Here is a 45943-nt window from a genome sequence, read left to right on the forward strand (position 1 = left end):
ATCCACGTGGGTTTCCTAGTAAACTTTATGTTTGCGCAGCAGTTTTACCCATAGTGTTTCAGGCCGATATAGTCTCCACTGTTTTTTTAGCTATCCTAGATTCCTTCATTCATAATTATGATTAACTTCGGCCATGCTGTTAAAGTTGGATATTGGTGATTCTTTCACGAGAAACCTTCCTATAATCGATGTTCGGTCTCCTGGTGAGTTTGAAAAGGGCCATATTCCGGGTGCATACAATATCCCTTTGTTTTCCGATCGGGAACGGGCACATGTGGGGACCGTTTACAAGAAGCAGTCCCAGGAGGCTGCCATTTCCTTAGGGTATACCTATGTGACCCCCAAGCTCGACGAGTTTATTTCCGGGGCCTTTGAGGTCGCACCACAGGGGAAAGTGATCGTTCATTGCTGGCGGGGAGGCATGCGTAGTCAGGCCTTTGGGGAACACCTGGCAGCAAATGGTTTCCATGAGGTCAACTTGGTCCATGGAGGCTACAAGGCGTATAGAAATTGGGTGCTCAATAGCTTTGAAGTGCCACGAAAGATTCATCTGCTAGGGGGGTATACAGGAAGCGGAAAAACATTCATTCTCAGAGAATTGCAAAAAAATGGAGAACAAGTCATTGATCTAGAAGGCCTAGCGCGGCATAAGGGTTCTGCCTTTGGGGGCATCGGTCAGGATGATCAGCCCAGTGTGGAGCAATTTGAAAATAACCTGTCTTTCGAGCTGAGTAAGCTGGACTTGGACCGGCCTATCTGGGTAGAAGATGAAAGTCACAACATTGGCAATGTGAAGATACCCCGGGCCTTTTTTAATCAGATGCGGACCGCAGGGCTTATCTTTATGCAGATACCTATTGAAGAACGGGTACATCATTTGGTAGAAGGCTATGCAAGCAGCGGGGATGCTACGTTAAGAGAGGGGATCCTTCGGATTTCCAAGCGCCTCGGAGGCTTACGTACCAAGGAGATGCTGGGATTTTTAGACCGGAAAGATTATTACCACGTTGCCCTTATGGCATTGGAATATTACGACAACTATTACCTAAAGGGCTTACAAAAAAGAGAAGGAGGAAACACGTTGTACATCCACTTGGAGACCACGGCCCATCGCGAAAATGCCCTGAAAATTCTTAAATTAACTAATAATGGAAGACATTAAATTAACTGCCTATAGCCACGGTGCCGGTTGTGGCTGCAAAATTTCTCCGGCCCTATTATCCGAGATGTTAAAGACGGACAATCCCTTGGTGCAGTACCCCAACATCTTGGTGGGAAACAGCAGCAGAGACGATGCGGCGGTATATGATATGGGAGATGGTACCGGCATCATCTCAACTACCGATTTTTTTATGCCGATTGTAGATGACCCCTTTACCTTTGGTCAAATCGCCGCGACCAATGCCATTAGCGATGTCTTTGCGATGGGCGGACAGCCAATCATGGCCATTGCGATTTTTGGTTGGCCGATTGATAAGTTGACACCTGACATAGCCCAACGGGTACTTGCCGGCGGGCGGGATATCTGTTTGAAGGCAGGGAGTCCCCTTGTTGGTGGGCATAGTATCGACAGTCCCGAGCCAATTTTTGGGTTGGCGGTCACGGGAAAGATTGACCTGAAGCATTTGAAAAGAAATGATACCGCGACGGAGGGATGCATGCTCTATCTGACGAAGCCTTTGGGAGTGGGCATACTCGCTACCGCTGAGAAAAAAGGGGGCATCGATTCAGCGCATGTGGGCATTGCCGCTAAGTCCATGACAACCCTAAATTCCATTGGAAGGGAATTGGGAGAGATCGACGGAGTCAGGGCTATGACAGATGTCACTGGTTTCGGGCTTCTGGGCCATCTGCTTGAAATGTGCGAGGGCAGCAACTTGTCTGCGGAACTTGAATTTGACAAGGTGCCGGTATTCAACGAAGTACATGGATATCTTGCCCAAGGATATGTACCGGGCGGAACCTACCGAAATTGGAACAGTTACGGTAATCACGTTCGCCTAAGAGAAGAAAGCAATAAAGAGATTCTCAGCGACCCACAGACGAGCGGTGGGTTATTGGTTGCGGTAGAAAAATCTGCTCAAAGAACGGTAGAGGCTTTATTTCGAACGAACGGTATAGATGCCACCCCAATCGGGGAGATGAAGTCCCAAGGGGGGCACAGGATCGTAGTGGTATAGGGGTATCAACAGGTTCCCTAAACTGGGGAATCCTTATTCAATTAATTCCAATCAACCAATAGGCTTGCAACCAGTCGGTTTCTTAAACTGAACTTCAAAGATCTACCCCGTTGCAAGGGTAAAGTTTTTGAGGTATATTGTACGAACTTATCTAACAACCCATCTATATCACCCATCATCCATGAAGAAGTTATGTTTATTTGGCCGGTGCATGCTGGTTCTTTGTATGCTACTGTACCTACCATCCTGTAAATTTTCAACCGAGCAGGCAGGGAAGAAGCCCAATATCCTCTTTATCGCCATGGATGACCTGAATGATTGGGCCGGTTTTTTGGAGGGCCATGCAGGTATGAAAATACATACGCCCAATCTAGACAGGCTTGCCGGCAGGTCCATGATTTTTACCAATGCCCATACCCCGGCCCCCGCCTGCGCACCCACTCGGGCAGCTATTCTGACCGGCGTGCATCACGCCCGATCTGGGGTACAAAATGTGCATTGGGGAGATGGGCCGATGTGGAGGGAATTTGATGCCTTAAAGGATGTAGTCACGTTGGAGCAGTTTTTTAAGAATAACGGTTATAAAACCCTTGGTGCAGGCAAGATTTACCACAGTCAGGCACCACCTTGGACACCTACCAGTCAGGTGGAACCAGCAAACTGGGATTTTTACTATCCTAGCGCCTATATTTCTCATCCTTATCAGATCCGTGCACCTGAGGATGTGATATATCCCGAAGACGTGGACAATGAAAACCGACCTGGAGGAAACGGATGGTGGACTTGGGGGGCTATCCCCGTGCCGGATGAGAAGATGGCCGACTTCCACGTGGTGGATTGGGCATCCTATCAACTCAGGCAAGAGCACAGCAATCCCTTTTTTCTGGCTGTCGGCACATGGAAACCTCATGATCCGTGGGAGGTCCCTCAAAAGTATTTCGATTTGTATCCTCTGGAGGAGGTCGTACTGCCGGAGCGCAAGGCTGACGACCTAGCAGATGCCTTCGATCACGGCCGTCGCTGGATCATGGATTGGGTGTTGGAAAATGACCAATGGGAAAAAATAATCCAATCCTATGCCGCTTCCATTACCTTTTCGGATGCCATGATTGGACGTTTGCTGGACACCTTGGAGAATTCGGAATATGCGGACAACACAATCGTTGTGTTGTGGTCTGACCATGGCATGCACATGGGAGAAAAAGACAACATCGAAAAGTTCACTCTTTGGGAACGGTCTACGCGGGTACCCTTGCTCATTTCTTTGCCTGGCATGGCCCACGCCGGACAGCGGTGCGAACAACCGGTAAGCCTTATGGATATGTACCCGACCCTGGTGGAACTGGCTGGATTTGAGTTACCCTCCCACCTAGACGGTAGCAGCCTAGTGCCGCAGATTAAGGATCCAACTACCGAGACCTCTCCGGTGATCAGCAGTTATAGATTTGCCAGCCCAAGACAGCCGGATGTCAGTGGGCATGCCGTGCGAAGTATGCGATACCGTTACATTTATTATCCGGAAATCAATTTGGAAGAGCTGTACGATCATGCGGAGGATCCCAATGAATGGCACAATATAGCCTATAAAAAGGATCAAAGACAGGTTATTGAAGCGCATCGTAAGATATTGTTAGAAATGGTGCCCAACCTTTCTTGGAAAGAAGGCGACCCTGAGGGTTATAGCGTGGATGCCAATGGGTTTGTGAAAAAGAATGATTTTAAGACGCTTTAACGGTTCTTTGATGGCGGAGATTATTTTGGAGCGGTGGGGACTACCTAGCTTTTTCTGACGCCATTTGTTTTACTTCTTCACTCATACCCGATGATGCGGGCGTTTTTGAGGATAAAATTTAGCTCGTTCACATCCGAATCGTTTAGGACCAATATTCCCGTGACCTTGATAACCTGATCCATCTTCAATCTTCTTCCAGGCTTTTCTTTCAAATAGACTACCGCTACACTTTCCGGTCCGGACTGACCACAGAAAAAACATTCCGCCATCGGAAATTTGGACAAGATCAGCATTTCCGCCGATGACACTTCCAACGGTATGTGAAAACCGACGAGCTCCACCTCTTTTCCCTCCAGATCTTTTAGCCCCTGTTGGAATATGGGATACAGGTAATAAAGCGCATGCTCCCGGTTTAACTTTTCTACAAATCGCGTTTGACCAAAGACCGCCCACAGGTTGGTAGGCTTTGAGATTTGCGCCGAAAGGGAAAGTGCCCATAGACACACAAATACCAAAAGGGTTGCCTTTTTATACATACGCAATAGATCAATACGTTTCATAGATAAGCTCCACAAAGATACGCAGTAAAACACATACATGCAACAAAGTTGCATGTATGTGTTTTCATTTAGCCTGTTTACGCAACAGGCTTTTTAGTGCATCTGGATAATTTTGAATACTTTGGTATTCTCAAATCTGAACAAACGGAAATCAGTAAGTGCGTGCCGTCCTTTTCAAACAGAGAGCTGATTATTTCGGGAATACTTTGTCTACTGACAGACGGGCATCCCAACCTTTGGTAGGGCGTATGTTCTGACCATTCAAAATCAATTATAGACACATGAAATCGAGCATGAAGTAGCCGTCACACACTGGAATGATTATTTCCCATGCGAGATTCCATCTGACCTTTGAAAAACAAAAAATAAACAGATGAAAATAAACTTTAGCCTTTCTGAAAAAGAAAGCCTCCTCCATGCTTGTAAAAAAAGACTTTCCCTGCTAAGCGCCTTGCGGGTGATTGTGTTTTTGGGTCTATTGGCTACCCTAGTGGTGGGGATATCGGATCAATCCATGGTCCTTGTCCTATTTTTTCCGTTGGCTGCCCTATTTATCTATTTGATTAAACAACACAACGGCGAAAAGGATAAGGAACAATTTTTATTGGCGCTGATCCAAATGGACGCGGAAGCAACCCTTCGGGCAAACCGGGAATTGCATACCTTTGACCCAGGGAATGAATACTTGGAGAAGGACCATCCATTTGCGGCGGATTTGGACATCTTTGGAGCTCATTCACTGTTTCAGTTGATTGACCACACGGTATCTAAGGGAGGCAAAAATCTGCTCGCAAAATGGCTAAAGGCTGAAACGAATCTGCAAACAGCCTCCTACCGCCACGGCGCGGTGGCCGAACTGAGCAACTTTCCGGATTTTCTACGCACATTTGAAGGCATTGGACGGGCATTCCTATCGAAAGAAAAATCTAAAGCAGCCCTTTTTGGCTGGCTCAAGAATCCCAACTACTGGAGAAAGCTGTTTTGGGTTCCTGCGATTATGGGGCCATTGTTGGGAACGACCCTTCTATTTGGCATTCTATTCGGTTATCTGCACTACTCCTACCTTAGCCTATTTATATTGGTGGGGATATTGGCGCTAGGATTGGTTTTTAAACCCTTGATGCAATCCATGAAAGTCATGCCAAACGAAAGCGACTTGAAAACCTACAAGTCTTGGGCCTATTTGCTAGAGGACAGTTCCTTTTCCCACCCGTACCTGAAATCGCTCCGGGCACCGATTGCGGACACCCACTTTCAAGCGTCTAGCGCACTGGAATCCTTGGAGCAGCAGAGCTTTTTGGTTCAGAACCGAGCCAATTTGATGTACTTGGTTTTCAACCTGTTGTTCTGGGTCGATTTTTGGGTGCTCTATCGCCTGGAAAAGTGGAAAAATACCTACGGCCATCATGTTCAGCAGTGGGAGGAGGTCTTTCGTGAATGGGAGGCTTTGGTTTCCCTAAGTGCATTCACCGTAGCTGAGGGAACAGTCGCCAAGATCCAGTGGACCGAATCCGAAGTGCTGGAAGTGGAAAATATCCGCCACCCGCTGATCCGGCCACAAGACTGTGTGGGCAATGATTTTTCCCTTACCGGCGAGCAAAGGATCATTCTGCTGACAGGCTCCAACATGTCAGGCAAGACAACCTTCATGCGTACCCTAGGTATCAATATGGTGATGGCCAATGCAGGGCTGAATCCCTTGGCAGAGGTATTCATCTGCGGACCCTTTCAGCTCTATACAAGCATGCGGAATTCCGACAATCTGGGCGAAAGTGTCAGCTCTTTTTATGCAGAGCTCCGCCGTATCAAGGGGCTGCTCCAACTGACCACCAAAGAGCAGCCGGTATTTTTTCTGTTGGACGAGATCCTAAAAGGTACCAATACCGACGACCGCGTCACCGGAAGCCGTGCACTGATCGTACAGCTATTGAACACATCTTCAAAGGGTTTGATATCCACACACGATATGGAGCTAACCCAGTTAGAAGGGGAGCTGAGAGGGATCCAAAACAGGAGCTTTCACCACACGATCGAACAGGAGGAAATCCGATTTGATTATAAAATAAAGCCCGGAAGCTGCCCAAGTTTCAATGCCCATAAATTGATGGAGCTCATGGGCATAACCTTTGAGCAGTAAGAGATTGGGCCAAAACCGCAGAGACCGAATCGATTTACGGTGGTGCTTTCCATTTATATGCTTATTTTTGCGGCATTTGGATGAATGATCAACGCATGGCACAGGAAAATTACCAGCAAAAGACTTTGGGCATATTGGGGGGCGGACAACTCGGACGGATGGTCATCCAGTCGGCCATTAATTACAACCTCAGCATCCACATCTTGGATCCTGATGAAAATGCCCCATGTAGGCATATTTGTCAGCAGTTTACCCAGGGCAATCTGAAAGATTTTGATACGGTGTATGAATTTGGAAAAAACTGCGATGTGATCACCATCGAGATCGAACATGTGAATACCCAGGCACTCAAACGCCTAGAGGCGGAGGGAAAAAAGGTATTTCCACAGCCCCACATCATAGAGCTCATCCAGGACAAACGCAGTCAAAAGCAGTTTTACCGCGATCATCGACTTCCCACATCCGAGTTTGTTTTGGTAACGGGCAAGGAAGATATCACCAATCACTTGGACTTTTTGCCTGCCGTAAACAAACTTGGCAAGGAGGGTTATGACGGCAGGGGGGTACAATTGTTACGGTCCGAGCAAGACCTGGACAAAGCTTTTGAAGCGCCGGGGCTTCTTGAAAAATTTATAGACTTTGATAAGGAACTCGCTGTGATAGTGGCAAGGAATGAAGCGGGCGAGATGAGTACTTTCCCGCCGGTAGAATGCGCGTTCCACCCCGAACTGAATTTGGTGGAGTTTCTCTTTTCACCTGCTGATATTTCCCCTGAGATTGCCACCAAAGCAGATCGGCTAGCCGTAGAAATCATCCAGAAGTTGGGCATGGTGGGTATTCTTGCAGTGGAGATGTTTGTTACCAAAACAGGAGAAGTACTGATCAATGAAATCGCGCCACGCCCTCACAATAGTGGGCACCATACCATTGAGGCCAATTTTACCTCCCAGTTTGAGCAGCACCTTCGTTCTGTGCTTAACATGCCGCTAGGGCATACAGCGGCTCGTTGTCCGGCTGCCATGGTAAACCTGCTCGGAGAAGCAGGGTACACGGGAGAGGCTTTTGTAGAGGGCATGGACACTGCATTGGGAGAGAAAGGGGTATACATCCACCTCTACGGCAAAAAGGTAACCAAACCCTTCCGAAAAATGGGCCATATCACCCTGTTAGAGGAGGATATCACTAGGTTAAAGGAGAAAGCACTTCGATTAAAAGAAACCATCAAAATCAAAGCCTGATATGAGCGTAGACGTTGGAATCATCATGGGAAGTAAATCAGACCTCCCGGTAATGGCAGAAGCTGCCAAAGTATTGGAGGAACTCGGTGTAAGCTACGAGCTGACCGTCGTTTCGGCCCACCGCACTCCCATCCGGATGATTGAATATGCAGAAAGCGCAAAGGAACGAGGGCTGAAAACCATCGTGGCCGGGGCAGGAGGTGCGGCCCACCTTCCGGGTATGGTAGCATCTCTGACTACGCTACCTGTGATCGGCGTGCCAGTAAAATCCTCTAACTCCATCGACGGATGGGACAGCATCCTTTCCATACTACAGATGCCTGCTGGTATTCCGGTGGCCACTGTTGCCCTAAATGGTGGGCGAAATGCCGGTATTTTGGCAGCTTCCATCGTGGGGGCCTTTGACCCCATCGTCTCAAAAAACCTGGAGATTTTCAAAAATAACCTGAAAGCCAAAGTGGAGGAGAGTGCCCGGGAACTGGAAGAGAAGGGCTGGAAATCGGTCTAAACCGACGATCCGAGAAATCCGCAGCTACTACCGATACCTACTTTAACCGCTACCTACAAACAGCGGAAAGGGACTAGAAAAGAAATAAACCTAAGCCTAGAAATGGATTAAATGTCCCCCATTCTCCCGTCGGGTTAAATGGGGGATTAGCCGATTGGCATCATCGTGTGCTAAAAGGGCAAGATGTCGTCTCCACTTTCATCGTGGAAGCTACTTACATCAGGTTGTTGGGAGGAGGAAGGTTCTTTGGCAGCAGGGGCCCCATTTTTGGCTGCTTTCCATACTTTTATATCGGTGTACCATTTGCCATTATACTCCCGGCTCTCGATTTCGATGCCGAGATTGACCTCATCTCCGACCTGCAGACCAAACTGGTCTATCTTGTCTCCCCAAACCGTCACACAGACCTTTTTTGGATAATTTCCGCCGGTTTCGATGACGTAATCCCGTTTTTTCCAAACGCCATTGCGCCCGTTTCCTGATTGCTCATCCAAAGCCTGTATAACTTTTCCGTTTAGTTCCATGGTCGTCGTTTGTTTTATGAAAGAACGAAGGTAACCAAATCAAAGCAAAAATTAAATTTGAACAGTGGGGCTTTGCGATATTTCGGGTAGAAAAGGCGCCAGTTTCGGAGACTCATGCCAGCGGATATCCTCGCTACCCAGGCACCAATCGTCTCTTAGCGTTTCTACTTTGTGTATAAAGACATAATTTATAGATTTACCAGATGGAAATATCGAAACAGGAAAAACGAGCATTTTTGATCCGACAGATTCTCAAAGGCTTTCTATTTTTGGCCATCTTGATTTTCACCTTTCTGGCGTTCGAGAAATTATTTCCTGCCAGTGAACGGGAGGCTTGGTTTGGCAGTATCTATGACAACATTCCGCTCGTGGTGTCGATCTTCATCGCCTCTGAGGTGCTATTCGGCATCATTCCACCGGAAATCTTTATGCTTTGGGCACTTCGCACCGGTCATCTTGGGCAGTATTTCGTTGGAATCGGTATCCTTGCCCTTATTTCCTACCTTGCTGGGGCATTCAATTTCAACTTGGGTAAATGGATCCGAAACACCCGCTTTTTTATCAAAATCCGAAGGCTTTGGTTAAAGAAATCATTGGCCTTGTTCGAGAAGTTCGGCGGCTACCTAATCATCGTAGCTTCTTTGACACCTCTGCCCTTCTCAGCCATCGCTTTACTCAGCGGGGCGGGTAATGTCAGCCCCCGAACCTACTATCTAAACAGCATTTGGCGAATATTCCGGTACTTTGCGTACGCCTTTATCCTCTACGAAACGAGCCTGTAACCCAAAAGCCTACTTGCTGGTATTTTCCAAAATCAAGTAGGGAACGCCATTCTTCGCCCATTTATCAAAATATTCGGTAAAATCCGTACCGAAAACCATGGAACCAAGGATGATGTCCATATCGCCATCTCCGTCTACATCTCCCACATCCATGGCAATCCACCTGCCTTGGGCAGCATCTGGAAACGTAGAGGCCGTGTAGTTCCCATCGCCATTGTTTTCCAAATACACAAAGCTCTCTTCAGGCTGATTTTCGTAATCGGGAAAAAAGGAGATCGCTGCGATGTCTAGGTCCCCATCTCCATCAAAATCTACAGCAATGGCTTTGTACGCACCGTTTAACGGATAAAAATAGGCTTCAGAGAAGTGATTGGTCCCGTCGTTATGAAATATCCGTATCCCGTGGTAGCCCTTTAGGATAGGGTCATAGTCGGCATTGTCTCCGGCTGTATACAGGATATCCAAATGGCCATCGCCATTCATGTCTACCAGTTCAAAGTAACTGGATCCGTAACTGGGAGGAAAGGCCAATACCCGTTCCTCAACAAAATTCCCATTCCCTTGATTGTGGTATACAAAAATTCCCTCATCACCCTGACCAAACAATGCCACAATATCCTTCCGTCCGTTTCCGCTCCAATCCACCATATAGGCCTTGGTCGCTCCTGGCTGGGCTCTTAGCACTTTTCGCCGGTAAATCCCTGCCTGATCCTTTTTCCAAAGAGATAAGGCGCCCGTGTGTTTGCCGTATTCGCAAATAGCAATCTCCAGCTGCCCATCGCCATCCAGGTCGGCTACATCAAAGTGCACCGGCCTTTGCAAATCCTGCACAAGGATCCGCGCATCTCCGCCTCTTCCCTGAGGCAGGGTCATCAGATAGCCAATGTTCATGTCAGTGGGATTGAACGTTCCCATCACCAATGCCATGCTTTCGCCACCAGATTCGTACACCCACGAGACTCCTTCCCTTGCTGGAGCATTTCGGCTTATCGAAAAATTTCTGTCCATCACAGACAAGCTTGACCTCCCCACATCACTGACGTAAAGTTTATTGGGAGCGGCGATTTTGACCAGAGAGGTCATCGGGCTGTTGGCCCGATAGGAGGGCTTCTTTACCGTAAAATGTCGAAGGCCGATAGAAATGGTCTTTTTCGGCGGTCTCGGAAGCTCTTCGGGAGCTTCATCAAGATAGTGGGCTCGGATTTTCTCAAAAAGCAACGTATCCATGGTGGGTCTCAGCGGAAATAGATTGGCTCTCTCTACAAACTGTCCAGCCCTGCCACCTTCGATGATACCCGCCCGTGTATCCGGAGACTCGTATATCCCATAGTAATGACCCATTCGATGGAGGATGTAGTTGTCCCAAGTTTTTCGGTCCAATAAGTCCGGTTCCGGAAAAAGGTGGCAGCCTGAACAATAGTTTTTGGCTAATTCAGCCCCGCTTAACTCGGGCGTATCCGTACGAATCTCTGGAATAGGCACCTGAACGTCCTCCTGCTCCAGCTTTTGGTCGCTTGGGGCGCTTCCGCAAGAACTCAAACCTACACTTAACAGGCAACAAATGGGTAATAGGAGGATCATCTCCTGTATCCGTCGGATCATGAAATGTTGTTTTCTTTTTGGTCGCAGGCACTTGGCGATGGAGAGCTCTAGTGCTTGGTCAATCCTGATATTCTTAATTTTTGTTCCTAATACCAGGTAAGGCTTTACCTTTCCGGTACCTATAATACGGTGAGTTGGGCAATCATACTATGTTTTGAAGCATCTTTTGCATTACTCACCGATATCTTCATTCCATAGCGCAGGTCGCTCCGCGATAAATTTCTCCATCAGCGCGATGCTCGGGGCATGATCTAGGACCTCTACGACCACACCATTAGCCCGTAGATGGTCTTCAGATCCCATAAAGGTCCTGTTTTCGCCGATCACTACCTTTGGGATCTTGTATAGCAATATAGCACCCGTGCACATGGGGCAGGGCGATAAGGTCGTGTAAAGTACGCTTTCTCGGTATACCGAAGCAGGTAATCTTCCCGCATTCTCTAAGGCATCCATTTCTCCGTGCAGTATGGAGCTGCCATTTTGTACGCGACGATTGTGCCCCCTGCCCACTACCCTTCCTTGGTGTACAAGGACAGATCCAATGGGAATACCCCCCTCCGCATAGCCCTTCTCAGCTTCTTGAAAAGCCTCTAGGTAAAAACTGTCTGTGTTCATGATCAACTAGTTATTTGCAACCGTCGGGTGTAGCTACCCCAAGGATAGTTCCGATAGTAAAGTGAATCCGCAGTTTCTATTTTGGAAGTTTGCACAGTTGCAGCCAAAACTCCTCGATCTGCAAAATTGCTTTCAAAAACTCGTCCATCGAAAGTGGCTTGGTCACGTAGCTATTCGAGTAGTTTTCATATGCTTTGTGGATATCTCGACTATTGGAAGAGGTGGTCAGCATGATTACCGGGATCGTCCGCAGGTTCTGATCGAGTTTAATTTCTTGTAGCACTTCGTGCCCGTTTAATATGGGCAAATTGATGTCGAGTAAGATTAAGTCCGGCCTCTCAGCACGTTCGAATTCACCACGCTTATATAAAAAATCCAGGGCATCCTTCCCGTTTTTTACTACACTGACGTCCGTGAGCAGTTTGCTTTCTTCAAATGCCTCCAACGTGAGTAGAATATCCCCTTCATTATCCTCAACTAGTAAAATATGTGCCTTTTTCATGTGTCTTTTTATTCACTGTAAAGTAAAATGTACTCCCGATACCTGGTTGGGATTCCACCCAAATCCGGCCTCCCCATGACTCTACCTGCTTTTTTGCAATAGGAAGCCCAACACCGGTTCCGCTCTCAGAGTCCCTATTATGCAAACGCTGAAAAATAACGAATATTTTTTCGAAAAACCTAGGTTCGATCCCAATTCCATTATCCTGTATGGAAAACTGCCAGAAATCACCCTTGTCGACCACTGAAAGGGTTATCTCAGGAGGGACTCCGTCACGGGAGTATTTAATCGCATTATCCATCAAACAGTGTAATGTCTGAGTTAACGGGGCCTTGAAGCAGGTGACTACCGGGAGGTATCCGGTATGTATCTTCGCATTTCGTTCCTCCAATAGTTTTCTTCGCAAGGCTCGATATTCTGCTATAAGCTCGTCCAAATGGACGACTTCCTCTATCTCGTGCACTGTTCCAGCCCTGGAAAACTCCAATACATCCAAAATGATCTGCTTCATCCGTTTGGCACCATCCACCGCAAAATGAATGTATTGATGGGCCTTATCGTCCAGCTGATATTGGTATTTTTTCTGAAGCTGATTGAGAAAACTGGTGATCATCCGCAAAGGCTCTTGCAAATCATGGGAGGTGATGAACGCAAAATGCTCTAGTTGTTCATTCGATATCTCCAGATCCCGCGTATATTTTACCAGTCTTTCATTGATCTCACGCAGTTCCATTTCATGTCTTTTGGTGTCGGTGATATCGGTGGTAGCGCCGACCATTCGGGTAGGCTTGCCCTCGGCATTTCGGATAATGATTCCCTTGTCTATGACATATTTTATCTCTCCGCTAGCATGTTTTATGCGGTAGTCCGATTGCCAATATTCTTGATTGGGATCAGCAAGGGCCGACTCTAAGCTTTCCTTGACCTGAATAACGTCATCAGGGTGAAAGCTGTCTTTCCAAAAATCCCGCTTTCGGAGATTCCGCTTTACGTCATAGCCAAACAGTTTTTCAAATCCTTCGCCCCGAAAGTACACATCACCGGCGATATCCCAGTCCCAGATGGCATCCGTGGTAGCTTGCGCCACTTTTTCAAATCGCTCATTTGCCTCCCGAACTCGAATATCTGACTTCTTACGAAGGGTCACATCTTTGAAATACACGGAAAGGCCCAGGTCATTCGGGTAGGCAGTAACTTCAAACCACCGGTCCATGGGTTCGAAGTAGTCCTCAAAAGTAACCACTTGCTTAGTCTTCTTGGCCTGATGATACTTGCGGTAAAATTCAGAGTCAATCGCATTGGAGTACTCGTCCCAAAGATTTCTACCCACAATATCTGCTTTTGGCTTATTCAAAAAGCGTTCAGCCTGGGCATTCCAATAGGTCACTTTCCAGGAATTGTCCACGGCAAAGAATGCATCTCCGATGGTTTCGAGGATGAGGTTTCGCTCCTCGTAGGCACGCGCTAGTTCCAAGTGTGTTTGATTGGCCTCAATGGCAGACGATAAGTTTGCCGTAATGGTTCTCAGAAAGGTGATGTCATCCTCATTCCACCGACGCTCCTCTTGGCAATCATCAAATCCGATAAAACCCCAAAAAAGGTTTTTGAGGAAAATTGGTAACACCAAGATAGATTTAATCCCTTGTTCTGCCAGTAGCTCCTTTGTTTTTGTATCTTCCATCTTGCGAATAATCGCCATAAAGGGGCGATTTTTCGTCAATGGCTCTACAAAATCATAGATAACCGAAAATGGCATATGTTGAAGATCTGGATTATTTATTTGAGCGGTTACCCCTTCTTTGGTCCATTCCAGACGCTGACTGGCCTCCATCTCTCCGGTCTCCTCGTTCAGGGAGTTTTGGAAATAGTATATTCTATCCACATGTACACTAGTGCCTACCTTCTGAAATGCCCTTGCGATAACCTTAAACCAGTCTTCATAACTGAGTAGCTCGCTGTTCATTTCTGAGATAATATCCAGTTGCGTGTTTTTTAAGCGTAGCCGTTCCTCTGCCTTCTTTTGCTCGGTAATGTTCCTGAAGAATACACTAACGCCTTCCGGTGTGGGGTAAATATTCACCTCAAACCAGTGATCATATGATTCGACATACTCCACGACAGACATGGGTCGTTTCTCTACCAGCGAATCCTTAAAGCGGCTAAGAAATGGTAGCTTCTTGACTTCAGGGAGTCTTTTCCAAAAATTATAACCAATCATTTCATCCCTGCGAAGCCCGGTCACTTCCTCCGCTTTATTATTCCAATAGGTAATCTGTGCGTCTTGGTCCAAGGCAAAAAACGCATCCCCAACACTTTCTAGGATTCTATTTTTCTCCTCAAAAGCTTGTCGCAATGCTTGTTCGCTTTTTATTCGCTCGTCAATATTTCTGAAATAAGACGAAACCCCTCCACCAGAAGGATAGGTAGTAACTTCAAACCAACAATTGTTGCCCGGGTAAAAATACTCAAAACGCTCAAATTGGCCGGATGTAGCCACTCGTCGGTAGATTGTCTCAATTGCCGTACCTTTCGCTGGGGCAAATTCCTCCCAAATATTCCTGCCGATGAGCTCCTCGGATTTTCGATCCAGCAAATTTTCAGCCTCTCGGTTAAAGTAGGTGAAGTTCCAATCTCTATCCACTGCATAGAATGCGTCGGATATACTACCCAAAATCTCTTTTAGCTGCAATTGAGTGGACTTCATGGCATGTATGTCCTGGAAGCTCCCAAATATCTTCGTTCGCTTTCCGCCCACTTCCTCACATTTTCCGATGCAACGAACCCATTGCTCGCGTCCTGACGCCGTGATAAGTAGCAATTCTTCATCGAATTCCAGTCCTTCGTTGATTAGCTTAGCCACTGCGTTCTGTATGCGCTCTCTGCTTTCCTCGGTGTAAAACTCAAACCCGCCTGTAAGAGAAGGGCTGTAGCTATCCTCCACTTCCAATAGCTGTTTCACCATAGGAGACCAATACATCGCATTGGCACCCTCTTCTGGGGTAAGATCCAATTCCCAGCTACCAATTTTGGCTAAGTCGGCTATCTCCTCGGTTAGCTTTACCGACTTAACTTCCTCAGTGATATCAAAAATCATCGAATTAAACAGAATGGTCCCATCGGGCAATCGATAGGGTGTTCCGAAACCTTCATGCCAACGCATCTGTCCATTTGGCAACAGGTTTCGCCACCTGCTGTGCCACTGAGTAAGGTTTGCCATCGATTCCTTGATCTCCTGCGTCAGCGTCTCTATGTCTCCACCATTACTGATTTGACGCCATACCGATTGGCTGTCGGCCTCACATTGCTCTGGAGTCAAATGCCAAATTTGTTCACTTCCACGGCTTACCGACTCAAGTTTGTGACTGCCATCTGGAAACAAAAAATACTGAAAGGTAACTCCTGGAAGATCATTGGTGATATTTTCCAACCGTTGTTGGATGGCCTTTAGACTAGAGATGTCCTGAAAACTGCCAAATATCCGGATACACTCGCCGTCAAGCATCTCCGGCTTGCCAATTACCCGTACCCACTTTTCCGTGCCGGAGGCACTGATGATAGCCGCCACCAAATCAAACGAAATGCCTTCTCGGATAGCCTGCTCAAAACTAGCATTCACGCGGTCTACATAATCCGAGCGGTAAAAAGCAATCGCTGAATCGAGATCAGGCTGATAGATCGCCGGATCTGTATCGTATATGCGATGAATTTCTTTTGACCAAAACAGCTTTTGGTTCACCAAGTCGATAGACCAGCCGCCGATTTGTGCGAGTTCAGAGGCATTGCTAATGACCTCCTTCAAATCTCTTTCCTCCGTAACGTCTTTTGCAGAGACAAAAATAACGCCCTGATCCTGCAAAACGCTGCCATGCCACGCAAGACATACTACCTGCCCGGCTTTGTGGATGATCCGTGCCTCAAACTTAATGGTCCTTTCGCCCTGCCGGGCCTGTTGCAGCTGATCTGCTAAGTTTGTTCTGTCTTCTGGGTGTAAAAAATCCCACAGTGACCTTCCAACAACTCCCTGATCTGGATAACCCAGTATTCGGCACCCGGCACTATTTATACGAATGAAAAGTCCGCTGAAATCCAGAAGCCCTACCAGATCCGGGAGTGACTCCACCAAATGCAAGCGTTCATTCTCCAATCGCTTCCGCAAGATCTCTGAACCTAAAAACAATTCCAATTTCTTCAAAACAGGCTGGTATTGCTGAATATTGGACAACAGATCCGCGCTGCCCACCATCAAAACTCCGATCAATTCACCTTTTTGAAGGAGCGGAATGGATAATACGGTCTTAATACCCGCTTCCTGAGCTTCTAGCCTTCGAATAAAATAGTTTGCTTCACTGGGCTTGTCACAATAGATGGCTTTGAGGCCCTCCCATACCTTCCCTGGCAACCCTTGTCCCGGGAGAAACTCATATTCCTGAACTTGGAGCTGATAAAAACGGGACCCTGCTTCATCTCCAATCGCCTTTGAAGACAGCCTTAACCTATCCCGATGGACAGAGGGAAGCCAGACCTCTGTAAAGCTAAAACCACCTACCTGATTGATCAGTTTGCACATCTCAGAGAGTGCATCCTTCATATTCTCAAACTCGCTAAAGACAGCACCTATCCGGGTAAAAAGGTCCTTTTCGAGTTCTTCGTTCATCTCCTGAGTGATGTCCTTGACGATACCCTCAAAGGCTATCGGCTGCCCTGTAGCATCCCGGTTTAATCTGCCAACCTCACTGACCCAACGTACGGTGCCATCCGGCAGGAGTATCCGATGGACAAAGTTCAAATCCTTCCTACCAGAAAATGTTTCCTCTTGTTCTCTATCGAAGTGTTCCCGGTCATCTGGGTGAATAGTGGCGTAAAAGGAATCAAAATTCAGTGGAAACTCCTCCTTTCTTCTTCCCCAAATCTCGTACACTTTTTCAGACCAGGTCAGGGTGTTAGCGTCCATCTCAAGGCGCCAGTAACCGATGTCCGCGATTTCTGAGGCCGCGGCGAGTTTCTCCTGCGACAACTTGAGCGCGGTAATTTCTGCTTCCCGTTGCGTAACGTCCTGTACTAACAACATCACGCATTCCCTTCCTTCCAGCTCTATCAGGTGTCCGTTGAGGTCTACCTTGACCCGCTGGCCATCCTTTTTTTTCTGGGTAACCACTCCAAAATGAATATTCTTGCGTTGCCTATCGGTGTCCCCAGGCACAGGTACTTGTGGAAGGCCCTGATCAGCGATATGCAGATCCGATAGGGTCATGGACAAAAACTCTTCTTTGGAATACCCGTAGTGGAAAATTGCAGCGGGATTGACATCCATTATCCGAAAAGAAGAGATATCATATACCAGTATAGGCAATGGACTCAGAAAAAATAGACTATTATAGTCATCGGGTCTATGCATCGGCTAAAGTCAAAGGTGGCACTTCAGTTGTTCTGCTTTTCGCACAAGCAATTAGGCTCGATGCAGGCATCAAATACTGGAATTACGTCTTACCTTGGGCATTCCAAACAGTAGAAAAGCTCGATATCTGACCATTTAAGAATTACCCTTCTATACCTGAAAGATAGCGCAAAATTCGGGTACGTACAAAGCGCTTAGATTAAATTTCAGAAATGCGCTTGTTGTGATCTCAATCACACTAGAATACAAAAACTTGTCACTACATTTGTACCCGATAAAGTACATATATCGTGTCTTTTTGAAACAGAAAAGCGTGAAAACTAGTCTCAATACCGATAACGTTTTTTTTGGGCCGTGGTATAGCCGGGAATCTCCCTGCCAATCCACCACAGGACGCAGAGATGCCATTCTCCACTTTATCGTAATTGGCTTGATTGCTGCTTTATGCTGTGTTGGAAACCTACCTGCTGGCGAATTTTTTGACCTAACGGAGCAGGAAGCGTTTCGAATACCAGAAAACGTTCCTGCTAAGATGACCCTCGCTGAATGGGTAAACTTAGAAAAAGAAGAAAATAACAAAGAAAATGAACTGCCCTTTGCCAAAGCTTCCCTTGCCGGCATGCGTTCTACTTTTTCACTTTACCGAGCCGTAGATCCCTTTTCGAATACTACGGTAACGCTCGGCTATAAAACCAGGCCCCTCTATATACTTTTTCATAATTTGAAAATCCACCTCGCCTAGTCCTTTTTCCATTCGAATTTCCAAATTGAATCATTTGCGATTCGCCCGCTTTCTTTAATCTCACCTTAAAAACGTATTCAACATGGCGCATTCCGTGTCATTTGACTTGGATCATGTATTGCATGACCTGAGTCACTATCTTCCTGCGCAGAGTCCTTTGAAGGATTTTGTGCACCACAACACCCTGCATGCATTTCAGCATTTGCCTTTCCATGAAGCCCTTCAGCTCGCTGCAGAAAACTTTGGATACAAGGTATATTGGAATATTGAAAGGTATAGGGAAAAGTACCATTCCGGTAAGATCAACATAGAAATTATTGACCGGGTAATCATGGACCTAAAGGGTCCGGACAATCTTACCTATTGGAGAAATGAAATTTTACATTCGCTAAACCAGGATTATCCGGAACCTAAAGTAGGTCAGCTTCGGAAACTTTGGAGAAAAGCCTATAACCTCAATTTGGATAAGGAGGTGCATCAGACGCTTTTTAGATTGGTGAGTGCCTATCTGGACCAGGGCATTGCTATCTGGAAATTTCCTATTGAATCGAGAGGTTTGCTTTCCGCGATTCGGACATTGGAAAAAAACAGCTTTAGTACCTTTATCAAAAGTGAAAGAGCCAGAGACCTGCTTTTCAATACCCATACCAAACTTAAGGATCTATTGACCTTGCTGGTTGGCAAAGAAGAGCGTTTTGCCCAGTACTTATTTGACCAAGCTTTTTCCCATCCAGGTTGGTCAGGTATGGTAGCAGTTTTGGAACACCAGGAGCAAAGCTTATTGGATAAGAGGAAAGTCTCATTGCATGATTTGATTTTTCTGGAATGTATTTTGGAAATCGATGCGCTCGACAGACGAAGAGGGGATAAATGGAAAGCCTTGGGTGAATTTATTCCTAAGGATCTTCCGGTATTATTGGAATCACCTAAAAACTCAAATTGGTTTGAAATCCATAAAATCTGGCAGGAAGCTTTGGAATGGAGCTATTATGACCAAGTAATAAAAGGACTTCAGTTAAGCCATGCAAAAGACTTCAAGGTAAGCAAACCTTCCTTTCAGGCAATGTTTTGTATTGATGACCGCTCCTGCTCCATAAGACGGTATGTAGAGCGTTTTGCTCCGGATTGCCAGACATTTGGAACAGCTGGGTTCTTCAACCTTCCCTTTTATTTTCAACCGGAGCACGGCAAGTTTATGACCAAAGTCTGTCCGGCTCCTGTGACTCCTGTTCATGTCATCAAAGAGACAGAATCAAAAATCAGGCATGAAAAAGATGCCCACTTTAGCAAACATTCCAAAGGAATATTCGGGGGCTGGGCCATTTCCCAGACCATGGGTTTTTGGTCGGCCATCAAAATGGCAAAAAGCATTTTCTTCCCTTCAGAAACACCCGCTATGGTGTCTTCTTTTAAGCATATGGATCCAAAAGGAAAGCTCAGTATCGAATGTAAAAACCCAGATCATAAATACCATGGCTTACAGGTTGGATTCACAGTCCAAGAAATGGCTACTGCCATGGAAGGACTTCTAAAAAGTATTGGCCTTGTAAATGATTTTGCACCATTGGTTTACATTTTTGGCCATGGAGCCAGTTCTGTGAACAATACCCATTATGCAGGATATGACTGCGGTGCCTGCAGCGGACGTTCCGGATCTGTCAATGCCCGGGTGGCCGCCTCTATTGGGAACAATCCTGAAGTCCGAAGAATTCTTGGTGAAAGGGGCATTCTTATTCCCGACAATACCCAATTTGTAGGTGGATTACATGATACCACCCGGGATGAAATGGAATTTTATGATATAGAAGGGCTATCCGAACCTAACAGGTTGTTACATGAAAGAAACTTGCAAACCTTTGAAATCGCTTTGGATTACAATGCCAAAGAAAGGTCTCGGCGATTCCATACCATTGATTCCAAACAGGAAGCCAAAAAGATACATGAGCAGGTCAAATTGCGGGCTTTATCTTTGTTTGTCACAAGGCCTGAATGGAACCATGCTACCAATGCCCTCTGTGTGGTGGGCAAAAGGGAAAATAACCGTCATCTTTTTCTGGACAAGAGGGCATTTCTCAACTCTTATGATCACAGTATTGACCCGGGAGGACAATACCTCTTTGGTATCCTGAAAGCTGTAGCTCCTGTCTGTGGAGGAATAAACCTGGAATATTATTTCTCCAAGGTGGATAATGACAGGCTAGGGGCGGGCAGCAAATTGCCACATAATGTGATTGGATTGATAGGTGTAGCCAATGGTATGGATGGAGATTTGCGGACTGGTTTGCCCTTGCAGATGGTCAACATACATGATCCTCTTAGGATTCTGATTACAGTAGAGCATTTCCCGGAAATTGTCCTAAAAACCATACAGACACATAAACCAACCTATGAGTGGTTCGTCAATGATTGGGTGAAATTGGTTTGCATCCATCCGGAAACCAAAACAGCCTTTGTTTTCAAGGATGGGGATTTTAAAGAATTCCTTCCGGTAACCCGACATATCGATGCTGTCCAAAACCTGGACGCCATATTGGAATCAACTGCTGAAAATCTCCCTGTTTACGTGATCGCCTAAGCCATGGAACATCAAATTATTATCAGTTCATTCGTACTGTTACCGCTCTTGGCTTTTGTGGTTTCACTGCTGCTATCAGATAAAAATGAAAACAGCTTTTCCAGATTGGCATTTGGAATGGTAAGCATTCATTTGCTGCTCATTTCAACCTATATCCTTTATTGGATCCTAGGAGGAATGAAACCCGAAAATATCCGGGAGCTGGAATTGTACAACAATGGGTCCTATCAGTTTTTGTTGGATTTCTATTTTGACAAAACCACGGCGGTATTTCTTTGGGTAGGGGCATTTGTAACCTTTCTGATCACCCGATACAGTAGGTTTTATATGCATATGGAAGAGGGATACAAGCGTTTTTTCAATACCCTGCTCTTCTTTTACCTCGCGTATAACCTGACCGTTTTGGCAGGTAATTTCGAAACCCTGTTTTTGGGTTGGGAGATGTTGGGCATTTCTTCCTTCCTGCTGATTGCTTTCTACAGAGACAGGTATTTACCGGTGAGAAATGCAGTAAAGGTTTTCTCCATTTACAGGATTGGGGATATCGGAATCATTCTCGCCATGTGGGCAAGTCACCATCTTTGGCATGAGAATATCACCTTTATCAAATTATTGGATGAAGAACTGGTTTCTGAGCATTTGGCTTCACATGGGGGAATAGGATTGTTTATAGCGGTGAGTTTGCTGATAGCTGCTGCGGCTAAGTCAGCACAATTGCCCTTTTCCTCCTGGCTTCCAAGGGCCATGGAAGGACCTACCCCTTCCAGTGCCATTTTTTATGGCTCTCTTTCCGTTCATTTTGGGGTCTTCCTCCTGCTTAGGACCTTCCCTTTTTGGGAACATCAATTGACTGCAAGGATTCTCATCGGTGTAGTAGGATTATTGACTACGCTCATTACCTATCCGATTGCTAGGGTTCAGTCCACCATCAAAACCCAGATTGCCTATGCTTCCATTGCTCAGATAGGAATCATGTTCATCGAAGTAGCTTTAGGATTAGAGGTATTGGCCCTGGTCCATTTTGCAGGGAATGCCTTCCTGAGAACCTACCAGTTGTTGGTATCTCCATCCGTGGTCGCATATATGATACGAGACCAATTTTATCATTTCAAGCCAAAGAATATCACCTTGGAAGATACCCTCCCTAAAAGGTTGGAATACAGCTTGTACCTGCTTTCCATCAAAGAATGGAATTTGGACCTAACCCTCAACCGATGGGTGTTCAGTCCCATCAAGAAATTGGGAAGAAAGTTGGATTTCCTTACCCCTAGAAACCTGTTGTTGTACTTTCTTCCGGTTTATTCCTTTGGGCTTTTCCTTTACTTTAATCAGGATTGGATTCCTGAATGGTTAAGGGATTATCTGCCCGGGTTCTTCGGTTTATTGGGAATGTTGATGGTTTTCAAGGCCTTTTCGGAACGAAGCTATCCGAGGTTGGCATGGATGCTGGTCATGGCCAATCACTTCTGGATTGCCTTGGCGGTATCATTCAATGAGACCTTTGATTACAGCCAAACCCTGATTTATCTCAGTGGGGTAGTGGTAGCAGGGGCCATAGGCTACTGGGCTTTGGATAGTTTAAGGAAGAAAGAAAAGAACTCTTTTGACCTCAATCAATACTATGGCCATGTGTATGAATATCCCAAGCTTTCGTTGGTCTTTCTCCTTTCAGCACTGGGTGTAATGGGATTTCCCATAAGTCCCACCTTCATTGGTGTCGATCTGATCTTCAGCCATATTCACGAAGACCAATATATTTTGGCATCATTCGATGCCATCAGTTTCATTTTCGGAGGGATTGCCCTTATCCGGATTTATGCGCGGCTTTTCTTGGGCCCGCATGTAAAAAATTATCATCCTACCGCTTTAAAATCTTCTTGATCAGCATATACTTATGCAAAAATCCAAAATTGAAGTTCCCCAGTCAGGTTTGGCTGGACTTCGTCAAAACTGGAAAGCAGACCTTACATCAGGTTTCCTTGTATTTCTAATTGCCTTGCCCCTTTGTCTGGGTATTTCGATGGCATCCGGTTTTCCTCCGGTGGCAGGAATATTTACCGCCATTATTGGTGGACTTATGGTCACCTTTCTAGGTGGATCGCAGCTTACCATCAAAGGACCTGCAGCAGGATTGATCATCATTGCCCTTGGTGCAGTCAATGAACTTGGACAAGGTGATGCCATGCTAGGATATCGATTAACCTTGGCCATTATTGTGGTAGCTGGCGTACTCCAGGTAATTTTCGGTTGGGTTAAATCCGGTGTTTTAGCTGATTTCTTCCCTTCTGCAGCTGTCCACGGTATGTTGGCAGCGATTGGCATCATCATCATTGCCAAACAGCTATTTACCATGATCGGTGTCAAACCGGAAGCCAACGAGACCTTGGAACTCTTTGCCGAACTTCCCCATGCCTTTAAGGAAATCAACCCGGATATTGCAATCATTGGCGGTATCAGTCTCTTGATTATGTTTTTGTTTCCCTTGTTCCAAAACAAATTCCTCAAAATGCTTCCTGCTCCGCTGATTGTTATTTTGGTGGCCATACCTCTGGGAATTTATTTTGATCTGGAGCATGAGCATAAATACCTGTTTTTGGACGGGCATGAATATACCATCGGGCCGAAGTTTTTGGTGACCTTGCCGGAAAACCTTCTATCTGCCATCACATTCCCTTATTTCTCCCAGGTGTTTTCCATGGTTTCACTGAAGTACATCATCATGTTTGCCCTGGTGGGGAGTCTTGAGTCTCTTTTGAGTTCAAAAGCTATTGACGGACTTGATCCGTATAAGAGGAAATCCAATATGAACAAAGATTTGGTAGGGGTGGGTATAGGAAATACACTGGCAGGAATGATAGGTGGATTACCGATGATTTCTGAAATTGTGCGAAGTTCTGCCAATATCAACAATGGTGGAAAAACTGCCTGGTCCAACTTCTTCCACGGTGCTTTTCTCTTGGTCTTTGTTGCATTTTTTCCTTTGTTGATCCATCAGATTCCTTTGGCAGCTTTGGCCGCCATGCTGGTTTATACGGGTTTCAAATTGGCCGCACCTAAGGAGTTTTACCACACTTATAAAGTCGGATCAGAGCAATTGGTCATTTTTCTGGTTACCATCATTTTTACCTTGGCCACTGACTTATTGATAGGCATTGCTGTGGGTATTTTGACCAAAATTATCATTCATATGTCCAACGGGCTTCCTTTGAAATACCTATTCAAGCCTTTGTTTACAGTAACAACAAATCAGGATGAAAATGAATATACCGTGGATGTATTTCATTCTGCAGTTTTCAGCAATTATATCATGCTTAAAAAGTCCCTGGATGCACTTCCAAGGAGAAAAAGTATCCGAATTGATTTTTCCAATGCCAATTTGGTGGATCACACCGTGCTGGAAAATCTACATCACTACCAACATGATTATGAGCATGAGGGAGGTCAGTTCCAATTGTGTGGAATGAGTCATTTGAAGAAAAATTCCGATCACCCTCTTGCCGGCAGAAAGGTCAAAAGAATAAAAGTAGAAGGATAAGGCCAAATGATTCAAAAAAAATCGGACCGCCTAAAACCAACTACATGTAATTTTATTAATTTAGGACGTTTAAGCGGGTTCGAGCTAAATGTTGGCGAGGTTTTTTTCTCAGGGGGAGGGAGTTCAACGGACACCTATCTAACTGGAGACAGCTGTACGTTGGAAGTTGCGAATACGCAAAAGCTGCCATATTAGGTATTTATTGCTACGGCATATGAAATTAATGGACTAACGAGACGAATAGTTGAAAGCTTTTTAGTAGGGGAGGTATGCAGAAAGAAAAAGAAACCAAAATCGTACTGGTTGAATCTTGGATCAAGGCTATCGTAGGGTATGGGATCCTAGTATTCTGGGCTGTAGGTTTACAGGCACAGGACTTGAAGCCATTTCAAGCCGATTCGAAACTGTGGGGCTATAAGAATCAGCAAGGGGAGGAAGTCATTCCCGCGAAGTATTTTCGAGCGTTTTTGTATTCCAACGGTTTGGCGATTGTCCAGCCTACGTCGGACCCTGTCTATGGATTTATTGACCCGATTGGGAATGAGGTTATATCTCCCAAGTTCATCAATGCAGGACCATTTTCTGAGGGGTTGGCGGCGGTTGAATTATTGGCCAGTGCGCATTGGGGATTTATCGATAAAACGGGAAAAACGGTTATTCCATTTGAGTACAAGAGTGCCGGGACGTTTTCCGGCGGACTGGCGCCAGTGTCCAAAATCATAAAAGAGAGCGGGCAGCGCAGATGGGGATTCATCGACCAAAAAGGACGAGAAATCATCCCATTTCAATACCTACAAGCAGGCAATTTTTCGGAGGGATTAGCCGCTGTATGTTTGTTTGTGCCTGAACTAGAAAAAAACAGGTGGGGATTTCTCGATCTCTCGGGAAAGGTGGTGCTTCCATTTGAGTATGAAGATGTAGTTGGGTATTCGGCCCCTGTATTTAGCGAGGGCAAAGCCAAAGTCTGGAAAGAGGGCAAACATATTTACATCGATAAAACCGGTAAATCACTGGGAAGTGTAACCTATTAATCTTCAGTTATGCAATATTTACGCTTTACATTTGCCCTATGGACAATCTTGGTATCCAACGCTGTGTTTGCCCAAGAGGAGTCGAGTTATTTCAAAAAGGAAGTGGTCGAGATTGGTGAAACGAACGTTGAAACACTGACTTACACGAGCACAAATTCGGTGAGTAAGGTGACAATAACCAATGGCAAACGCGTTTACGAGGTAGATAGAGGTAGGTTTGGTGATATGAAAATTGAAGGAAGTATCGTCTTTCCGAAAAAAAACGACCCGGTTACCTCCAAGCTCAATTATACCGGAAGTCTTGAAACTAAGCCCTACGGGGATAAAGTAACTGGTCTTCGCGCTGACTTTATTCAAGTCCTTCCCGACTTTGGCGTAGTAGGAGTAAAACTCCCCATTAACTCTACCGAGAGAGATCAGTACAAAAGAGGGGATATTGAAATAGCTCTCGGCGTGGTGGCGTGGCAACTCGACCCGGCAACCGGAGAAGTAAAGCAAGTAGATAGTGATGAGTTGGTCGTATATGGCCCCTATAATCGGGTATTTGCCAAGCGATTACTCTATTTCAAGAAAGAGGGGACGATCGCTGGGTCAGACGCTCCCGAAAGAACTCATGGGTATTTTTTTGAGGACGGTAAGCTGGCAAAAGAATGGAACAACCTTTCCGTGATGGCCCCACCTAGATCGCTTGGCTTCAAGAAACCTGAGGTGCCGCGGTTCTACCGTTATCTAGATGGCTACGTCCAACTGGCTGAGAAAAAAATGGGCGAGGCTTATGAAGTGGTAGTGTTTGATAACCAATTGCAGGAAAAAAACACCTATTTCCCTTCAGTGCTGGTGTATAGAAATTACGATAAAATGCCGAGCAGTACCACCTTTGGGCCGGGACACAAGTTAGTGGCAGATTACCGGACAGGAAAAGGGTTGGGTGTAGATAAGCTTTTCCATCGAATGGTCTTGGTACCGAGTCAAGACATTGAAGGGCTATACGGTGTACTGCAGGCCGACGGGACGGTAGATATCCCTGTAGGCAGTCTGGGACTTTCCCCGATCATTACCGAAGAGATCGATGCAGGATCCAAAACTGGAGAAACCTATTTGCTATCTCATTTCTTTTTGGTCGCGTATCCAGGCGGAGATGATGGCAAAATGCAGTATGCAGTGGCTAATCCAGAAGGAAAATTGTCTTTTAGTTCGGCGGATGAACCCATTTGGACGGAATTTATGATTTACGAAAGCGAGGTTATCAAGGCAAATAATGGCAGCATTTATGTGCATCCGGAACTATTGGTGGCCCGTCTGACTGACGGAAAATGGCAATCCTACTTGGTCTCACGCTACAGCAGTAATGCGTTTAGCCGGTATGAGAACCTAAAGTTTTACTTTCCAACGCCTTTGGGCAGTTCAGAAGAATCTGAACACGAGGCTATCAGTTCCGCTGAGCAAATCTTAGTGTCTTTAAATACGTCTACAGAGAAATACAATGCCGAAGCTTTGGCGAGGTACAGGGCAGAATCGAAGATTAGGTGGGAGCAACATCAGGCCGAAATGGCAAGGCGCAGGGCTGAACTGGCAAAAACCCACCCCTTGCCCCAACCTATCCGTGCAAATGCGTATTCCCCATCAACTTGGCAAGGATTTACGTACACCAGTCAGACGACGAGCAGATACAACCAATCTGTCAACCAAAGCAATTATAACAATTCCATGCGCCAATACAACAACTACCTGAATAGTAGAATCTACAGAAGTTACTGACGCCATGTACTAGCTTATTGGTCAGAAGGAAAGTAATGGGTTTCATTCCACAAACTCCAAAATATCCCCGGGCTGACAGTCCAACGCTTTACAGATCGCTTCCAAGGTGGTAAACCTGACAGCCTTTGCCTTACCAGTTTTAAGGATAGAAAGGTTGGACAAGGTGATATCTACCTTCTCCGAAAGTTCGTTTAGAGACATTTTCCGTTTTGCCATCATGACGTCTAGATTTACGACTATGGGCATACTTATACGGTTAGGTCATTGTCCGCTTGAATTTCCACACCACGTTTGAAAACCAAGGATATCGCATAGATTACCGCCCCCATTATCAAGTACTCAAAGGCGCCTCCCAAAAAACCGCTGAGTGCCGGACTCTGCATCGTCCGGGTAGACAACCACGAAAAGTACCCGGATGCGATGATGGTTAAGACACCTACCTGAACGGTCACTTCGCCAATTCTGGAAATAAGAACGGAGACTTCCCGGCTGAATGGATGAACCAAGTCAATTTTTTGGAAAACCCGGATTACCAAAAAGAAGATAAAAGCCTTAGCTACCATAATCCCAATCAGTAACGAAACAGCTGCTAAGTAATATCCTGTATGCCACTCTCTGGCCGCTGACAAATTCAACCCTTTGTACAGGTCTTTTGCCACTTCAGGATTAAAGAGGCTGTATACCGAGGTGAATAACAAAGCTCCGCCTTTGATACATAGTCCTATGAAAATGGACCAAATCACGATGGTGAGTAACATCAATACAGGTTGGCTTTCCCACTTATTTTTCCAGGTTTCTTTCCAGGTCATGAGTTAATGGATTTGTATATTTCTCAATATTCGGTAATTATTTATTGTTTTACAATAAATACTAGATTTATTTTTTACGCGGATCCATGATAATTCCGTCTGATACAGGAGCAGGTTGGAGTAGCCAAATTTTGTTAAAGGCCTGTGCAATAGGCAAAAACTAACGGAATGGAAATAAGGTTTTAGTTGGAATTGTATTCATTTGTTCATAGTTTAGAGCTATGAACGATTTAGTTAAATGTATCGGGGTGGTGTTGTGGTTTGGATTTTTGGGATTTTCCAGACCTACGCATGCGCAGGAAAGAAAAATCATCCACCTTGATGCACATTTTTTGCCCACAGAATCTGGAGAGGATGATCACACATACAGCAAAATCGTGACTGTCTCCGCCGAAGGGGAATTGGTAGAAAAAACCTATGACCTGAATTATACGCTGGTTTCGGTAAAGAAATCCCTATTCGAGGAGTCTGAACCACTAGACCCGCTATGGGAGGAAGAAACCCATTATTCCTCGGATGGAGTCCCAATGTATACGGAGTTTAAGTATCGGAAAGATAATGCCAAATACACCAAAGTTCTGGTGGATGAGAAACTAGTGCTCGACCTGATATGTGATAATTCATTGTCCTGTGAAGGGACCTTTGTAGCACCTAGCGGAGAAGAGGAAACGGTAGACAGAGATATTTTTAAACCTAGTTTGCCTAGCGTTAAGGTTTGGCAGGAATTTTTAGCCAAAAATCTTTCCTATCCCCAATCCGCCAGAAATACCCGGACAGAAGGAGAAATTTGGATTGGACTGAAAATCGACGAATATGGGGAACAAGTGGAACGATTCATCGTAAACCGTGCATCCTCAGACCCCAGTTTGGTCAAAGAAGTGGAGCGGATATTGGATCGATACACAGGTGGCTTCGTACCCGCTCGCACCATTTATGGGAATCCGACTGCCGCATGGATGTACCTTCCGATTCGCTTTCGCTTAGCTTAGGATATTTTTCCTTCTATTTAGAAATTATTTTTCAATCAAATAATTTAGATACAAGAACGTGATAACAACCGATTGAGCTAGTATCCTTCTGACCCGGCATCTACCCTTCCCCAGAATGTGCGGTAAACGAAATAACTGTACAAGGCCACCAATGGACCACCTACAACCACAAATCCCATCATGATTTTTAGTGTTTTGGTGGAAGCAGCGGCGTTGTATATCGTTATGCTGTTTTCATGCACCTCATTTGACCAAAGCAATCTCGGGTAGAGCTCGAAAGCAACAATCACCAAAAGCAATGCAATGGTCAGACTGGTAAAGGCGAATGCCCAACCATACTTTTCTTTGCTCGCTAGCCTGGGTACGTTGGCGATACTTAAAAAGGCCAAAAAAGGAATCACAAACAAGATTTGATTTTCTTTGAACACTACCAGCAAATGTTCCAAATTGAATAAACCATAAGCTGTGGTAATCAAATACGACACAATAAAAAAAGTCATGCCTTTGGTTAAGAATCCCTGCGCCCGATTGTAGAGCTGCCCCTTGGTTTTCAATAGCAAATAAATTGCACCATGCATCATAAACAGCGCAAGACTGGTCACCCCTACCAATATGGAGAAGGGATTTAAAAATTCAAAGAAGCCCTTTCCTACATATTCAAAATTCTCATCCAGCGGCATCCCATTCAGGATATTGCCCAATACTACGCCTAATAGAAAAGCCAACATGATACTGGATATGGAATAGCCCCAGTCCCACATTTTTCTCCACCAGGGCATTTCTTCCATATTTCTGAACTTGATGGAGATCCCTCTGAAAATGATAAATAATAAGAACAGGATAAAAGGGGTGTACATCGCTGAAAACAACGTGCCATAGAATACAGGGAAACCCGCAAACAAGGTACCTCCTCCAATAACCAACCATACCTCATTGCCATGCCAAGTAGGGTCAATGGCTTTCAAGGCAGTCTCCCGGCTGCTGTCCCTTCTAAAAAACATGTGCCAGGCTCCAGCCCCAAAATCAAACCCATCAAGGATAGCATAGCCTGAAAAGAGACCTCCAACAACCAAAAACCACCAAGTAGGGTAATCTAATCCAAGTAACGTCTCCATAGCTCTCTAGTTTTTAGAAATCACGTCTGCAATTTCCTTGTTCAAACTTCCTTCATCCAAGTCGATATCACTCGTTGGACCTTTCTTTATCGCCTTGTTCATCAAGTATATGAAAAGTAAGAAGAGTACGGCATATACTACGAAAAACAAGACTAAGGAGAACAGTACCTGATTGGCCTGCACGCTTTTAGAAAGTGCATCGGAGGTTCTCAAGAGACCATACACTACCCATGGCTGACGGCCCATCTCTGCTGCGAACCAACCAAACTGATTGGCCAATTGAGGCAAAATGGCGGTAAATACAAAGGTCCACAACAGCCATTTGTTTTCGAAGAGTTTGCCTCGCTTCCATTGAACCAAAGCAAAGAGGCTCAGGGCGATCAAAAACATACCGATGGCGACCATCAGGTGGTAGAACTGAAAAACCGCATTCACCTGTGACGGACGATCTTCCTCTGGAAATGCATTGAGTCCTGTCACAGGAGTTCCAAAATCCTGATGTAGCATAAATGACAACCCACCCGGAAGGCCAAGTCCGGTAACTTTTTGTTTTTCCTTGTCCACCCATCCAAATAAATAGAGATCAGCCGGCGCATAGGACTCAAAATGCCCTTCCATGGCAGCTAGTTTAGCTGGTTGATTTACTGCTACTCCCTCTGCAGAATGGTGCCCGGTAAACAATTGAGCCAAAGATGCTGCCGCGGCTACTACCAAGGTAATCTTAAACGCCTTTTGGGACATCAGTACAAATCTTCCTTTGAGAATGTAATAGGCATGCACGCTCAAAATTAAGAAAGCGCCCGCCAAGAAGGCACCAAGCCAAACATGTGTAATGCGGTCTACGGAAGAAGGGTTGAAAACCATGGCCCAGAAATCCACAATCTCCGCCCGTGCATGCATCCCTTCACCGACTATATGGTACCCTGCGGGTGTTTGCTGCCAGGAATTAGCCACTACGATCCAGACTGCTGAGAACATGGACCCTAAGAATACCGCCCATGTGGCTACAAGGTGTACCCCAGGTTTTACTTTATTCCAACCAAACAGAAGTATACCTAGTGCACTACTTTCCAAAGCGAATGCAAATATCCCCTCTGCAGCCAGCGCACTGCCAAAAATATCGCCCACGTACCGAGAATACGTTGCCCAATTCGTGCCGAATTCAAATTCCATCACAATGCCTGTGACCACACCTATGCCGAAGGTGATGGCAAAAATCTTCGTCCAAAACTTTGCCAATACTTCGTACTCTTTTTTTCTGGTCCGGATGTACATACTTTCAAACACAACCATCAAAAGACCTATTCCTATACTCAGAGGCGGATAGATATAGTGGAAGGCAACAGTAAAGGCAAATTGTATGCGGGATAAAATTTCTACATCCATACCAAAATAAGTTGAACGGTCTTTGAGTGCTTAGCTTCTAATAAAGGTATTGCGAGCCGGACCGTTGTCAATACTAACAAAAATCCTAACATTCGCAAGTGACCTGACTCACACAAGCCCGCACTTCTAAAAGAAAACACGTTGGTTTCATCGAATCCCTCAAATCATAAAGTAAAGACATTATTACCAGACTTTTTGCCAATGAACTTGACCAAAGTAAGGGAAAATCTACCTTTTGCTTCAATCGTCACGTGCGCATCACTGTTGAAGTCCTGGACCAAGGGGTTTTGAAAGTTGCCATGCAGCATCCAAGTTCCTGTCTGTACCTGAAGTCCGATCTGAGCCATCGTGAGCCTACCTCCACTATTCCCTTGTAAGAAGCCCTCAAAGGTATGTTGTCCGCCATGCTCGTGGTATAGCCCCGCAACTGGAATCAGCTGCGTATTTCCCTTTTTTGTCATGTAAAAAACACTTGCCTGGGTATTGTATTGGTTACCGAACCGGTAGTTCTGTGAGTTGGCGGTATTGACTTTGTATACGGCTTCCAGATTGATTCCCCACCGATTTTTCATTGAGGTGTAGTTTGCTAGGGCCAAGTAATCCCAAGATCCACTTCCCAATTGAAAATTTGGATTGATCAACTGCGCGGATTGTGCGTATTCAAAATGTGCAAGAGGTGCTTTGATGCCTCCACCTATCCACAGATTGTGCAACCAAGCGTCCATGGGATTTCCTTTCTGATCAATTAGCTTATAATTCAACATGGCCATGGGATCTCCCAACCCGCTCAATTGCTCTTTTTCGTGACTGCCATTCATCCGATTGTACATATAGGGAAGGATAGCGTTTATCTGAAGTCGTTCTTTCAACGCAATACGTCCCATAAAATCCATTCTTTGGTACAGGTCATTGGAAAACTCCAGTTCCCCGCCGTGCATCATGTCGGCGTAGAAGTGGGCTCTGGAATATTTCAAACCGACGAAGTGTGCCTCGTTCTGAGGAATGATTCCGAAATTGAAACCTCCCAATGCACAGCCACAGGCATCACAAGCAAAAGCGCTGTTTTGGGCATTGATAATCAACAGCTGCATGGCGATAAGGTATTTGAATAGTTTAGTCATTGGAGTTAAAGAAAATGGGATTGGAAAGGAAAGGATGGTCTGTAAGTGTATGAAGGAATGCGATTACTTTTTCCTTATCGTCCGCGGACATTTGGATCGTTGGTCGGCCGTCGGAAAAGACAAGGGGATCAATATTGACTTGATCTTCTACGCCGTCTGTATAGTGATCAAGAACCTGCTTTAGCGTCTCAAACCGGGCATTGTGCATATAGGGGCTAGTCACTTCGATGTTTCGCAGAGAAGGTACCTTGAATTTGGCCCTATCCTGGGGGACTTCGGTAACCAACTCTCTACCCAAGTCTGTGATTCTCGCTTGTACACCGTTGTTGCGATAACTCAAATCGGTAAACAATGGCTCTTGATGGCAGCTTTCACAGTGCCTTCTAAATAAGGCAAGACCCTCCAGTTCGACGGTGTTAAGAGCTTGGATATCTCCGTTTATGTAATGATCATACTTGGTATTCGCAGATACCATCATGACCATAAACTGACTGAGCGCATGTAGCACGTAGGGGCCTGCTACCTCTTCTATACCAAATGCTTCTCTGAACTTTTCAGGGTATTTTGGATGCCGTCGGATTCTATCTACAACCTCCTCAAAACTCAGATCCATCTCAATCTCCGATTCGAACGCTAAAATAGGTGCAAAATCCAGGTGAGTAACCCCTCCATCCCAGAAGAACTCCCTGTGAAAGGCCAGATTAAACAAAGGAGGTGCATTTCGCTTTCCATCCCGATCTTCCACGCCAAAACTAAAGGGATGCAGCCAGGTATCGGCAAAGGCATGACCTTGGACATGACAGGAAGAACAGGAAACCGAGCCATCTCTCGACAGTCCTGGATCAAAGAAAAGGGCTCTACCCAACTGAAAGCCTGCCTCCGTCACCGAATTGTTTCGAAACGTGTAACTCGGTTCCGGAAAATGAACCGGCTTTTGAAAGTGCAGTCGGTCCCCTAGGGGCGTCTCTCCGAGGGACTGGCACCCAGCCAAAATGATCCAAAGGAACAACAAGAGAACAGGCTCGTAGAGCCTGTCTCTTTTGAAAAGTTGATCAATCATCTTGTTCACTGATGGGTATGATCTACGATGAATGCATTGTTTATCCGCTGGGCAAATGATACCCCTTCAGACGGTGAATGAATGTTATTCTGAATGGTAAAATCAGCATCCCCGAGCACTTTTAGTAAATCCATATGAATATGCGGAGATGGTCTCAGGGTCTCATTTACTCGAACGGTGGCGTCAAACAGCAAGGATACTTCCACATTGTTGTCAAAGAATCGTTGTGGATTCTCGTCGATGGCAGGAATATTTTTCCATCCGCCAATATGCAATCTAAGTCGTTGCTCGTCCCTAGGAGAGACCGGTGAATGGCCTTCGAGCAAGTAATGAATAAAACCAGAATTCCAATTCCAAAACCATCCTCCGGCCGCACGATCCAAAATGCCACCAACGGCGCCCTCCTGTATGCCATCTTCTCGTACACCAAGGGTAAATATAATTTTGTTGTACTGACCGGCAGGAACGCCTTTCAAGTGGATGTTATACGTTTCAGGTTCACCCTGTATTACCCGGTAATATCCTTTTAGCTGACTCGCATCAGCTGTGGCATTCATTTCATCCACGAACAGCTCCCCATTTGGTCCCTCCAGCTTTACGTGGCTGATGTAATAGCCAAATTGAGTTATATTGAAAGGTTGTCCATTTTGATTGGAATACCGAAAGTTAGTGCTTCCCACGTTGTCCAATACCAAGGTTTGATTTCCTACGTAATTGTCAAATTTGACAATCATCTCTCCGGTCTGCTCCGAAATTGGCCCCTCGCTTTCTTGGCAGGAGAAAAACACAACGGATATCAGCATACAGGAGTATGTGTAATGCAATAGTCTTGAATAATTCATAATTTAAATGTCATTTTTGAAGCCCACAAAGCAGGCGAATTTCTGTAAATAGGGGATTGTTGTCCAACTTGTGACAAAGCGGATAGCAGGCATCTGGTATACTTGATGCCGGTTTGAACATCGGACTCAACGCGGATAGTCCTACAAGAAAGCGCCCTGTTTTGGGGGTTTGTCTTGAGCGAAAAAGTAGTCTTGTAACGAAAAGTCCTGAACCTCGGCAATATGCTCCGCCACGAAAGAGACCGCTATCAGGCACATAGTGGATTGTGCCTCTTGAAGTATGAATAAGTTAAAGTCAGCCCGAAAATCCATCCAGTCCGAAGCTTGTTTTTCCGTGGCCTTGTCTAGTTGCTTGTCCAGGAAGCAATGCCCCTCACAGGTTGACATGGGGATGTCCTTATTTTCACAAAACATCTCCGAAATAAAGGAGCGGTTCAGCTGAAAATTCACACAAATAACGGAATAGACCATACTGTTAAGTATGACCATCCAAGCCATTGAAACGATAAAAAGGGAACGTACCATCGATTATCCCAATCTTGCTAGAATCAGACACAAAAGGTGAAATTCGTGAAAAATAGAGATCTACCACCTAAATGGTGAGACCATACACAAAAAAAACTAAATCTTGGGAGGGGTTTCTATAGTAGCAAAAAAGGAAGATACGAAATGACTGGATCGCACGCCCCGATGGGAAATCTCATAAAACGTAAAAGAAAAGATGTCCAATGAAATGGGCGTGTTAGCAATAAATTGCCCAAAATCAACCGAAAAAGTATGCCGGCTTTCTTGTTCTCGTTTTTCTTTTTCTGCCTTTAACTGCTGGGCCAGGTAGCATTTTCCATCACACTGAAGCTCTGGTTGTGACTTGTTGATGCAAAAATTTTCAATGATGGTTGCCTTATTCAATACATAGGAACCCTGAATCACGGAATAAACCATCCCGTTAAGCAGCAAAAGTGTAACCAAGGATATGTGAAAAAGGGATCTCAACATGGACTACAAAGGTAGAAATCAAAATAGGATTTCCCAACATGTTTCGAATATCTGGCTTAACAGGCATATGCAGGTCGTAGCCTTCTGTGAAGAAATATAATACCATCTTCTTGTTCAGTGTCCGTTACATTGGTTTCTTTGTCGGATCCCACCGGCTTAAACTTGGCCTTCATTTTTCCATCTGTTTTTTCAATGATCAAGTGAACATTGACGTTATCCTGAGGGGTGTCTTTCACGGTTAGGTCCCAAGTGCTACAAGCTTTTCGCTGTCCTTGGCCATCACACCAGCAAAAACTCCCATGAATAAAAAAGCGGTTAAGGAATAGTGTTTTTTCATGCTTTTTGAGTTAATTTTTTCGGCTAAAAATACCTCCAAAAGTCACCATAACGAATACTACGACCGTCAAAGGCTCTAACTTGACAAGAGAGCTGCCTACATTCACTCCCCGTACTTCAGTACAATTGCCAACTGCCCGGCATGATAGGCCGTATGAGTTGTAATCCGTCCCAAAGCTGCGGCTTTGGTCTTTTCTCCAAACTCTTGGGTTTTGATAACTGCTTCCCAATCTTGCTGACTGTTGATGGCTTTTTCCAGTTGCTTCCCTGCTTCTTCTACCAAAGCCATTAAGGCACCTAAATCCCTCCATTCACCAGTATCTTTTCCAACTTTTAAGGTTTGAGCATCAACTTTTACATCCATATTCCCAAAAACATTCTTTGCAAAAAGCAATTCCACTTCTGCAATATGGCGAATCAGAAAGCCAACAGAATTGGGAGAATCTCCTAGTTTCTTGCTCAGATCCTCAGGTGTGATCTTGGCCAATTGATTGATAAACCGTGTTCGGCCTTCTTTCCAGAGTTCGATAAATGATGTCATAGTTCAGGTATTTTGGTTTATTATTTAATGGGTACAGCTTGGAGCATGCTTATTGAGCACGTCTGTCTTGACAAGATCATTTTTGAGTACCGGATCCCAATCAAAATCAGAAACGGCTTTCACTGAGAAGATTTCTTTTGCGTCTGCTTGAAACAAGAATTCCATAAAATCATCTTCGGTGCTTTTCAACTCATCCAATTGGCAGCCCGTCAACTCTTGATTGACAGCAAGCTCGCTCATTTCTCCGATAATGGCTGGTTTTACTCCTTTGTTTAGATTGACTTGAAAGGTAGAACCATCAGAAATCTTCTGGACGATATAAATTCCATCAATCGCATCATCCACATAGAAGGTGTTGAACTGATACCTTGCTCCTGTCAGATAAACGGCCACATCCGTCAGGCAAGGTGAGGATTGGGAGACAATGCGAAGGTCCGTACGATCAATCACACCATCGGGAAAAAGGTGCTGTAATGCTTCGTTCAATCCCATGGCTCCTACTACCAAACCATCACACAAATGTCCATGAAATTTGACCAGATCGTCCAATTCAACTTCCTGTTGAAAGCCTAGACGGCCTTTGGAAAAATCGGTGTCATTGGTTTGGAAGCTAAGTGGTTTCTTTCTTTTAGGTAAATAAAGTGTGCTTCCGTCTAAATTGGTTTTCAATAGATCGATATGACCAGTAAATGTTTGTGCTTCATTGATGAAATGGGCGTGAATGAAAGTATCATGATGGGTATAGATACGTTTTCCAACTTGAGAATACACCGCAATGATTTCACCCTTTTCCTTGACATGTTCATAATTTTCCTGATTTCTTCCGGGCTTGTATCCCTCCACAACAGGTGACCTAGGCGTAACAATATGGGTAACCATTTCATCGAAAGTACCTTCAATTTTAAAGAAAAATGGCTGACTCAAATCATATCCATTGTTCCCCGCAATGTCTTCTATCAAACTGTCCAAAGCCAATAAATCCTCCAACTCACCCGATAACGGAAATGCTTCCCAAGCTTCCACCTCAGCATAAACGAAGAAAGGTGCCTGTATATCCCAATTCTCTTGAATAAAAGCATTGCCATCCAGGTCGGCAAAACCTGAATAAGGTACTCCGTCTGCAAAAGTGATTTCTCCCTGCATTTTACCAAGCGGTCCTAATCCGAAAATGCGGGGATATTTTTGAAGCGTATCGGCAGAAATGGTAGGTGCAAAACCTGTTTTCCCCATTTCACTCATAGCCCCAGTGGATTTAACCAGGCCATGTTGGGCAAAAGCAAAGGTTATGAACAGAAGAAAAAGGGTAGTTAGACTAATTTTTTTCATGTTATAAAGTAGTGAAGATGATGTTAAATAGAAATCCGGAAAGGATGATAAAGAAGGCAACTGTTCCGAAGAAAATGGCAATCAGCCTCATACTCATTACTTTTTTGAGTAAGGTCCCTTCTGGTATAGACAGCCCAATAGTGGCCATCATAAAGGCAATGGCTGTACCCACAGGAATCCCCTTGACTATCATGACTTGGATGACGGGAATGATGCCTGCGGCATTGGCATAGAGAGGTACTGCAAGTATGACGGCTAAGGGAACGGTCCACCATTGTCCATCGCCCAAGTACTGTTCAAAGAAATTCTCAGGCACATAGCCATGCATAAATGCTCCAATCCCAATACCGATGATTACATAAAGCACGATACTTTTGACAATCGTCCAAGCCTCTTTTGTAATTGATGGAAGCCGTTGGAGAAATGGCGTGTTTTCTGCTTCAAAGTCGTCTTGTACTTTGTTTTTGTTTTGGATCAATTGTTGCACCCAATCACTTAGGTAGCGCTCCAATTTCAATTTGCCCAAAACCATGCCTCCAAACATCCCCAATAAAATTCCCATCAAGGCATAAATCAGCGTGAATTTGATTCCAAACATGCCCAAGAAAATGGCCAAGGCAATTTCATTCACCAATGGAGAAGTTATCAGAAAAGCGAAGGTAACACCCAAAGGTATTCCACCTTGGACGAAGCCAATGAAAAGGGGAACGGATGAGCAAGAACAAAAAGGAGTAATTGCCCCAAAAAGTGATGCAAAGAAGTATTCAAGGCCGTAGAGCTTTCTTTTATTCAGAAAATCCCTGAGCCTTTCAACTGGAAAATAGGCATTGACTATTCCCATCAGCACGGTGATTACAAAAAGCAGGATCAAAATTTTCAATACATCGTACACAAAGAAATTCAGGGCCACTCCTAGTTGGCTTTCTGCTGCTATCCCAATGACTTGATAGATCAGCCAATCTGCAAAACTTTGTAACCAATCGAACATCCCTTTATGTCTATTAAGCTAATGCTGCCATAATTTCTTGTGCAGAGGGCACTTTCCCTTTGATTTTGACCACCTCATCCACCACGACCGCCGGTGTGGAAAGAATATTGTAAGCCATGATTTGCTGGATATCTTCTACTTTGATTACATCTGCGGCAATGCCTTCTTTCTCGATGACTTCACGAACGGCAGCTTCAGTTTGCTTGCACTTGGCACAACCTGTACCTAGAATTTTGATGGTTTTCATAGTTTTTGAGAATTAAATAAGTTTTCAAATAAGTTTTGGGCTTCTTCCCAAGACTCTTTATTAAGACAATACCGGATTTTGGGAGGCATAATTTCTCCTTGGATCAAGCCAGCTTCTTTTAAGGATTTTAAGTGTTGAGAAATTGTAGACTGCGCCAACGGGATGATTTCCGTGAGGTCACCATTAAAGCAACAAGCTTGTTCACTCAAGATTTTCAAAATCTGTACCCGCACAGGATGCCCCATAGCTTTCGCATAGGATGCTAATTTTTCCTCCTCTAAAGTGTAGTTTAATTTTATAGCTGTTCTTTCCATGGGCCTAAAGTATATCGTAAATGTACGATGGATAAATACGAGATAGGGTGACCAATGTCACCTCAGCTCATGATATTTTCGCTGGAAAAGTTTGGAGGATAAAAACATCTATCGTAATATTGCGATGTAATATTCAGGGAAATAAAGTAGAAATATAGCTCTGCCTAACAGCAGACAAGTTCGCCGAAATATTGTTGAAATAAAGCACCAATGAACTTTGCGAAAACACTAGGAGAAATGACCATTTACTATTTCTATCGTATTTCAACTTTATTTCTACCTTATTTCAAAACTCATCCTTCATCCTTCCAAATTCTACCTTTAAAATGGGTGTTACCAAAACAGATCTCTTCACCGACCGACAAAACGAACTGGCGAAAATTGCCAAGGTATTTGCCCATCCGGCACGCGTTGCCATCTTGGAATATTTGATCCATTCAAACTCCTGCATCAATGGAGACTTGGTTCAGCAACTAGGTTTGGCACAGGCGACCATTTCCCAACACTTGCGCGAACTCAAGGAAATCGGATTGATCAAAGGGAGCATAGAGGGTGTATCTGTCAACTATTGCATCGATGCGGTTCGCTGGGCAGAAGTTCAGAACTTATTCCAAGAGCTATTTGATGGATTTCCGAAGATATCTGGCTGCTGTTAAACCTTTGAGGTTTTAAAAACCTCGAAGGTTTAATTTCGACAAAGATTATTTAAATAAGAAAAGACTAAAATCTTTATCCAATCTTGAAAACCTTCGAGGTCAAAAAAAGACCTCAAAGGTTTAAACCACAAAGAAATGAAAACAAGAGAATTTACTCAAATCCTCCAAGAAAACCCTGAAAAGGCGCTTTTCTTCGAATACCAACCAGGTCAGTATGTACGGACCGATTACCATATTACTGAAATCAAGAATGTGAATTTTGATACTGTTGACTGTGGTGGTATCCGTAATCAGTGGTCAGAGGTGCATATCCAACTATGGGAAAATGAAGTTCCTGAGCCTGATCATTCAGTAGATAGTGGCAAAGCTCTAAAGATCTTTGATGTGGTCAATAAGGTAAGAGAAACTTATCCGGATGCAGATATCAAGTTTGAATATGGAAATTCCGTATTTCCAACGGCGGTTCTACCTGTCCACAACATCAAAGACACCGGAAATGCCCTGATCGTGCAACTGACACCGGATCAAACAACCTGCAAGGCTAAAGACCGAGCGACTACGCCAGAAGAAAAAGCTGCCGCTTGTTGCGGGCCTGTTTCCGAAAAACCAAAAATCCGTGTTTCATTGGCCTCCCTCCAAACAGCCAATAGCTGCGAACCTGGTTCAGGATGCTGTTAAACCTTTGAGGTCTTTGAGACCTCGAAGGTTTAAACGAAAATCACTCTCTAAACTGAAACCTTCGGGGTTTTGGAAACCCCAAAGGTTATATAAATCAGCCATGATCTTATACCCAACACTCCAAGCGCACATCGAAAAAGCGCAAGCGCTTCCGATCTCTGATGAAAGGAAAGCCGTACTCCAAGTCCTGATTGACTATATCCAAAAAAAGGTCGATCAGCATCAGGAGATCAATTTGAATTACATCTGTACCCACAACTCCCGCAGAAGCCAGTTTTCGCAGATTTGGGGAAAGGTGGCAGCAGCTTATCATGGCATTGACATAAACTCTTTTTCTGGAGGGGTTGAAGTTACTGCCTTTAATGAACGAGCGGTGGCCTCCATCCAACGATTTGGTTTCAAAGTCAGTAAAGAAGGAGAGGGCAATCCCAAGTACTTTGTCTTCTTTTCAGATGATGCAGACCCCATTGTCACTTTCAGCAAGGTTTATGATGATGCGGCCAACGCACCTTCTGGATTTGCGGCAGTGATGACTTGTTCGCATGCAGATGAAAACTGTCCCTTTATCCCAGGAGCAGAAGCCCGAATTCCAGTTCGCTACGAAGACCCAAAAGCATTCGATGACACCGCTGAAGAAGCGGAAATGTATGATGAACGATCCTTGCAGATAGGGTCGGAGATGCTTTATGTTTTTTCAAAAATTCATAAGAAATAAAGTAGAAATATGCTTCGCGAAATATTGTTGAAATATACTTCGTGAAATAAGAGACAAATCTGCCCCTGCAGACAGGTAGGGCGAAATATGCCTTCGGCGAAATAAATAGAAACCGAAGCTTTAGCGAAGATCCCGAGAGCTTAGCGATTCGGGATAGGCTTTGCCAAAATATGGATAAATCTTATTTCTACAGTATTTCAATCATATTTCAACTTTATTTCCATTTTATATCAAACTTATTTCTAAAATATATCAATTAGAATAAAATGCCTGAAACCAAAAAAATTGCCTTTTTCGAAAAATACCTGACCCTATGGGTTGGACTATGTATTGCAGTTGGCATACTGATCGGGCATGTGGCTGGAGATGATATTTCGGTCCTGTCGGATTTGGAAATCTACAATGTCAATCTTCCAATTGCCATTCTGATCTGGTTGATGATTTATCCCATGATGTTGCAGATAGATTTTGGCAGTATCAAAGGGGTGGGCAAAGCGCCGAAGGGGTTGATTTGGACATTGGTAATCAATTGGCTGATCAAGCCATTTACCATGGCCTTTTTTGCTTGGATATTCTTTGATCAGTTATACTCGGCTTACATAGAACCAGAAATGGCTGGCGAATATATTGCAGGAGCAATCCTATTAGGTGTAGCCCCATGCACGGCCATGGTATTTGTATGGTCCTACCTGACAGACGGTGACCCCAATTATACCTTGGTGCAAGTTTCGGTCAATGACCTGATCATTTTGGTGGCATTTGTTCCTTTGGTGGGTTTCTTGTTGGGCATTACCAATGTGACGGTTCCTTACGAAACTTTGGTTGCATCGGTAGTCATCTTTGTGGTGATTCCATTGATTGCAGGAGTGATTACCAACAAAAGTTTGATTGCCAAAAAAGGAGAAGATTGGTTCAAAAATGAATTTCTGCCCAAATTCAAGCCCGTCAGCATCATCGCCTTATTGCTGACCTTGATTTTACTCTTTGCTTTCCAAGGTCCTAATATCCTGAATAATCCTTTGATCATTCTGTTGATCGCTGTACCCCTGATCATCCAAACGTACTTTATCTTTTTCTTGGCATGGTTTGGTGGTAGAAAATTGAAACTCCGTCATGCCGTCTGCGCACCTGCATCCATGATCGGGGCAAGTAATTTCTTTGAATTAGCGGTTGCGGTTGCAATTGCATTGTTTGGCTTGGATAGCCCAGCAGCATTGGTGACTGTCGTCGGCGTATTGGTGGAAGTACCGGTGATGTTGCATTTGGTGAGTTTGGCGAATAAGTGGAGGTATTAAGAAAGATTTTTTGAATTAGTTTTTTTGAAAATAGAATTAAATCGGTGGTTTTAGTACAAACATTGTCTAAGTTTTTGTTGGTAGCATCAATTTTAATCTATCCGTTTCCCTAAAAATTAATGAGTAAGACTTTTGATTTAGGCTTGAAAAAATTTATTCAAATTAACAATAAATTAACTAGAGCCCTATTTGAAATAATTTTATTTCTGTCTAGCTTTCATAAGAATATTCCCAATTTATGAAGAGAATCCTTTACTTATTTGCATTGGTTTTTGCTATACAATATCACGTTCAGGCTCAAAGTGAAAAAGCCACGGTTTATTTGTTAAGACCTGATGGACTTGATGATTTTGTCCCCTACTACACCTATTTCAATCAAAAATTAATAAGCACGTTGGGCGAAGGAAAGTATTCTACCCATCAAATCGATCCAGGATTCTACGAAATCCATACCCAATACAGAGGAAAAATTAAGCCAGACCCTGAAACAGTTCTCTCACTAAACATTGATGCAGGCCAAACTTATGGATATAATGGATCGTTTTGTGCCACCGATTCCGGTTTTTCCGTGCCAGTGATTCCGGTTCAAACTGTGCCAGTTTGCTTGGGCGTCTTGAGCCTTTAACGGTTCGTTTTGTGCCAGTGATATCGGTTCGAACAGTGCCACTTTGAAAGATCATGTTAAACAGGTTATATCGTAACAAAAAAAAAACGGTATGGCCAATCAACTTGATCCCATGGATATCAAACAAATCCTCACACTGCACCTTGACGGGTACAGTAACCGCAAGATCGGGGAAACCCTCGGTATATCCCGCAACACGGTAAACGCCTACATGAAGCTTTTCAACGCCTGCGAATATAGTGCGCGGGAGCTGTTGGAGCTTGATTCGGCTGCGCTGGCCGAACTGTTCCCTTCCCACACCACCATCAGGAATCCCCGTTTCGATGAACTGATGATGTATTTCGAAAAGGTAAACCATGCCCGTGACCACCCTGGCTTCACCTTTCTCCACCATTACAGGGACTACAGCCTCCAGAGCAGGGAGCCTTACAGTTATACGCAGTTTATGGAACACTATAACCGCAGGCACTCCAAAACCAAGGGTTCCATGAAACTCGAACACGAGGCTGGAAGGGAGCTTTTCATCGACTATGCGGGTACCAAGATGCATATTGTGGACAGGGACACGGGGGAACTCCGTGCCGTGGACATTTTCGTGGCCACACTGCCCTACAGCCTCCACACCTACATAGAGGCCAGCCTGAGCCAGAAAAGGGAAGATCTGATATCAAGCCTTAACAATACACTGGGGTTCTACGGAGGGGTCACCAAGGCCATCGTGTGCGACAACCTGAAGTCGGCCGTGACCCGCGCCAGCAAGTATGAGCCCGACATCAACCGGTCCCTGAAGGAGTTCGCCCTACACTACAACTGTGTGATCAACCCCACAAGGGCCTATTCCCCCCAGGACAAGGCACTGGTCGAGAATGCGGTGCAGCTTGCCTACCAGCGGATATACTATCCCATGCGGGAGATGACCTTCTTCTCCCTGGGCGAGCTCAACAGGGAGATCCGCAAACGACTGGTGGACTTCAACGACATGCTTTACCAGCGGAAAGGGGCAAGCAGAAGGGAACTTTTCCAGTCGGTGGAAAGGGCCTACCTGAAGCCCCTTCCGGAGACCCCCTACCAAATGAAGGATTACCTCAGGGCCAAAGTCCAGAAGATCGGCTATGTCTATTTCTCGGCGGACAAGAGCTATTACAGCGTGCCCTACAGATACGTGGGCAAATCCACCCTCATCCACTACACCAAAACAACCGTGGAGGTATACTACTCCCATGAGCGGATAGCCACACACCCGCGAAACGAATCAAAGGGCCTTTACAACACCGTCAAGGACCACCTGGGCAGCACCCACAAGGTCTATACGGACTGGAGCCCTGACTACTTCGGGAAGATGGCCGCAGGACACGGGGATAACGTACTTGCCTGTGTAGAGGCCCTTTTCATTGACTGTGACTACCCGGAAACCTCCTATAAAAGTGCGATGGGCATTATCCAGCTCCACCGCCAATACGGATCGGAAAGGCTCGACAACGCATGCCGAAGGGCGGTTTACGGCAATGCCGTTTCCTTTAGACGTATCAGGAACATCCTGGAAAAAAACCTGGACAGGGCCGATCCGGAAGACGCCCTCCCGGGCGGTATAAAGTCCCATATCCCTTTCCATGAAAACATCCGCGGACCGAAGAACTATAAATAACGAACCAGACAATCTTACTTATGAACAACAACCAGACCATCGAAAAACTCAGGGCCATGCGCCTGGCGGCCATGTCGGAGCTGCACCTGCAGCACGTGAAGAACAACAGTTTCAACGAACTTACACCGGACGAATACCTTGCCGTGCTCACCGACCATGAATGGGAGGACAGGCAGAACAGAAAGACCGGCCGCCTGCTCACGCAGGCGGGTTTCCGGCAGAAGGCGTCGATAGCCGATATCAACTATGTCCAGCCCAGGAACCTGGAAAAGAACATGTTCAACAGGCTGGCCACGCTTGACTTCATTGTCCGCAAACAGAACATCATCGTCACAGGTGCCTCCGGATGCGGTAAGTCCTACCTCTCCCAGGCACTCGGCCACCAGGCATGCCTGATGGGGTACAGGGTCTATTATACCAACACCTCACGTCTTCTGTCCATGCTCAAACTATCCAAGGTGGACGGGACCTATTTCGGGGAGCTCAAAAAAATCGCCCGGGTAGACCTGCTGATATTGGACGACTTCGGGCTTCAGCCCTTTGACAACCATGCACGTGAGGCGTTGATGGACATAACCGATGACAGGTACACAGAAAAGTCGATGATTGTCTCCTCCCAGATCCCGGTATCGGCATGGTACGACCTCTTGGGAGGGGAGGGGACATTGGCCGACGCATTCCTTGACCGGATAGTGAATTCGTCCCACCGGATAAACCTGAACGGAGAGTCCATGAGAAAGGGGATTTTAAAAAATGAATAAATAATTTTAACTACTTTGCACCTTCTTTTGGAGTGGCACCATTTGACCGAAAACGCTGGCATGGTCCGACCGAAATATCCAA

Annotated in this window: 42 protein-coding genes; 21 read left to right on the plus strand and 21 right to left on the minus strand. The window is 45.1% G+C overall.

The features are described 5' to 3' along the window. Positions 1 to 133: 133 nt before the first annotated feature. The 3 genes from mnmH (at position 134) to JJU34_RS02510 (ending at position 3912) form a co-directional block, all read left to right on the plus strand. The gene (gene mnmH, locus JJU34_RS02500; protein ID WP_228690743.1) at positions 134 to 1162 is read left to right on the plus strand and encodes a tRNA 2-selenouridine(34) synthase MnmH; all 1029 of its coding nucleotides are present in this window, start codon (positions 134 to 136) and stop codon (positions 1160 to 1162) included. After that, positions 1146 to 2180 carry a selenide, water dikinase SelD gene (gene selD, locus JJU34_RS02505; protein WP_366512664.1) on the plus strand — a complete coding sequence of 345 codons (1035 nt, stop codon included), beginning with the start codon at positions 1146 to 1148 and terminating at the stop codon, positions 2178 to 2180. Before mnmH ends, selD begins: the two co-directional genes overlap by 17 nt. A 181-nt stretch (positions 2181 to 2361) precedes the next feature. Next, complete coding sequence (locus JJU34_RS02510; protein ID WP_228690745.1) at positions 2362 to 3912, plus strand: sulfatase; 1551 nt, start codon at positions 2362 to 2364, stop codon at positions 3910 to 3912. Positions 3913 to 3989: 77 nt separating this feature from the next. Here the strand turns inward: JJU34_RS02510 and JJU34_RS02515 are convergent, their stop codons facing one another. Next, positions 3990 to 4472, minus strand: coding sequence for a hypothetical protein (locus JJU34_RS02515; RefSeq protein ID WP_228690746.1), 483 nt, complete (start codon positions 4470 to 4472; stop codon positions 3990 to 3992). Positions 4473 to 4845: 373 nt separating this feature from the next. Here JJU34_RS02515 and JJU34_RS02520 point away from each other — a divergent pair, with 373 nt between their 5' ends. From JJU34_RS02520 to purE, 3 genes are all read left to right on the plus strand, one after another. Beyond that, positions 4846 to 6609, plus strand: coding sequence for a DNA mismatch repair protein (locus JJU34_RS02520; RefSeq protein ID WP_228690747.1), 1764 nt, complete (start codon positions 4846 to 4848; stop codon positions 6607 to 6609). A gap of 95 nt (positions 6610 to 6704) precedes the next feature. Next, entirely contained in the window at positions 6705 to 7847 is a 1143-nt protein-coding gene (locus JJU34_RS02525) for a 5-(carboxyamino)imidazole ribonucleotide synthase (RefSeq protein ID WP_228690748.1), read from the plus strand. A 1-nt stretch (position 7848) separates the two neighbouring features. Further along, a complete protein-coding gene (gene purE / locus JJU34_RS02530; protein WP_228690749.1) occupies positions 7849 to 8355 on the plus strand; it encodes a 5-(carboxyamino)imidazole ribonucleotide mutase in 507 nt (168 codons plus the stop codon). Positions 8356 to 8525: 170 nt separating this feature from the next. Here the strand turns inward: purE and JJU34_RS02535 are convergent, their stop codons facing one another. Beyond that, positions 8526 to 8879 carry a DUF3127 domain-containing protein gene (locus JJU34_RS02535; RefSeq protein WP_228690750.1) on the minus strand — a complete coding sequence of 118 codons (354 nt, stop codon included), beginning with the start codon at positions 8877 to 8879 and terminating at the stop codon, positions 8526 to 8528. 203 nt (positions 8880 to 9082) lie between these two features. On the opposite strand from JJU34_RS02535, the gene JJU34_RS02540 reads away from it, so the two are divergent. After that, positions 9083 to 9661: a hypothetical protein gene (locus JJU34_RS02540; protein WP_228690751.1), complete on the plus strand. Its 579-nt coding sequence runs from the start codon at positions 9083 to 9085 to the stop codon at positions 9659 to 9661. 9 nt (positions 9662 to 9670) lie between these two features. Here the strand turns inward: JJU34_RS02540 and JJU34_RS02545 are convergent, their stop codons facing one another. From JJU34_RS02545 to JJU34_RS02560, 4 genes are all read right to left on the minus strand, one after another. Then, entirely contained in the window at positions 9671 to 11263 is a 1593-nt protein-coding gene (locus JJU34_RS02545) for a VCBS repeat-containing protein (RefSeq protein WP_228690752.1), read from the minus strand. A gap of 171 nt (positions 11264 to 11434) precedes the next feature. Then, positions 11435 to 11878, minus strand: a complete 444-nt coding sequence (locus tag JJU34_RS02550) for a nucleoside deaminase (protein WP_228690753.1) — start codon at positions 11876 to 11878, stop codon at positions 11435 to 11437. 76 nt (positions 11879 to 11954) lie between these two features. Further along, positions 11955 to 12380 (minus strand): response regulator, encoded by a 426-nt coding sequence (locus tag JJU34_RS02555; protein WP_228690754.1) that lies wholly within the window; start codon positions 12378 to 12380, stop codon positions 11955 to 11957. Next, entirely contained in the window at positions 12352 to 17775 is a 5424-nt protein-coding gene (locus tag JJU34_RS02560; RefSeq protein WP_228690755.1) for a PAS domain S-box protein, read from the minus strand. Before JJU34_RS02560 ends, JJU34_RS02555 begins: the two co-directional genes overlap by 29 nt. Before the next feature lie 313 nt (positions 17776 to 18088). Here JJU34_RS02560 and JJU34_RS02565 point away from each other — a divergent pair, with 313 nt between their 5' ends. The 6 genes from JJU34_RS02565 to JJU34_RS02590 all read left to right on the plus strand — a co-directional run bounded on the left by JJU34_RS02565 (position 18089) and on the right by JJU34_RS02590 (position 27416). Then, a complete protein-coding gene (locus JJU34_RS02565) occupies positions 18089 to 18517 on the plus strand; it encodes a hypothetical protein (protein ID WP_228690756.1) in 429 nt (142 codons plus the stop codon). Between the two features lie 82 nt (positions 18518 to 18599). After that, a complete protein-coding gene (locus JJU34_RS02570; RefSeq protein ID WP_228690757.1) occupies positions 18600 to 21092 on the plus strand; it encodes a DUF2309 domain-containing protein in 2493 nt (830 codons plus the stop codon). Between the two features lie 3 nt (positions 21093 to 21095). Beyond that, entirely contained in the window at positions 21096 to 22973 is a 1878-nt protein-coding gene (locus JJU34_RS02575) for a proton-conducting transporter membrane subunit (RefSeq protein ID WP_228690758.1), read from the plus strand. Between the two features lie 13 nt (positions 22974 to 22986). Next, the gene (locus JJU34_RS02580) at positions 22987 to 24627 is read left to right on the plus strand and encodes a SulP family inorganic anion transporter (RefSeq protein ID WP_228690759.1); all 1641 of its coding nucleotides are present in this window, start codon (positions 22987 to 22989) and stop codon (positions 24625 to 24627) included. A 269-nt stretch (positions 24628 to 24896) separates the two neighbouring features. After that, on the plus strand, positions 24897 to 25658 hold the full coding sequence (locus JJU34_RS02585; RefSeq protein ID WP_228690760.1) for a WG repeat-containing protein: 762 nt from the start codon (positions 24897 to 24899) through the stop codon (positions 25656 to 25658). A gap of 9 nt (positions 25659 to 25667) precedes the next feature. Then, entirely contained in the window at positions 25668 to 27416 is a 1749-nt protein-coding gene (locus JJU34_RS02590) for a hypothetical protein (protein ID WP_228690761.1), read from the plus strand. Positions 27417 to 27458: 42 nt separating this feature from the next. Here the strand turns inward: JJU34_RS02590 and JJU34_RS02595 are convergent, their stop codons facing one another. Together JJU34_RS02595 and JJU34_RS02600 are read right to left on the minus strand one after the other, a co-directional pair. Continuing rightward, positions 27459 to 27662, minus strand: a complete 204-nt coding sequence (locus JJU34_RS02595; RefSeq protein ID WP_228690762.1) for a helix-turn-helix transcriptional regulator — start codon at positions 27660 to 27662, stop codon at positions 27459 to 27461. Positions 27663 to 27664: 2 nt separating this feature from the next. Further along, positions 27665 to 28225 carry a DUF2975 domain-containing protein gene (locus JJU34_RS02600; RefSeq protein ID WP_228690763.1) on the minus strand — a complete coding sequence of 187 codons (561 nt, stop codon included), beginning with the start codon at positions 28223 to 28225 and terminating at the stop codon, positions 27665 to 27667. A gap of 221 nt (positions 28226 to 28446) precedes the next feature. Between JJU34_RS02600 and JJU34_RS02605 the strand changes: the two genes are divergently transcribed. Then, a complete protein-coding gene (locus JJU34_RS02605) occupies positions 28447 to 29214 on the plus strand; it encodes an energy transducer TonB (protein WP_228690764.1) in 768 nt (255 codons plus the stop codon). Positions 29215 to 29291: 77 nt separating this feature from the next. On the opposite strand, the gene cydB is transcribed toward JJU34_RS02605, so the two are convergent. From cydB to JJU34_RS02670, 13 genes are all read right to left on the minus strand, one after another. Next, a complete protein-coding gene (gene cydB, locus JJU34_RS02610; RefSeq protein WP_228690765.1) occupies positions 29292 to 30329 on the minus strand; it encodes a cytochrome d ubiquinol oxidase subunit II in 1038 nt (345 codons plus the stop codon). Between the two features lie 6 nt (positions 30330 to 30335). After that, a complete protein-coding gene (locus tag JJU34_RS02615; protein WP_228690766.1) occupies positions 30336 to 31715 on the minus strand; it encodes a cytochrome ubiquinol oxidase subunit I in 1380 nt (459 codons plus the stop codon). A gap of 164 nt (positions 31716 to 31879) precedes the next feature. Beyond that, a complete protein-coding gene (locus tag JJU34_RS02620; protein ID WP_228690767.1) occupies positions 31880 to 32836 on the minus strand; it encodes a hypothetical protein in 957 nt (318 codons plus the stop codon). Beyond that, a complete protein-coding gene (locus tag JJU34_RS02625) occupies positions 32829 to 33896 on the minus strand; it encodes a cytochrome c peroxidase (RefSeq protein WP_228690768.1) in 1068 nt (355 codons plus the stop codon). The genes JJU34_RS02620 and JJU34_RS02625 overlap by 8 nt, the downstream gene beginning before the upstream one ends. Before the next feature lie 5 nt (positions 33897 to 33901). Next, positions 33902 to 34738, minus strand: coding sequence for an MbnP family protein (locus JJU34_RS02630; RefSeq protein ID WP_228690769.1), 837 nt, complete (start codon positions 34736 to 34738; stop codon positions 33902 to 33904). 141 nt (positions 34739 to 34879) lie between these two features. Then, positions 34880 to 35263, minus strand: a complete 384-nt coding sequence (locus tag JJU34_RS02635) for a hypothetical protein (protein WP_228690770.1) — start codon at positions 35261 to 35263, stop codon at positions 34880 to 34882. Between the two features lie 96 nt (positions 35264 to 35359). Next, positions 35360 to 35734, minus strand: a complete 375-nt coding sequence (locus JJU34_RS02640) for a hypothetical protein (RefSeq protein WP_228690771.1) — start codon at positions 35732 to 35734, stop codon at positions 35360 to 35362. Between the two features lie 56 nt (positions 35735 to 35790). Continuing rightward, a complete protein-coding gene (locus JJU34_RS02645; protein ID WP_228690772.1) occupies positions 35791 to 35970 on the minus strand; it encodes a hypothetical protein in 180 nt (59 codons plus the stop codon). Between the two features lie 203 nt (positions 35971 to 36173). Beyond that, complete coding sequence (locus JJU34_RS02650; protein ID WP_228690773.1) at positions 36174 to 36611, minus strand: DinB family protein; 438 nt, start codon at positions 36609 to 36611, stop codon at positions 36174 to 36176. A gap of 24 nt (positions 36612 to 36635) precedes the next feature. Further along, positions 36636 to 38018 (minus strand): FmdE family protein, encoded by a 1383-nt coding sequence (locus JJU34_RS02655; RefSeq protein WP_228690774.1) that lies wholly within the window; start codon positions 38016 to 38018, stop codon positions 36636 to 36638. Further along, entirely contained in the window at positions 37939 to 38925 is a 987-nt protein-coding gene (locus JJU34_RS02660; protein WP_228690775.1) for a permease, read from the minus strand. Before JJU34_RS02660 ends, JJU34_RS02655 begins: the two co-directional genes overlap by 80 nt. Positions 38926 to 38938: 13 nt before the next feature. Continuing rightward, the gene (locus tag JJU34_RS02665; protein ID WP_228690776.1) at positions 38939 to 39172 is read right to left on the minus strand and encodes a thioredoxin family protein; all 234 of its coding nucleotides are present in this window, start codon (positions 39170 to 39172) and stop codon (positions 38939 to 38941) included. Next, complete coding sequence (locus JJU34_RS02670) at positions 39169 to 39486, minus strand: metalloregulator ArsR/SmtB family transcription factor (RefSeq protein WP_228690777.1); 318 nt, start codon at positions 39484 to 39486, stop codon at positions 39169 to 39171. The genes JJU34_RS02665 and JJU34_RS02670 overlap by 4 nt, the downstream gene beginning before the upstream one ends. Positions 39487 to 39812: 326 nt before the next feature. On the opposite strand from JJU34_RS02670, the gene JJU34_RS02675 reads away from it, so the two are divergent. The 7 genes from JJU34_RS02675 (at position 39813) to istB (ending at position 45861) form a co-directional block, all read left to right on the plus strand. Continuing rightward, positions 39813 to 40142 carry a metalloregulator ArsR/SmtB family transcription factor gene (locus JJU34_RS02675; protein ID WP_228690778.1) on the plus strand — a complete coding sequence of 110 codons (330 nt, stop codon included), beginning with the start codon at positions 39813 to 39815 and terminating at the stop codon, positions 40140 to 40142. A gap of 135 nt (positions 40143 to 40277) precedes the next feature. Beyond that, the gene (locus tag JJU34_RS02680; protein WP_228690779.1) at positions 40278 to 40820 is read left to right on the plus strand and encodes a DUF6428 family protein; all 543 of its coding nucleotides are present in this window, start codon (positions 40278 to 40280) and stop codon (positions 40818 to 40820) included. Positions 40821 to 40920: 100 nt separating this feature from the next. Beyond that, a complete protein-coding gene (locus tag JJU34_RS02685; RefSeq protein WP_228690780.1) occupies positions 40921 to 41535 on the plus strand; it encodes a protein-tyrosine-phosphatase in 615 nt (204 codons plus the stop codon). 266 nt (positions 41536 to 41801) lie between these two features. Next, positions 41802 to 42830 (plus strand): ACR3 family arsenite efflux transporter, encoded by a 1029-nt coding sequence (gene arsB, locus JJU34_RS02690; RefSeq protein ID WP_228690781.1) that lies wholly within the window; start codon positions 41802 to 41804, stop codon positions 42828 to 42830. 238 nt (positions 42831 to 43068) lie between these two features. After that, entirely contained in the window at positions 43069 to 43455 is a 387-nt protein-coding gene (locus tag JJU34_RS02695) for a hypothetical protein (RefSeq protein WP_228690782.1), read from the plus strand. A gap of 91 nt (positions 43456 to 43546) precedes the next feature. Continuing rightward, a complete protein-coding gene (istA, locus tag JJU34_RS02700) occupies positions 43547 to 45100 on the plus strand; it encodes an IS21 family transposase (RefSeq protein WP_228690783.1) in 1554 nt (517 codons plus the stop codon). Between the two features lie 20 nt (positions 45101 to 45120). Beyond that, the gene (gene istB / locus JJU34_RS02705; protein WP_228690784.1) at positions 45121 to 45861 is read left to right on the plus strand and encodes an IS21-like element helper ATPase IstB; all 741 of its coding nucleotides are present in this window, start codon (positions 45121 to 45123) and stop codon (positions 45859 to 45861) included. Positions 45862 to 45943: the final 82 nt, after the last annotated feature.

This window comes from Lunatimonas sp. (assembly GCF_020832325.1).
Classification (GTDB): domain Bacteria; phylum Bacteroidota; class Bacteroidia; order Cytophagales; family Cyclobacteriaceae; genus Lunatimonas.

Excerpts from the sequence above, each read along its gene's own strand:
- mnmH (WP_228690743.1), top strand. The coding sequence starts at position 134 with ATGCTGTTAAAGTTGGATATTGGTGATTCTTTCACGAGAAACCTTCCT.
- JJU34_RS02510 (WP_228690745.1), top strand. The coding sequence starts at position 2,362 with ATGAAGAAGTTATGTTTATTTGGCCGGTGCATGCTGGTTCTTTGTATG.
- JJU34_RS02515 (WP_228690746.1), bottom strand. The coding sequence starts at position 4,472 with ATGAAACGTATTGATCTATTGCGTATGTATAAAAAGGCAACCCTTTTG.
- JJU34_RS02520 (WP_228690747.1), top strand. The coding sequence starts at position 4,846 with ATGAAAATAAACTTTAGCCTTTCTGAAAAAGAAAGCCTCCTCCATGCT.
- JJU34_RS02525 (WP_228690748.1), top strand. The coding sequence starts at position 6,705 with ATGGCACAGGAAAATTACCAGCAAAAGACTTTGGGCATATTGGGGGGC.
- purE (WP_228690749.1), top strand. The coding sequence starts at position 7,849 with ATGAGCGTAGACGTTGGAATCATCATGGGAAGTAAATCAGACCTCCCG.
- JJU34_RS02535 (WP_228690750.1), bottom strand. The coding sequence starts at position 8,879 with ATGGAACTAAACGGAAAAGTTATACAGGCTTTGGATGAGCAATCAGGA.
- JJU34_RS02540 (WP_228690751.1), top strand. The coding sequence starts at position 9,083 with ATGGAAATATCGAAACAGGAAAAACGAGCATTTTTGATCCGACAGATT.
- JJU34_RS02545 (WP_228690752.1), bottom strand. The coding sequence starts at position 11,263 with ATGATCCGACGGATACAGGAGATGATCCTCCTATTACCCATTTGTTGC.
- JJU34_RS02550 (WP_228690753.1), bottom strand. The coding sequence starts at position 11,878 with ATGAACACAGACAGTTTTTACCTAGAGGCTTTTCAAGAAGCTGAGAAG.
- JJU34_RS02555 (WP_228690754.1), bottom strand. The coding sequence starts at position 12,380 with ATGAAAAAGGCACATATTTTACTAGTTGAGGATAATGAAGGGGATATT.
- JJU34_RS02560 (WP_228690755.1), bottom strand. The coding sequence starts at position 17,775 with ATGCATAGACCCGATGACTATAATAGTCTATTTTTTCTGAGTCCATTG.
- JJU34_RS02570 (WP_228690757.1), top strand. The coding sequence starts at position 18,600 with ATGGCGCATTCCGTGTCATTTGACTTGGATCATGTATTGCATGACCTG.
- JJU34_RS02575 (WP_228690758.1), top strand. The coding sequence starts at position 21,096 with ATGGAACATCAAATTATTATCAGTTCATTCGTACTGTTACCGCTCTTG.
- JJU34_RS02580 (WP_228690759.1), top strand. The coding sequence starts at position 22,987 with ATGCAAAAATCCAAAATTGAAGTTCCCCAGTCAGGTTTGGCTGGACTT.
- JJU34_RS02585 (WP_228690760.1), top strand. The coding sequence starts at position 24,897 with ATGCAGAAAGAAAAAGAAACCAAAATCGTACTGGTTGAATCTTGGATC.
- JJU34_RS02590 (WP_228690761.1), top strand. The coding sequence starts at position 25,668 with ATGCAATATTTACGCTTTACATTTGCCCTATGGACAATCTTGGTATCC.
- JJU34_RS02595 (WP_228690762.1), bottom strand. The coding sequence starts at position 27,662 with ATGCCCATAGTCGTAAATCTAGACGTCATGATGGCAAAACGGAAAATG.
- JJU34_RS02600 (WP_228690763.1), bottom strand. The coding sequence starts at position 28,225 with ATGACCTGGAAAGAAACCTGGAAAAATAAGTGGGAAAGCCAACCTGTA.
- JJU34_RS02605 (WP_228690764.1), top strand. The coding sequence starts at position 28,447 with ATGAACGATTTAGTTAAATGTATCGGGGTGGTGTTGTGGTTTGGATTT.
- cydB (WP_228690765.1), bottom strand. The coding sequence starts at position 30,329 with ATGGAGACGTTACTTGGATTAGATTACCCTACTTGGTGGTTTTTGGTT.
- JJU34_RS02615 (WP_228690766.1), bottom strand. The coding sequence starts at position 31,715 with ATGGATGTAGAAATTTTATCCCGCATACAATTTGCCTTTACTGTTGCC.
- JJU34_RS02620 (WP_228690767.1), bottom strand. The coding sequence starts at position 32,836 with ATGACTAAACTATTCAAATACCTTATCGCCATGCAGCTGTTGATTATC.
- JJU34_RS02625 (WP_228690768.1), bottom strand. The coding sequence starts at position 33,896 with ATGATTGATCAACTTTTCAAAAGAGACAGGCTCTACGAGCCTGTTCTC.
- JJU34_RS02630 (WP_228690769.1), bottom strand. The coding sequence starts at position 34,738 with ATGAATTATTCAAGACTATTGCATTACACATACTCCTGTATGCTGATA.
- JJU34_RS02635 (WP_228690770.1), bottom strand. The coding sequence starts at position 35,263 with ATGGTACGTTCCCTTTTTATCGTTTCAATGGCTTGGATGGTCATACTT.
- JJU34_RS02640 (WP_228690771.1), bottom strand. The coding sequence starts at position 35,734 with ATGTTGAGATCCCTTTTTCACATATCCTTGGTTACACTTTTGCTGCTT.
- JJU34_RS02650 (WP_228690773.1), bottom strand. The coding sequence starts at position 36,611 with ATGACATCATTTATCGAACTCTGGAAAGAAGGCCGAACACGGTTTATC.
- JJU34_RS02660 (WP_228690775.1), bottom strand. The coding sequence starts at position 38,925 with ATGTTCGATTGGTTACAAAGTTTTGCAGATTGGCTGATCTATCAAGTC.
- JJU34_RS02665 (WP_228690776.1), bottom strand. The coding sequence starts at position 39,172 with ATGAAAACCATCAAAATTCTAGGTACAGGTTGTGCCAAGTGCAAGCAA.
- JJU34_RS02670 (WP_228690777.1), bottom strand. The coding sequence starts at position 39,486 with ATGGAAAGAACAGCTATAAAATTAAACTACACTTTAGAGGAGGAAAAA.
- JJU34_RS02675 (WP_228690778.1), top strand. The coding sequence starts at position 39,813 with ATGGGTGTTACCAAAACAGATCTCTTCACCGACCGACAAAACGAACTG.
- JJU34_RS02680 (WP_228690779.1), top strand. The coding sequence starts at position 40,278 with ATGAAAACAAGAGAATTTACTCAAATCCTCCAAGAAAACCCTGAAAAG.
- JJU34_RS02685 (WP_228690780.1), top strand. The coding sequence starts at position 40,921 with ATGATCTTATACCCAACACTCCAAGCGCACATCGAAAAAGCGCAAGCG.
- arsB (WP_228690781.1), top strand. The coding sequence starts at position 41,802 with ATGCCTGAAACCAAAAAAATTGCCTTTTTCGAAAAATACCTGACCCTA.
- JJU34_RS02695 (WP_228690782.1), top strand. The coding sequence starts at position 43,069 with ATGAAGAGAATCCTTTACTTATTTGCATTGGTTTTTGCTATACAATAT.
- istA (WP_228690783.1), top strand. The coding sequence starts at position 43,547 with ATGGCCAATCAACTTGATCCCATGGATATCAAACAAATCCTCACACTG.
- istB (WP_228690784.1), top strand. The coding sequence starts at position 45,121 with ATGAACAACAACCAGACCATCGAAAAACTCAGGGCCATGCGCCTGGCG.